Source organism: Hyphomonas sp. UBA4494, from assembly GCF_002388935.1.
GTDB lineage: Bacteria > Pseudomonadota > Alphaproteobacteria > Caulobacterales > Hyphomonadaceae > Hyphomonas.
Genome location: NZ_DGNK01000012.1, coordinates 1 through 57,671, shown reverse-complemented (window position 1 = coordinate 57,671; position 57,671 = coordinate 1). Strand labels below are relative to the sequence as shown.

Genomic DNA, 57,671 nt, shown 5'->3' with positions numbered 1-57,671 from the left:
GTCGATATTGTCCTGAACCCATTCGAGCGCGGCAATCTGGTCCATCAGGCCATAATTACCCGACAGTCCCCCCGGGCTCTCCTCAATTAGCTCGGGATGTGCGAGCCAGCCGAGCACGCCGAGACGGTAGTTGATTGAAACGAAGACCACATTCCGCTCGGCATAAGCCGTGCCATCATAGACAGGCTGCGCGGCACCGCCGATACGAAGCGATCCGCCGTGGATCCAGACGATGACCGGCGCATCTTCTGCGTGTTCAGGTGCCCAGACATTGAGGGAAAGGCAGTCTTCCGACGCGCTTTCTGGCGGATCATAATAGACGCTGACAGGCGGCACCGGTGGCTGGATACAGCTCGGCCCGAAGTCGCTGGCGTCGCGAACCCACTCCCACGCAGCAGGCGCAATCGGCGGCGCCCAGCGCAATTCACCAACCGGGGGGGCGGCATACTGAATTCCGCGGAAAACATTGATGCCGTCCTGGTTCACACCTTCGATCTTGCCCTGCGCGACGCTGACAACAGGGCCCGGCAGGACGATTTTCTCTGCGAGTGCCGTCTGGGAGGACTTAGCCTCTTTGGCCGAGCATCCGGAGAGCGTGAGCGCGGCGAGGCCAACGGCGATGAGGGTCGGTTTCAAGCGTGTCAATTGTAAGCTCCTCCCGTGTCAGGCTGATCCATAAAGGCTGCGAAGGCGAATCTTGTCGATCTTTCCAGTGCCAGCGAGTGGCATGATTGGCACACGGATCACCTCATCAGGCAGCCACCAGGAGGGCACACGATCCCTTAGCGCCTCCAGCAAGTTGTTATCTTCAAGGCTCTCGCCATCGCGGAACTGGACAAGCAGTACAGGGCGCTCGCCCCATTTTTCATGCTCGCGCCCGACGACAGCGGCGAAGGCGACTTCCGGCAGGCCGGAGACGAGCGCTTCGATCTCGGTGGGATTGATCCATTCTCCGCCGGACTTGATCAGATCCTTGGCCCGGCCCGTAATGAAAAGCTGGCCGTCTTCACTGATTTCAGCAAGGTCGCCTGTCAGGAACCAGCCATCGCGCGTCGCGGCTTCAGCTTGGCCGAAATAGCGCTCGACTACGGAAGGGCCGCGCACCCAGAGATGGCCTTCGTGCCCGCGCTGCTCATCGAGGGGCGTGCCTTCATGATCGGTGAGCATCAGATCGACGCCAAGCGCCGGACGGCCTGCCGTGTCTGATGAGCGGACATCTCCGGGCGGAGCGGCCGTACCAAGTGGAGAGAGTTCGGTCATGCCCCATGTTGTCTGGACGGCGATGCCCCGTGCCTCAATCCGGCGCATCAGAGCACTACTCATCGGAGCGCCACCGACCATGATCCGCCTGAGACTCGGCACATCCAACCCGTTTGCATCGAGATGATCGAAGACGTCCAGCCAGAGCGTCGGCACCCCGACAGCAATGGTGACCCCTTCTCGGACGATCAGATCGGCGAGGGTCGCGCCATCTGCCTGGCGGCCGCAGAAGACCAGCCGCGCGCCTGTCGCTGGTGCTGAATATGGCAGGCCCCAGGCGTTGGCATGAAACATCGGTACGACGGGCATGATGACATCATGCGAGTTGAGCCCGCTGACATCGGCCTGAAGCTGGCGGAGCGTGTGCAGATAGCTGCCGCGATGGGTGTAGGTGACGCCTTTCGGGCGTCCCGTGGTGCCCGAGGTGAAGCAGAGACCACACGGTGTGGTCTCTGGAAAGTCGCCCCAGATGATACCTTCAGAACTGGCCTTGGATAGCATCGCCTCGAGGTCACGGGCCCCCGGCAGCCCCACATTCGCGCTGCAGTCAGGCCCGACAGGATCGATGATGAGTACATGATCCAGCGTTCCGGCTTCTGCTGCGATCTCGGCGGCGAGCGGCAGCAGATCCCCACTAACGATCAGAATGCGCGCGCCGGACTGCTGAAGCATCCAGGCGATCTGCTCTGCGGTGAGACGCGGATTGAGCGTATGGCACACTGCGCCCATCCCCATGATGCCGTACCAGCACTCCATGTGGGCCTGGCTGTTCCAAGCGAGCGTCGCCACGCGATGCCCGCGCTGCATGCCGAGTCCTTTCAGCACCCCAGACACCGTACGGGCACGCTCGCGCAGGGCGGCATAGCCGATGCGGGTGAAGCTGCCGTCAAAACGGCGCGTGACCACATCCTTGGTGGGGTGCCACTTCGCTGCATGGTCGATCATTCGATCAAGTGTCAGCGAGAAGTCTTGCATGGCGCCGTCTGTCAATTGCACGCGGGTACCTCCGGCGGCAGCGGCGGGGAAATGATGCCGACATTCCAGTTCCATTGAAGGCTGCCATCGGCGCGTCTGCGGCAGACAATCGCTTCGTGAAGTTCGAAGCGGGCGCGGGCAAGGCCCGGCCAGGCTTTCGGCGCCTCGGAGATCACCATGCCGGTCGCGTCCTTGCCATAAGCCGGCCAGTCCGGCGCGCCTTCAGCGGACGGGGCTCCTTCTCGGGCAAAGCTCGCCCAATAGTGCATCATAGCATTCATTAGTTCGCGTTCGGACTGCTTGCGCGGGGCCTGTGGCCACGGCTCGGGAATGTCGAAAAGCGTGCCGAAGACATAAGGAATTTCCATCGCATGAAAGGCGCGAAGGCCAAGCTTGTCGGCGACCGGATACGTATGATCGAAAAAGTAGAAATAGGAGGGCTGGCTAGCCGCCGTCTGCGAGGCAACAAGCCGCTCCGCAGTCCAGCCATACATGGCGTCACGCGTGGTCGCGAGCATGCTGGCTTCGGGATTGTCGGCCGGATAGGTCTCAAGGAAACGGTCTGCCAACTCGCCATGAGTGGACCGGATCGCCGTCTCATAGGCGTCGCTTCCTGGCACCGACGGCAAAAGGAAACGAAGCGAGCGTATCTCGCCCTCATTGAAGCCGGCGAGCACGGGGACCTGTGCCTGCTCGCCCTTGTCGAACGTCGCAGGCATCTGATCTTTCAGCCAGACATCGTCGATAACGCCGAACGGGACGAAGGCGTTGCGGCCTGCAATCGAGACCAACTCGTCGGCGTCCATCTCACGCAGCTCAGCCAAGGAGGCAGCTTTCGTCTTTTCCTGAAGGGCAACGCCTGCTTCTTCAGCCGACGGATGGCCGCTCACCGTACCTCTCAGAGGAGCCATGGAAACCATATAGGCACTCTCGGCGATTGCCTTGTCGAACAGACCGCGCGCTTCTGGCGAGACCATGAGCAGGACGACACTGAGAGCGCCAGCGGATTCACCTGCAATTGTGACATTGTCCGAGTTCCCGCCAAAGGCAGCGATATTGCGCTTGATCCATTTCAGGGCTGCAGCCTGATCTTTCAGGCCATAATTGCCCGAGATATTCTGCGGCGACTCGGCGCTGAGTTCCGGATGGGCAAGATAGCCGAGCACGCCGAGCCGGTAATTGATTGTGACGACGACGAGCCCCGTTTCACGGGCAAGGTTTGCGCCGTCGTACATTGCCTGACTGCTGGTGCCGGTAACCAGCGAGCCGCCATGGATCCAGACGAAGACAGGAGCATCATCCGCGCCGTCCGGCACCCAGACATTGAGGCTAAGGCAATCCTCGCTCACCTCACCTAGCTTCTCATAGTAGATGCTTCCCGGGCGCGCGCCAGGCTGTGGACAGGCCGGACCGAACTCGATTGCCTGGCGGACGCCTTCCCAGTCCGGGAAGGCCTCCGGCAAGGCCCAGCGCCGCTCGCCGACGGGCGCAAGCGCGAACGGAATACCCCGATAGACAGTCACCCCATCCCCTGCTTCACCCTGCAGCGAACCGACGGGCGCTTCTGTGACGGCGTTGGGTTTCGGGTCGGCGGCGCTCGCCTGCAATCCATCACTCGCTGCACAGCCAGCCTGCCAGAGCAGGGTCCACGCAAGGATAGACGAGGCGAGTACCCTGCCGAACACGGGGGGCGTTCTGCCGCCCTCCAGCATTCTACCAATATTCAGCACAGCCCTGCCCCCAATCAGTATTCAACGCTGACGCGGACACCCACCGTCTGTGGGCGCTGGCGCGCATAGCGAGCGTCGACAAAGGATTCCGGGTGCACGTAGGTGATCGAGTTGTCGTCGAAGAGATTCTCGACATAGCCAGTCAGCTGCCAATTATCCTTCGAAAGACCCGCCTGAAGATTCACGACGGTGTAGGCGTCGGTATAATCGAAGGTCGGGGCCGGCACATTTGGTTGGCCCGGCACATTTGGCAGCAAGGCCGGGAAATCACCGACATATGCGGCTGTACCCGAGAAGAAAGCGTCCATCTCTCCGACATTGTAGTCATAGCGTGCTGTGGCGGCACCCTGGAAGTTCGGCATGGCGAGTTGAAGGCCAAGCTCGGCGCCGGAAATCGCGGCTTCCTCAGGCGTCAGCTCAGTGATTTCGGTGTCGTTTAGAGATCCGTTCACGAACAGGCTGAATCCGTTGCCCGGATAATAGCCGGCTTCGAATTCTAGCCCCTGGCTGACGGCTTCACCAATATTGGTGGCAAACTGCACCTGATCTGAAAGCCGATTGGCCTGTACCTGGATGTCTGACCAGATGATGTAATAGGCCGCGAGATTTGAGGTCAGCTTCCCATTCAGGAAAGTACCCTTCATGCCGACTTCATAGTTGATCAGTTCGTCGGAATTCGCGCCGTCCGGGATGACAAGGTCGTTAGGGTTCACAACACTGACGGCGCCAGCGCGCGCATTTGCAACCGGCGAACGGAAGCCTGTAGCGACCGATGCGTAAGTCGTAAGATTCTCCATCGGCTTCCAGGATGCGCTGGCCTTGTAGGAAACGTTGTCAGCTTTGACCTTGAGGCCTTCAGCAGCTACGACCGGGAAGACGGTCAGCTCGAGATCCGTAAATCCGCCCAAAGCGACGCCCAGATAGTTTGAATTGTATCCCCCCGGCAGGGTGAAGGACTGTACGGAAGTTTCGGTGTAGCGAAGCCCCCCCGTCATCCAGAATTGGTCAGAGAACCGGTATGTCAGCTCACCGAAAGCAGCCGATTCGATCGCATCGAAATAGCCTGCGAAGCTCTGATAATACTCGTTCGGAAGCCCGGTGAGATTACGTGCTTGAAGGAACTCTGTCGAGGAGCGGTAGTCGTAGTCGATATCGCGCCGCTTGTTGAAGTGGAAGCCACCGATGATCCAGTCCCAGTCGCCGCCATCAGCTGAGGCGAGGCGGGCTTCCTGGACGAAATTCTCATCATAGCCGACGGCGTCGAGCGCAAAGGGGATAGCCTGGTTGAACGTACCGGCCAGGTCGACGATGAATTTGCCGTCAATCTTGGAATAGGTCGACGAACTGGTCAGGGTTGCCCAGTCCATCTCGTAATTGCCGGTCAAATTGTAGCTGGTGAAGTTAGACTGAAAGAGGTCAGGCCGCTCGGTGAAGCGGATATAGTCGCCCCGGTCGGGATTGGTGAGGCCGGAATCAGCAGGCTTGTTGTCCTCGTGTATGACGAGCAAGCCGATATCGAAATTATTCGTCGGCTCCCAAAGCAGATGGGCACGACCGCCAATCGATTCGAGCGAATTTGCGCCTTCAATGCCTGTGCCGGTATTGTCCACCCAGCCATCTTCATCGCGGTAGAAACCAACAAGACGCAACGCCAGCTCGTCATCGACCAGCGGCAGATTGACCATGCCATTATAACGTTGGCGAAGCGCATCGCCATCGACGAGGCCGAAATCGACAAGGGCCGACGCTTCAAACTCGTTCGGATTCGGGGCTTTTGTAAGAATCCGGACGGCACCGGACAGAGAGTTCGCGCCAAATAGTGTACCCTGCGGCCCGCGCAACACTTCAACGCGCTCAACGTCATACAGAGTTGGATCAAGGATCGTGGAGTTGCCATTGCTGGAAATCGGCAACTCATTGATGTAAATGGCGGTCGCGGCCTGAAGATTGGCGCCGTAGCCATTGGTTGCGATGCCACGCGTGGTAATGGTGTTGAAGTTGGCCGTTGGCTGATTGAGCACGATGCCTGGCGTTTCGCGGGCGAGCCCGTCATAGCTGACAATGCCCTTTTCGCTGAGTGCTTCTTGCTGCCAGGCGGTCACGGCGAGCGGCACATCCTGCAGACTCTGCTCGCGGCGAGTCGCCGTAACGATCACGCGGTCCTGGCGTGCTTCGCTTTCTGTCGTTGTGTTGCCGGCATCAAGTGCCGGAGCGTCCTGAGCAAAGGCCGGCGCGCTCAGTACAAGAAGCGAAATTGCCGATACGGATGCCATGAAGCGATTAGTCATATTGTCCTCCCGAGGTTCCGCGGGTTTTCCCGCTGTTGGCAGGATAGGAGACCAGAAGAAATCTAAAGTCAACAATATTCACTCTCGAGATAATGAATGTTGAAAGATCCATGTTTTTCGGTGATGACTTGGTGAGGAGCTTTGACTGTTCCGGACAAATGGCTGTACCAAGCACAGCTGCATACAAGGCGGGCACGGCCCCTGAAACGCCTCCAGGCAAGCACCTGAGGCGATGCAAACCGTTGACACCGTGCCCAATTGGCCATTGACCAAAGAGAACCGAAACAGATGGCTCACTAACCGAATGACAAAGACAGCACCGAACCGCCGCCGAATGACGAAGGCTGAGCAGCGCGCCGAGACCATGGAGCAGATTTTGGACGAGGCGGAATACCTTTTCGCCCAGTCGGGCTTTAATGGCGTCACTCTGAAGGACATTGCCAAACGTGTGGGGGTGCACCACACGTTGCTGAACTACTATTTTGACGACAAGAAGAGCGTCTTTGATGCAGTGATCGCGCGCCGGGCGAGTGTGACAAGTTCGCTACGCATGAAAGCGCTTGATGAGTATGACAAGGCAAGCGGTGGAAAACCAACTGTCGAGGGGGCCCTGCGCGCCTTTCTCGACACGGACCTCGACCTTTACAGTCAGGGCGGCGAAGGCTGGAAAAATTACGGTGTCCTCGGTGCGCAGTCTTCAAACACGACCTATGGCGCAGAGCTCTTCGATTTCCACTTTGATCAGGTTGTCCTGCGCCTGATTGGCCTGCTGGAAAAGGCCCTGCCCGACTGTTCGCGCGAAGACCTGTTTTGGGGCTATCACTTCGTCACCGGCGCCTTGATGCTTACGCTCGGCCGCACGGGTCGGATCGATCGTTTGTCTGACGGGCTCTGCAAATCTGACGACTTCGAAGCAGCCAAGGAACGCATGGCTTCCTTCATGGCCGGCGGCTTCCACGAGCTTTGCGGAAAACGGAAGAACGGCAGCGACGCTGCAAGCTAGCGGTACAATCAGGGGTATCTCTTTAGAGCGCTTTGGCCGCGCCCCTCTACGGCGCCCTGCACAACTTCCGGAAGTATCTGGTTATCCAAGGTGAGATCCGAGGTTGCCCAGCGGTGCCACGCATTCTCCTTCTCGACCTCCTTGATCCGATTGGCCTTGGTCAACCTGCAGCTCGCCATACTCATTGAGCCACCGACTGCTAGTCTGCTCCGTTACGCTGATCGAAGACGCCAATGGTGAATGCTAGTCGGAGCATTGCAAAGGCATGGAGGACCTCGTCGCAGAAGCCCGAAACCACATTGTCGAGGCGGAGAATGATGGCGCGGTACAGGATGCTCTGGCAATCGAGACAGGCCTTGCATACTGGTCATGACGCTCCTTGAATTGTCCCCCAATGGGGGTGTAGGTTCAAACTTGATGAACATGATAGTCTCCATCCTTGTCGCCGTCTTTTTCGGCCTGTCGCAAAGTCTCTGCCTCAGTCCTGTTACCGCGTCCGGAACTGCCGGGTCCGGGCAAAACACGACTGCGCAGATGGCGGACGGTCATGGCAAGCATGCAACGCCGCCCTGCGAACAGGAGAGCGACCATTGCGACATGCAATCAGTCGCAGCAGCAAAAGGCGAGAGGATGGGTACGCTGGCCGGTCTCGTCGGAAGCGGGGTCAAGGCGCCAGTCATGCTTGCCAACCCGGCCTGGTCCGCGATTCCTCTTCGCGCACCGCTTCGCAGGATCGTACCGGATCGGCGAAGTTGGCCGCAATCCCCCTCCCCCCTGCATTTGAAAGTCCGTTTCCTGAATTGAGACCGCACCCGCCGGGCACACAGTCCGTCTGGTTCAATTTCAATTCAATGGAGATATCTGTGATCAATAGAAGACATTTGCTGCACTCTGCGCTGGGCGCGGGAGCAGTCCTGGGCTCGGCAAAGCTCCTTCCCGCCTGGGCAAGATCCGCAAGCGCCGGAAATCTCGGCATAGCCTCGCTCTCTGGCACGCGGTTTGACCTCGACATCGACCGGTTTCCGGTGCGCATCAATGGTCGAGACGGAATGGCAACAGGAATCAACGGGACCCTGCCAGGTCCACTCCTGCGCTTTCGGGAAGGCGATGATGTCACGCTCAACGTGACGAACCGCCTCCAGGAGGATACGTCGGTCCACTGGCATGGGCTGCTTGTGCCATTCCACATGGACGGCGTGCCCGGACTCAGCTTTCCGGGCATAAGACCGGGCGAAACCTTCAAGTATCAATTCAAGGTGCCGCAGAACGGGACCTATTGGTACCACTCCCATTCGGGTCTTCAGGAACAGCTCGGCCATTACGGCCCGATCATAATTGATCCTGCCGATCCGGATCCGGTTCTCTATGACCGGGAATATGTCCTTGTGCTCAGCGACTGGAGCTTCACCCATCCGCACCGGATCTTCGCCCAGTTGAAGAAGAATCCGGAAAGCCTGAACTATAACCGGCCGACCCTCTCCAATCCGGTCGGTCTTGGCGGCATGTGGGGCCAGATGAGGATGAGCCCGAGGGATATCGCCGATGTGTCAGGGGAAACATATACCTATCTCATCAATGGACATGCGACGGTCGACAATTTCAACATGGCCTTCCAGCCGGGCGAACGGGTTCGCCTGCGCATCATCAACGCCTCCGCCATGACCCTCTTCAATGTCCGCCTCCCGGGCTTGCCAATGACAGTGGTCCAGGCCGACGGCCTGAATATCCAGCCGGTCGAGACCGATGAATTTCAGATGGGAGTTGCGGAAACCTATGACGTGATCGTCGCGCCAACCGAGGCCCGGGCCTATGCATTCGTTGCCGAATCGATTGACCGGACGGGCCAGGCCGTTGCCACACTCGGCCCGCGTGCCGGGATGAAAGCCACGGCCCCCGCCCTCCGGCCCGTGCCAATACTGACCATGCGGGACATGGGCATGGCCCATGGCGACATGCCAGGCATGAGCCATGATGCCGGATCTGAATCCGGCACGGCGCAGCCCGGTCATGACATGAGCGGGCACGACATGGGCGCCATGCCCATGAAACCCGATCCCGACGGTCCCGCCATCCAGCCCGTCAGGATCGAAGCAGATATCAAACGCGGTCCAGGCGTGGTGAACATCGCCGCGATGGCGATGAGCCGGCTCGAGGAGCCGGGTATCGGCCTCGAGGACGTGCCGCACCGAACACTGACCTATAGCCAGCTGCGGGCCCTCGACATGAACGAGGATCACCGCCCCCCCGGTCGCGAGATCGTCATCCATCTGACCTCGAACATGGAACGCTATATGTGGTCGTTCGACGGGGTGAAGTTCTCGGAAGTTACGCAATCCATCAAGTTCTATGAGGGCGAAAGGTTACGGCTCACCCTGATCAATGACACGATGATGCCGCATCCCATTCATTTGCACGGAATGTTCTTCGATCTCGTCAATGGCGGCGGCCATCACAAGCCGCGCAAGCACACCGTAACAGTCAAACCCGCAGACAAGGTCAGTGTAGATATTACCGCCGAACATGTCGGGGACTGGGCATTTCACTGCCACCTGCTCTATCATATGCATGCTGGTATGATGCAGGTCGTGAGCGTGCTTCCCGCCGCGCATCCCGAACACCCCGGAGTGCCTGAGCCAGAGCCGGGCGCAGATATGCATATGGACCATCAGGCCATGAATCACGGGGGGCACGCACAATGAGCCTCGTGAAACGAATACTGCGTGCCCTCATTTTCTCGAGTGCCGGGATAGGCGCTCCCCTGAATGCAATTACCCAGGAAGCCCATCAAAGCCCCCCGTGGAATCAGGCCGACGCGCTTCATGGCGCGGACGTCATGGCCGAAGCCCGCCAACGGGTTCTCGTAGAGGGAGGAGATCAGAAGCATTTCTACGTCATGTTCAACCAGCTTGAGGCACAATTTGCCGAAGCGGAAGACCGCTTCGCCTGGAATGGCCAGGCCTGGTATGGCGGCGATCTCAACAAGCTCTGGGTCAAGAGCGAGGGACATGCCTCGCTCACGGACGGTGGCGTTGAGGAAGCCGAAATCCAGGCACTCTACTCCCGGGCCGTGGCGCCCTTTTGGGATATTCAGGCCGGCCTGCGATACGATATCGAGCCGGACGGCCTCGCCCATGGTGTGGTCGCCCTGAACGGGCTCGCGCCTTACTGGTTCGAAGTCGAGACTGCCGCCTTTCTAAGTGAGCAAGGTGATCTCACCGCCCGAATAGAGGCGGAATATGAGTTGTTGTTGACCCAGAGGCTGATCCTTCAGCCAAGCATCGAGGCGGAGCTTTCCGCGCAGCCTGTACCGGATCGTGAGACAGGATCTGGTTTAACCTCGATCAGTGCGGGACTGCGCCTTCGATATGAGGTCAGGCGGGAATTTGCGCCCTATCTCGGACTCGAATGGCACCGCGCCTTGGGGGACACCCGCGACATGATCGAAGCGACGGGTGAAGATGGAGAGGAAATCGTTTTTCTCGTCGGACTCAGGGCCTGGTATTAGGCGACGGAGATGGACCGGATCACCGGTCCGCCTCTTCCGCACACCATGAGACGTGATTGGCCTGTCTCCGACGTGTCAGCCCCACGCGCCTGACACGTCGGAGGGTGCCGGGCTTTCGCAATTTGCAGGATGTGCCAGCCGGATCAGGCATATTGCTGGTCACCCGCAGGGACACCGGCCTTCCTGAGCGCAGGGGGCAGGCACAGAAAATGGATGCGCATGGCCATCCCAGGAGGGCCATGCGCGTTCGCGATAGATGGGTGGGCCAGCGTGGAGGCCGACGCCTCATGGTTCTAGTCGAACTGGACCGCATAATCTCCGTAGATGGGATCATAATAGACGCCGCCTGCCTGGAAATCGGCATTCCAGACCCGTTCGCCTGCCGCATCGGCCCGATAGATATAGGGCGAAAGAAGCAGACGTTCCTGATGCCAGCGTCCCTCCTGCCCGGAGGGAATCTGCGTGCCGGACCCATAAAGCATCAATCCATCATCGGACCGTATTTCGTGCTGCGGGCTTACGTCCCGATACTCGTGACTGACATTCATCAGCTTGTGACCCAGCTCATGGGCGATTGTCAGCTTGTTGGTTGCGTCATGCTTTGTCAGTGTGATCACGCCGCGTATCCGGTCAGGAATCGTGTCCGCATACGTGTAGGATGGAAAGGACAGACCGGACGTGTTCACCACTTTCGGAGCCCAGTTCCGTCCCCCGTCGAGATCCTCATAATACGGCATGTAGACATTCTGCATCGCGACCAGATAGACGGTCCGGCTGTTTTCCGGCGCCGGCTCGATGATGGTCTCGAACGCCGCCACCGCTCCATCCGACATTTCTGTCGGATGGATGGCGCTCTGGACATACATGTTGCCATAGCCCCCGGACGGCAGATCGGTCTCCCAATTGGATGCCGTGATCGCCAGGTGCTGAGGGTCGACCTGCCCCGTCTTGATCCAGAGAAGCTTGAACTGGACCCCGGTGGGCTCAAAGACCTTTTTCGCATTGAGGAATTCTTTCACCAATCCGCTGAGTGGCAGTTTCTCGACCGCATCCGGGTGAAGGTTCGAAGGATAATACAGACCGATATCAACGGTCGGTTTCCCGATTTCGAGATCGGAATTGATCGCCTCGAGATCCACGGAGTCGACAAGGCTCCACTGTACATCGCTTTGTTCCACCGGCTCCGAGGTAAGGAGTGCGGTGGAAGAGGTCCCAGCGCATCCGCCCAAGCTCAGAGCCAGAAATGATACGGCAAGAAAGGTCTTTTTCATGGACAGTCTCCTTCTTGATGACAGGGATTACTTGGTTGGCCCGGAGGTTTCGAGCACGGCATTGAAGTCCGGATTCTTCGACCGGGCGAACTGGATGGCCGGATGGTCGGCAGGCAGCTGGCTATAGTAGAAGGGTTCGCCATCCTTGAGCTGTACGTCCAGGCCGGTCGCCATATCCTTGATCCCCGCGACAAACGAATCATAGTCATCGCCTTCACGCTTCTTCTTGAAGATCAGGATCTCGGCCCCTTCTGCAAAGGGCGCTTCCCAGCCGGTGGGCATGTTCGAGCCGAAATGGAAGATCGACCCGGCTTCCATCACCTTCCGCTTGCCTTCGCTGCACAAAACATAGCGGCCGCTCAGCGTATAGACGATGCTCTCGGTCGGGTGCGGGTGCTCAGACAGGAACATGCCCGGCTCCAGGCGGAGCGTATAGGCACGCAGCTCTTCGCCGAACAGGAGCGGACCGAAATAGCCCTCATGCGTAAACGTGGCGCTGCCACTGTTCATGGCCTCCTGGACACTCTCGATGATCTCCACATTGTTCGCCAGCTGAATGTATTCAGGCGAAGTCGGTGTCGCCCCAACCGTCATGGCTGGCTTCACCTCTCCGGGCATGAAATGCGACCCGTCAGCCGCATGTGAATGACCATGCGCCTCGTCACTCGTCTGCTCGGACGCCGCAGGTTTTGCGAAATCTGTGCTGGGCGAAGGGGACGCTGCCGGAGCTGTGGTCTGTCCCATCGATCCCATTTCGAGATGGGCATGGATGTGATCGTCCCGGCTTATCGGATAGTCTTCCTGCATGGTCGTATGGAACAAGCCGTGGGTCTGCATCAGGAACAGGGCAAAGCCAGCAAATATGAGGCCTGCATTGATGAAAACACTCGCAGATCCGAAATGCCTTGTGCGCCGCAACAGGTTCAGAGCGATCCACATCACGATAAGCGCAGCGATCTGACCGAATTCCACGCCCACATTGAATGACAGAATGTGCATCAGCAGGCCGGAATCTTCCCGGATGGGCAGCTGCTGTAGCCGCGTCGACAGGCCAAACCCGTGAATCAGGCCGAACAGCACAACCATGAACAAGAGATTGGGTGACTTTGTCCCGAAGACTTTCGGGAAACCATCAAGGTTTTCAAACCCCTTGTAGATAACTGTCAGAGCAATGATTGCATCGATCAAGAAGTAATTGGCCGTAATGCCCAGATATGTGGCGGAAATCAGTGTGATTGTATGGCCGATCGTGAAGGCTGTCACGAAGCGGAGTATTGAGGAAAAACTTGTCAGGAAGAACATGACCCCAAACAGGAAGAGCAGATGATCATACCCGGTGATCATGTGTTCGGCGCCCAGGATGAGATATTGCAGATCTCCCCCTTCAAGCATTCTGCGACGTGCTTCCTCCGAAATACCATGTGCATGGGCGACGGGCGAAAGCAGGACCAATGATGCGATGAGCGCGGTAACTGCCTTCATTCGCGTGAGCAACATCTCAAACTCCAATATGATATATGTGACTGGGGAGGGTGGCGAGTTGCCGGCTCGAGGGAGGGGGCGCCCCTCAAACCGGCAACTGCCTGAGCACTTAGTCCAGGACCCAGGTTGCACGCGCGTAGAAATATCGCCCGAGCAAGGAATAGGTCATGGTATCGGTATTTCCGTCCGACCAAGATCTGACGTAGGGGGCCTTCTTGTCGAACAGATTGTCAACACCAGCGCTCAATTTCAGGTTTTCTGTAAGCTGGTATCCACCTTGGACATTGTGGTAGAGAACAGCATCAATATCAGTACCGATGGCTCCGGGCGCACCATAATAGTCCGTTGCTGAACCAATCAGCTGCGCATTATAGGTTCCATGCCATGGGCCGGAACTGGCCGACCAGGACCCGGTCGCACGCCAGGATGGATAGCCACCATCACAACAGCCTACACCGCCATCATAAACAAAGGGCGTGTCCCCATCAAATGCGGTAACTTCGTACTTCATCAGATGTGTGGCTTGAACTTCCACGGAGTGCTTGATGTTGCCAGTCGCGAAATCATAGCTGGCGCTGATATCGATGCCCTGCATGACTTCGTCACCGGTATTGGCGCTCTGCGCAGACAGGAAGTCGATGTCTCCGGTCAGGGCATTACGCGTATGGTGCGTGGGTCCGCAGAACGGATGGGACAGGCCGACTGATGTGTAGCAGGAGGCGAGTTTCGTGGATCCGGAAGTCTGCCGAATGGCATCCTGAATGTCGATGTCGAAATAATCGAGCGTGATGGACAGTCCAGGGACGAAACTTGGCTGGTATACAGCACCAACCGTGAATGTGGCAGCGTCCTCCGGTTCAAGGTTCGGGTTGCCCCCCTGATCGGTCAGAATGGCTGACCCGAGCTGGGTGTAGCCTACCGGCACGCCGGCAGCTTGACAGTTCTGATAAACCGCACTGGACGGATCCATTGTCGCCCAGTTGGAACAGGGGTCGGCTGTCGGGATCTGACCTTCGCTCACGCCGGAAAACAGTTCCGTGACGCTTGGAACCCGAAAGGCAGTTGAATAGGTGCCGCGGAGTTTGAAGTCCTGCACCAATTGCCAGTTTATTCCGACCTTGTAGTTTTCATCCGAACCGAACAGATCGTAATCGGAATATCGCACAGCCAGATCAAGATCTACCGCTTGGGCGAGTGGAAGGTCGCGCACCAGCGGCACATTGACCTCTGCATAGAGCTCCTGGGCTTCGATCGAGCCGCTGACCGGATCCTGCGCATTGCCGAGCGCATCCCCCGCGACCAGCAGGGAATCTGGCTCAAGCCAGCCCTTGTCTTCACGATACTCGAACCCCGCAGCGAAACCCACAGGTCCGGCAGGCAGGTCAAACAGCGCGCCCGAGATATTGCCGGTGAAGCTGATCTGCTCATTCCCGCCAGTGTCGCGCTGATTGATCAGGATATAATCTCCCACTTCTGAAGTCAGGTCGCCCTCACCCAGAATATCCGCACAAGGAATTCCATTCATTCCACACAGCGTGGGATCCAGCGTCTCGGCCAGGCGGCGCGTATTTATATTGTTCTTCAACGCATCAACAGCAGTGTTTCGGCCCCAGTTGAGAGACAGATCGTAATTCCAGCCATCCCATAAATCGCCTTCGACACCGGCGACGAGTCTCCAGGTCGAAACATCCTGCTCGAACTGTCTGGAACCGAATTCGGCGGTCCGGCGCCGCAGGAGAATGATGTCTTCACCGGTCGGATTTGTCGGATGCGATGCATCAAACGAAATATTGCTCAAGGTTGCAGGAGATCCTGGCTGGTTCGACGTTCGCCAGTTGAACAAGGCTTCACTGAAGAAGCGCGTCGAATCATTGAGGTCATACTTTCCGATGGCCGCAAAGCTGACGCGTTCGACAGGATTCGACGCATTGAAGAAGGGATTGGAATTAAACCCATGCGCGGCAAGGCTGAAAGGCTCATAGGCGTCGCCACCAATGAAATTGATCTGATCGCCATTCGGCAATACGGCGCGGCCACCCGCCGTGCTCGAACTTCCTGAGGTGCATTCGAGATCACCGTCCCCATCCAGGTCGGCCAACGCACAGGGCGCTCGCACATCCAAGGGCGCGGCAAGATTGTTCTGATAACTCGCATTGAACATCAGGCTGCCGCGATCATTGGTGACGCCCCAGGTCATGTCGACCAGATATTCTTCAGCGTCCCCCTCATCCGAAATGCCGAACTTGGTATCGAGTCTGAACCCGTCAAATTCATCTTTCGTGATCAGGTTGACAACGCCGGACACAGCATCCGCGCCATAGACTGCCGATGCGCCGTCCTTGAGGACTTCCACCCGTTCGAGGAGCGACACGGGGATCATGTTCAGGTCTACAGAGCTGTTTGCCCCTGAACCACCTGCAACAACCCGTCGGCCATTCAGCAGTACGAGCGTCCGGTTCGGACCTAGACCGCGCAGATTGACCTGCGCCGTTCCCCAGCCTCCCGACACCCAGTACGCAGCATTGGCATTGCCGGCAAAACCCGCCGAAAACGACTGAGTCTGCAGAAGCTCTTCCACATTTGTGATACCAGTTGCGTATATTTCCTGCTCATCAAGAACAGCCAGCGGCCCCACACTCGTCAGATCACTGCGTTGAATACGGCTTCCCGTTACCACAACTTTTTCCTGGGTCGCGACCTCCTCCTGGCTGGCAGGGACCGTATCGGCCTCCTGCCCGGACGCGGCCGCCGCAACGATGAACGAGACGCCCAAAGTCATTGCTGTTGTCACCATGAGTTTATTTGCAAACCCCCTGGCACTCCCCGAACCATTCACTTTCATTTCACCACTCCTATGGTTGCATACATTGCTACCCGAGCAGTCTCGGGACCAATGACAGTTAGACTAAATCCGAGGCATGCCATTGATCTTCGGCGCCACCGCCAAGGATTTGATCAACCTCGAACAAAAAACCGACGAATGATCGGTTTTTTGCGTAAATTGCAGGCGCAAATAAACCTCGACACCCGAACGCATCTGGACTGACTCTACAGTCCCCTGATGAATTTAATCGACTCAACTGGCACTCCCCCTCGGATAGCGTGCAGAAATCCGCTGTATTCAGTCTGTAAGCCATCAACAAGCTTGATGGATGGCCTCACTCCCGCACCAACACCACTTCCAAAACTTCACAAGAAGCCTTTCGAAGAACTGTATTGTTATTGTCAAAAATAGCAGCGTCAACATTTTTTTGACCGAGCAATTACCATTATGCGTGCACATAACAAATTTTGGGCGCTGTCTGCCAACTTATGAAGACTTACGCTGAAAGCATGCGGCCGGGCCTTGCCGCCTTATTTCAAGAGGTCGATAATGGAATCCTGAAATTCTGCCTCAAAAACTCGGCTGCGCCTTGAATTTATCAGTTAAACGCGAGCATCAAGACCTGTTCGAGACCATGATGAACCGGTTCTGCAACAATGAAGGACACGATGACAGCATAGCAAACAAGCCGCTCAACAAGCACAGCCCCACTATCACGCATCGGTAAAGGGGACTGAACCAACCAACTGATCCGACGCTCCAGGGATTGCCCAAGCACGGAAAAAACACTCAAGGATGCCGTTTCTGGCTCGCATGAGCGCTTTTGCTGCCGCAACCGGCCCAGCGTTATGAGGGCCTCTGCCACCGCCAATCGATCACCGCATTGGCTGGCGGCATATCGATCACATTCATATTCAACCGCAATCAGAAATTCGTCGGCCAGACCGCGCCTTGCACTGGGAAAGAATGGTAAGGTCAGGACCTGAAGCGCAAACAGCGATAGGGCATCCGCGCGCCGCGCATGAGCGCGTTCATGATCAAGGACAATCCGGGCCTGCTCGGGAACAATGCTTGCGAGCAAGCCTTCGCTTACGAAAATCCGCCGCCGTACTATGCCAACGCAAAATGCGGAAATGGTCCGGGATTTGGCAACCCAGGCTCCCAGTTCCGGATCATACCGGCTCCAGGTTTCCAGATCTCGAATGACTCGGCCATGCAGGCGCATGCGGTGCACAAAAATAAGGACAATGGGCATCGTAAGAAGCGCCAGCACGGCCAGAAAACCGAGAACAGCGAGCCGCGTCAGCAACATAGGTTCATGTGGGCGGCAAGAGGTCACCATCATTTCGAAATGACAATGCGTGGGCATACTGTTGAACCCGGCAGATGTCGGCACTGCCGCGCAAGAGACAAACAAGGCCAGGCTGACCACGAAGGGAACCGACGCATAGCCGAAGATCGCGCGCCCATATTGTCGGGGACTGAGCTGGGAAAGATGCCGGTGAAACCGGGGCCATACGGCGCTTTGGACGGCACCGATGATGAGCGCGGCAAGCAAGGCCGCAAAAAACGCGATTCCGAGATTGGTCAGGAAGGCGGCATTACCCATCATCTTCTCCTCGCCTTGCGTCGTTCTGCTCCTGTCGTTTCTCCTTGATCAGACGTTCGAGCGTATCAAGCGCAGCACTGTCGGACTCTGCCGCATGGTCGAGAAATGCCAGCAGATAGTCATCGCGGGAATTCTCGGACAACGTCTTCAGAACATCATCCATCACACGGGTGACGACTTGAGACTGGCTTACGGACGCCTCGTAGAGGAAAGCATGGCTGACCTTGTGACGCGACAGCAATCCCTTTTTGAAGAGACGGTCCATCGCCGACTGGAATGTGTTGCAGGACTGCCCGCCCTTGCGCCCCAGATCATGGTGAACCGTCTTGACCTCGGCCGGTCCGCGCTTCCAGAGATATTGCAGAATGGAGATCTCAAGAGGGCCTAGGGCAATTTTGCGGGTACGCACCGACATTGAGGGGTCCTTCTGGCCTGGAATGTTCATTCGATTTGGCGTCAGCCTAGAGAGGTCTCGACAAACCCGCAATGGTCACATGCCGACTCGCCGCCCTCGCTATGCCCAGGCAGGATCGTCGCGCGTGCAGATGCCGGGATTCTGATCATTTCCTGCAACAAAACCGGTCAGAGCATGCCCCGTTCCCCGATGCCGGGCCTACCAGCGTTAAAGACGCGAATACAATTGATACCCTTCGCGATAGAAAAGCTTCATCGTCGTGACAAATTCCCCCGCGAGCGACGTGGTACGGTCGATGACAAACAGCGCATCCCCCTCCTTGCACTCCAGCGCGCTTGCGACATCCTTGCCAGCCGCGACAGCACTGAACGACACATCGCCACTGGAAAACGGAACGGTCTGAACCAGCCACTCATTTGCGCTGACATCGTCGAAAGGCGCGCTCCTCATCTGGGGCACAACTTTCAGATTGACCCAGCGCGCTTCATACGCAAACGGTCGGCCATCGGCCAGATGCACCGTGTCCAGCTGTAACGCCTTGGTTCCCTTTTCCAAGCCAAGCCGCGTACGAACTGACAAGGGCGGCACTTTTTCGACCTTGCGCAGGACCTGATGGCGATAATGCCCTCCAAATGCTTCCACCTGCTCACGCACGATTGGAATGTCGAACCTAGCTTGTCGGACAGGCATGTTGCAGACCCGCGTTCCTCCTTTCCGCTTGCGAACGACAAGACCTTCATCTGCGAGCCCCTGCAGCGCGCGATTGATCGTTGTGCGGGCACACCCGTATTCTTCGGCGAGGGACGCCTCGCCCGGGATCAGATCCCCAAGCCCCCACTCCCCCTTCTGAATCCGCTCGAGAATGGATTGGCGAATGATTTGGTGCGTCATCTTGGTCATAGTCTCCCCCTCAATCGGACATTCAGCTCGGAATATGCCGCCTGTATCTCGTGGCGGTTCACATGAGCCCCGTCCCTGACCATATGCCGCCCCGCCGACCAGACATGAGTAACAATGTCATCCGTGCCCGCAAAAATCCATGCGTCAAGGATTGCGTCCTCCCGCAAGGCACCCAGGACAGGTGAATTGAGGTCGAGCGCGATAAAATCTGCCAGGGCGCCGACTTCAATCCGCCCCGCATTCCGCCCGAGGGCGCGCGCCGATCCTCGCGCGGCGCGTTCGTACAGATACCGTCCATTCGACAATGTCTGGTCATCTGTGAGAACCGATCGCTTACCATCCCGAAGCCTCTGCGAGACCTCGAGCATCCGAAGCTCCTCGGTGAGACCAATCCTGACATTCGAATCCGAACCAATCCCAATCATTCCACCCGCGCCCAGAAAGCGATGCCCATCAAAGATTCCGTCCCCGAGATTGGCCTCGGTAATCGGGCAAATCCCAGCCACCGCCCCGGACCTGGCCAGAGCCAGCGTCTCCTCCGGCTCCATCTGTGTGGCATGGATCAGGCACCAGCGCGCATCGACGGGCATATGATCGAGAAGCCAGCGCACGGGTCGGGAGCCCAGAATTTCGACCACTTCCCTCACCTCGCCGATCTGTTCTGCGGCATGTATATGGATTGGCCCGATCGGGCAGAGGCTGAGCGCCAACTCCATGCCTTCTGATGACACGGCGCGTAGCGAATGCGGCGCCACACCGAGTTTGAAGTCGTCCGGCATGCCCCCGAGCCGCGCCGCGAGAGATTCATAAAGGTCCGAAAATTGCTGGAGATCGCAGCCAAACCGTGTTTGCCCCCCCTCCAGCGGGCGCCCATCAAGCCCGCCCTGCATATAAAGAACCGGAAGATGAGTATAGCCGATGCCGGTGAACTCGGCGGCCTTGAAATGCCTCAGGGACGTCTCGTCGAGTTGGTCGTAAATCTTGCCGCCGGGCGCATGATGAAGATAATGGAATTCTGCCTGCGCCGCATAACCCGCCTCCATCATTTCCATCTGGACTTGAGCCGCGATGACTTCGATGTCATCAGGAGAAAGAAGCTCCAGAAACCGGTACATGACCTGACGCCAGGTCCAGAAATCATCGATTGCTGTCGGTCCGCGACGCTCAGCCAGCCCGGCCATGGCCCTCTGGAAACTGTGACTGTGAACGTTGCCCATGGCTGGCAAAAGAACGCCCACGGAATGGTCGCACTGACCATCATTTGGCGCAATGTCGACCACATATCCTTCGGCGTCGATACTGATCTTGGCATCATGCAGCCACCCTCTGGCGGACAGCATCTGACTGGCAGAAATTTCGATGGTCATCTTGTCTTGCACGCCCTTTTATTATGTGTGTACATATAAATATGTTGCTGCCATAAGACAAGAGCGATGACACGACCCACCCTGTTCACCGATTGCACTGTTGCCACTATGGAATCCGGTCGGCCGAGTTACGGACTGATCGAGGATGCCGCGATTCTCCAACGCGACGGCCTGATCGAATGGGTCGGCCGCTCTGGCGCGGTCCCAGGCAAACGAAGCGAAATGGCAGAGCAATCCTTGCAGGGCCGACTCGTGACGCCAGCGCTTATTGATTGTCACACGCATCTGGTCTTCGGCGGCAATCGCGCGAAGGAATTCCAACAGCGTCTTCAGGGGGTGAGCTATGAAGAGATTGCCAGAAGCGGCGGCGGCATAAACTCCACGGTCGAATCGACCCGCACTGCCAGCTTTGAGGCACTGGTGTCCGCATCCCTGCGACGCCTTGATGACCTGATAAGCGACGGGGTTGCCGTCGTGGAAGTGAAGTCGGGATACGGGCTCACCATAGAAGACGAGATTCGCATGCTCCGGGTGGCCAGAAAGCTCGAAGCGTTGCGGCCCGTGAAAATCGTCACGACCTGGCTGGCCGCGCATGCCCTCCCTCCAGCTTTCAAGGACCGGCCTGATAATTATATCGACGAGGTTGCCATTCCGGGACTGGTCCGCGCCGCAGAGGAAGGCCTGGTCGATGCGGTAGACGGATTTTGTGAAGCAATCGGCTTTTCCCCGGCTCAGATCGAGCGCGTCTTTCAGGCTGCAGCTTCACTCGGACTGCCTGTGAAGCTGCATGCCGAACAGATTTCAGATCTGAAAGGCGCCTTGCTGGCGGCGCGGTATTCGGCCCTTTCGGCGGATCATCTCGAATTCCTGTCAGAGACGGATGTTCCGGAATTTGCCCGCGCCGGAACCGTGGCTGTCCTCCTGCCCGGCGCCTTCTATACGCTCCGGGAAACGAAGCTGCCGCCCATCGCCGCCCTTCGCAAGCATGGGGTCGACATAGCCATCGCGACCGACTGCAATCCAGGCAGCTCTCCCCTGTCCTCGCTTCTTGCTGCGATGAACATGGCCTGCATCCAATTCTCCCTGACTCCTGAAGAGGCACTGGCCGGCACGACCCGGAACGCCGCAAAGGCGCTCGGACTGGCAGGGATGTATGGTGAAATCACGCAAGGGGCCAAGACCGAACTGGCCGTCTGGGACGTCGCGCACCCCGCCGACCTTTCCTACTGGATCGGTCGCAGCCCGCTCCATATGCGTCTCTCGAACAGGAATTATATGTGATGGTTCAATTTGAGCCCGGCAAGGTGTCACTCGATGATCTGGAGTCCCTCTACAGGCACTCCACCCATTTCCAGATTCATCCCGGCGCCTATCCCCGGATTGCCGACTCTGTGGGGACGCTCTCCCGGCGGATTGGGGAGGGCGAGACAATTTACGGCGTGAATACAGGCTTTGGCAAGCTGGCTTCCGTCAGGATCAATGGGGACAGCCTGGCCCTGTTGCAGAAGAATCTCGTCCGCTCGCACGCAGCCGGCATTGGCGAGCCGTTGCCGGCGAATATCGTCCGTCTGATGATGGCGCTGAAATGTATTTCGCTTGCCCGAGGCGCCTCCGGCGTTCGCGTCGAACTGGTCGACCGGATCCAGCAAGTCTACAGCGCGGACATCATACCGGTTATTCCCGCACAAGGGTCTGTCGGGGCATCGGGTGATCTGGCGCCGCTAGCCCATATGGCCGCTGCCCTGATCGGGGAAGGCGACGTCTTTTATCAGGGTGAAAGGATACCAGCCGGTCGGGCATTGCAAATGGCCGGCATCGCGTCCTTCGAGCTTCAGGCCAAGGAAGGTCTTGCGCTTCTCAACGGCACCCAGGCGTCTACCGCGCTCGCGCTCGCTGGCCTGTTCGGCGCCTGGCGACTGGCCCTCTGTTCTCTGACAACTGCCGCGCTTTCAATTGATGCCGCCATGGGTTCAAGCGCCCCCTTCCATGATGAGATCCATCAATTGCGCGGCCATCGCGGCCAGATCGACAGTGCGCGGCGGCTGCGCGAACTTCTTGCCGGTTCAGAAATTCGCGAAAGTCATCTGACCGGCGATGAGCGCGTTCAGGATCCTTATTGCCTGAGATGTGCCCCCCAAGTCATCGGCGCCTGCCTGGACCAGCTCCGCCAGGTCGCGACTACCCTGAAAATCGAGGCGAATGCCGCGACGGACAATCCGCTCGTCCTGTCTGATGGCGACATCGTTTCCGGCGGCAATTTCCACGCAGAGCCCGTGGCACTTGCTGCAGACCAAACGGCCATCGCCATAGCGGAAATCGGCAGCATCGCCCAGCGCCGAATTGCCATGCTGGTGGATCCCAGCCTCAGCTTTGGGCTTCCTGCATTTCTTGCGCTCGATCCCGGCCTCAAATCGGGCTTGATGATCGCGGAGGTTACATCGGCCGCCCTGATGAGCGAAAACAAGGCGCTGTCGAATCCTCGCTCCGTCGACTCCACGCCGACCTCCGCCAATCAGGAAGACCATGTGTCCATGGCCTGCCATGCGGCGCGCCGACTGCTTGAAATGAACGAAAATCTGGCGGGGATACTCGGCATCGAAGCGCTATGCGGCGCACAAGGCGTTGAGTTTCGCACGCCGCTTGCGACAAGCCCCAGCCTCCAGCATGCGATCCGAACAATCCGCAATCACGCAGCGCCGTTCGATGATGAGCGGATGATCAGCCCCGATATCGAGGCGATGAAGACGCTTGTCCTGTCTGGCGATGCGCTCTGCGACGTCCAGCAAGGCGTTACAGCGATAGAGATGACGCCATGATTCCGGTAACAATTGTTCAGGGTCAGGGGCCCGTCATTCTGGGCCAGCCGCATTCAGGGACCTATGTTCCCGAACCAATTTTCCAGGCCCTGAATGACACAGGTCGTCGGCTGCTCGACACCGACTGGCACATTCCGCGATTGTATGACGGCCTTCTGGCCGACGCCACAATCGTGCGTGCGAATTTCAGTCGCTATGTGATAGACGCCAATCGTCCGCCTGACGGTGCCTCTCTGTATCCCGGTCAGAACAGCACAGGTCTTGTGCCGACTTTCACGTTCGACGGCCAATCTATCTGGCAGACTGCGCCCACGGATGACGAGGTCGCAGACCGGATCAATGACTACCACCGTCCATACCACACTGCGCTCAGTGTGCAGATCGAAAGGATCAAGGCACTACATGGCTTCGCTGTATTGTATGACTGCCATTCAATTCGGTCGAAAATCCCGTTCCTGTTCGACGATCGCCTTCCGGATCTGAATGTCGGTGACAATAATGGCACCACTTGCGCGCCCGTCCTGACCCGGGCTGTCGCGGACATTTGCGCCAGCACGTCTCACTACACGCATGTTGTCAATGGCCGCTTCAAAGGGGGCTGGACCACGCGCCAGTATGGCAAGCCGGCAGAGGGGGTGCACGCCATTCAGATGGAGCTCGCGCAGCGCTGCTACCTCACCTCCGAAACACCTCCTTTCGACTATTCCACCCCCCGGGCCGACAAGTTTCGGTCCCTGCTTCAGTCAATCCTGATCACCGTCTCCACCACGGCTCAGGCATCGCTTTAATGGAGAATACCTTGGACATGACGCTGAAAAACCGACGCGATATTGCCAGCCCGACCGGGTCGGACCTGACTTGCCGGTCCTGGACCACTGAAGCGCCCTTCCGGATGCTACAGAACAATCTCGATCGTAACGTCGCAGAAAACCCGGACGAGCTTGTTGTATACGGAGGCATTGGCCGCGCAGCACGGACTTGGAAGGACTTCGATCAGATTCTGGAAACGCTCAAGACGCTACTGGAGGATGAGACCCTGCTCGTCCAGTCCGGAAAGCCGGTTGGAGTCTTCCGCACACATGGCGACGCGCCCAGGATTCTCATCGCCAACTCGAATCTCGTTCCAAAGTGGGCAAACTGGGAACACTTCAATGAGCTCGATAAGAAAGGGCTCATGATGTACGGTCAGATGACAGCGGGGTCATGGATATATATTGGCACGCAGGGCATCGTTCAGGGCACCTACGAGACATTCGTGGAAGCTGGCCGGCAACATTATGATGGGAACCTCAAAGGCCGCTGGATCCTGACGGGCGGCCTCGGCGGCATGGGCGGTGCCCAGCCACTAGCGGCCGTCATGGCGGGGGCTTGCTGTCTCGCAGTTGAATGTGATCCCGAGCACATAGATTTCCGGTTGCGCACCAAGTATCTTGACGAAAAGACGGATAGTCTGGATGAGGCCCTCGCGCTGATCGAAACATGGACCAAATCTGGTGAGGCCAAGTCCGTGGGCTTGTGCGGCAATGCAGCTGATATCTTTCCTGAACTCGTAAAGCGGGGCATCCGCCCGGACCTTGTCACAGACCAGACGTCCGCCCATGATCCGGTCAATGGCTACCTGCCTTCCGGATGGTCGCTGTCCGAGTGGAAACAAAAGCAGGTCACCGATCCAGAGGCAGTGAAGCAGGCTGCATGCATATCGATGAAGGTACAGGTTCAGGCGATGCTGGACTTCTGGCATCAGGGCGTGCCCACACTCGACTATGGCAACAACATCCGTCAGGTCGCCTTCGATGAAGGCCTCGAGAACGCGTTCGATTTTCCCGGATTTGTCCCGGCTTATATCCGACCGCTCTTTTGCAGGGGGGTCGGTCCGTTCCGCTGGGTTGCCCTGTCAGGCGACCCGGAGGACATCTACAAGACAGACCAGAAGGTCAAGGAACTGCTCCCTGACGACCACAACCTGCATCGATGGTTGGATATGGCTCGCGAACGCATCGCGTTTCAGGGTCTGCCTGCCCGCATCTGCTGGGTCGGCCTCGGCGACCGTGACCGCCTTGGTCTGGCCTTCAATGAAATGGTCGCCAATGGCGAACTGAAGGCCCCGGTGGTCATCGGCCGCGATCATCTCGACAGCGGGTCAGTGGCCAGCCCCAATCGCGAGACCGAGGCGATGCGCGACGGCTCAAGCGCCGTCTCTGACTGGCCGCTGCTCAATGCCCTTCTCAATACGGCATCCGGTGCGACCTGGGTCAGCCTGCATCATGGCGGCGGCGTCGGCATGGGCTATTCTCAACATGCTGGCATGGTCATCGTCGCGGACGGAACCGAAGATGCGGCCCGCCGGATTGGGCGAGTACTCTGGAACGACCCGGCAACCGGGGTTATGCGCCATGCAGATGCAGGGTATGACGACGCGATTGATTGCGCCCGTGAGAAACAGCTCAACCTGCCCGGCATTCTTGCGCGTTGATCGAAGCGAAGCACGCCTTCTCCCTCTACTACACCTAGCTCAGGACGGTCATTCGTGGGTAAAAATATCGCATTCAGAGTGCGCCAGTGGCACAAATGGCTGTCGCTCATCATCGGCGCGCAAGTCATGCTTTGGCTCGCGACAGGCGTTTACATGGTGGTGATAAATCTTGATTTCATTCATGGTGACCACCTCGTTCAGAACATGGCTGCGACGCTTGGCGCAGATTATGAGCCAAGCGTCACATTCCAAGACGTGGTCGATGACTATCCGGACGCCAGCGAAATTGTCCTCGCGAGCTGGATTGGGCAACCCGTTTTCCGGGTGAGATCTCCGGCCGGATCACATCTTGTGGATGCGGAAACCGGTCGCCAAATTTCTCCGCTCACGCAAGACGATGCAATCGCTGTCGCGCGATACCACTATACCCGGACGGCCGACATAGCCTCGGCCAGGCTATTGGTGGATGCGGAAGAGGCGCCGACAGAAATCCAGTCCCGGCCACTTCCTTTATGGCGCGTGGATTTCGAAGATGCCGGATCAACCGCCTTCTATGTCTCACCGGATGACGGGTCGCTGATTACCAGACGCCACACATACTGGCGTATCTTCGATTTCGCCTGGATGCTGCACATCATGGACTATGAAGAACGCGCAGACGTGAACAATACCCTTCTACGGATTTCGGCTGGCCTTGGCCTTGTGCTCTCGGTCCTTGGAATGTGGTTGCTCTTTTTCAGCTTCAGGCGCCGCCGGGGGTCCCTGTCATGATGGCGATCATTCGACAGGGCCATAAATGGATCGCATTGATCCTGGGCATTCAGCTTGCTCTCTGGATGCTGAGCGGCCTCGGCATGGCCATTCTTCCTCACAGCAAGGTTGTTGGCCACCATCACAAGGCCGCACCCGCAGCCCCCACCCCGCTCAGCGAGCTTGCCGGTGCCGAGATCGGCCAGCCTGATGCCTTGGGCCGCGGCGATATCCGCGAGATCCGTCTCAAAAACCTCAATGGGCGCGCGGTCTTCGAAACGGTCACGCCGGACGGTTCAACACTTGGCGAAGCGGTGACCGGTAACACAATCATTGTGAGCGAAGCGCTCGCTGGCGACATCGCTCTCAAGGATTATTCCGGCCCGGGCGAGATCAGTCGGACCCGTCTTCTCACCGAGTCCACGCTGGAAATTCGCGACCACGCCCCACCCGCCTGGCGGATCGACTTCTCCGACCCCGAGCAGACGAGCCTTTATGTTTCGGCTTCGAATGGCGAGATTCTCGAGAGGCGGAACAATTATTGGAGAACGTTCGACGTCTTCTGGATGGTCCACATCATGGACTATGTCAGCCGATCCAGCTTCAATCACCCGCTCATCATCCTGACCGCGCTCGTTGTGCTTTGGCTCGGCTTCAGCGGGATTGCTCTCTGGTGGGACAGTTTCAGACGGAATGACTTCAATGTCATCGGCAGATGGCGCTTACGGAAGCACACCTTCGCCCTGGCCCTCTCTGACAGTGAAGGCGGCACGATCCGGACCGTCGACGCCCGACCCATGCAGTCACTCTTCACAGCGATGGGCACTGAAGGTTACCCGCTTCCTTCCACTTGCGGCGGCGGTGGCACATGCGGCCTCTGCCGGGTAAGGATTGGCCCGGCTCTCCCGATCTTCCCGGCTGACCGCCGGCAAATACCGGACGCCGAGCTGGAGGAAGGATACCGGCTGGCATGCCAGCACCAGATCACCTCCCCTCTTTCGGTGACGCTACCGCATGGCCTGCTGGACGCAACTGACATCAAAGCAGTCGTCGTCTCTTCCACCTTCATCACGCCGGACATGTACGAGTTGTGCCTGTCGCTTCCCACGCCGCTCGACTTCCGGGCCGGTAGCTACGTTCAAGTCGAAATTCCGCCCTTTACATCCTGTCTCGATGAGCTGGACCTGCCTGATCAGGTGAAGGCGCAGTGGGAAAGGTCGGGCGCCGCAAAGACGTTCGGCACCAATGTCCCGGTCTTCCGGACTTATTCCCTCGCAAACGCCCCGGGCGAGTTTGGGAACAAGGTCATGTTGAGCATTCGCCTCGCGCTCCCCAAAATCGGTATGATGGACGTCCCGGTGGGAGTCGGATCTGCATTCCTGCTGACGCGGAAGAGCGGTGATACGTTGCATCTGCGTGGGCCGTTTGGGGATTTTCATATCAATGAGGATGCCGATGAAATCATCTTCATTGGAGGCGGCGCGGGGATCGCGCCGATCCGATCCATGATCCTCGATCAGCTCAAGGTAAAACGCACATCTTCGCGGATATCGTTCTGGTATGGGGCCAGAACACAGGAACACATAGCCTATCAGGAAGATTTGGAAGAGCTTGTGGCAGCATATCCAAATTTCTCCTGGCATGTGGCCCTGTCAGACGCACCGGAAACGGATACCTGGTCTGGTCCGCGCGGCTTGATCCATGAATTGGTTCGCGATCAGTGTATCACCTCACATCCCGATCTCGACGCGTGTAGTTTTTATATATGCGGTCCTCCACCCATGCTGGCGGCGGTTCTATCTTTGTTAAAATCTCTGAACGTGCCGGACAGCCGCATTGCGTTCGATGATTTCGGAAATTGACCCGGTGCAGACGATCTGGAGATGGGCGAAGCACAACCTATTCCGTGAACTGATCCCTGTAAAAAGCTGTCTACTTAAGGCTATACTTTCCTTTCAGGTCGGCTTTGGCCACTGAGTATGGATATCGTCGATCACGAAAGTATGGACGGGTTCGCCGGGCTGATGACCGTCGCGTATGTGCGGATGGTCGGCAGGAAGGTCTGGATGCGCGTGAACGATTTGCGTAACATCGCGCCTTGGCCAGACGCGCGCCGCAATTACCAGGCCCGCGAGGGAAAGGGCGCAGAGACCGGCGAAGGCTGCTGACTGGCCAAGCGACGCACCTAGCCAGCCTGCCAGGGGATAGGCAATTAGCCAGCACGCATGGCTGAGCGCGAATTGCGCCGCGAAAATTGTGGTGCGGTTGTCGGCATGAGATGAGCGCCTGAGCAGTCGACCGGCAGGAGTCACACACAAGGAATAGGCCGCCCCCAGACAGAACCAGCCGCCAAGAATGATCGGCCATTGAATTCCCATCAAGAGGGTCAGCGCGGCAAGTGCGGCCAGAAGGCCTGTCAGAAAGGCCGAGGCGGCCAGCAACGCCGTCCGGTCGCTTAGCTTTCTAAGAATACTGGAGACTGACAGCGCAATGAGCATCGAGCCCAGGCCATACGCGCCCAGCGTAATCGCATAGGCGGCCTGGGAAAGCGCCAGTTCCTCGCGAATGATGACGACGGTGTTGACGGTGACCATAGATCCAGCCGCCGCGGCCGAGAGGGTGACCGCCAGCAATCCGACAAGGCGAGGCGTCTTCAGATACATGACCATGCCTTGACTGGTGCGAGCCCAGACCCCGCCGCTATGGAATTTTGCAGCGCGGCTGATGGCCAGTCCCGACCTTAGTACAAGGATCGCCGAGCCGACGAAACCAATTGCTGTTCCTGCAAACAGACCGTTGAACGAGATCACCGTGAGGAGCGCGGCGGCGATCAGGGGACTGGTGAGGCTCTCCATGTCGTACGCAAGACGGGAGAGCGAGAGCGCTTTCGTATAATCTTCCTCATCAGGCAGGATATCGGGGATCGAGGCCTGGAAAGTCGGCGTGAAGGCCGCTGAGGCCGATTGCAGGACGAAGATTAATCCATAAATCTGCCAGACCTCCGTGACGAATGGGAGGAACAGCGCAACGCCAGCCCGTACGATATCCAGTGCCACGAGAAACGTCTTGCGGGGGAGCCGGGACGAGAAGGCCCCCACGACTGGAGCGATCGCGATATAGGCCACCATCTTGATCGCAAGCGCGATGCCGAGCACCTGCCCGGCCTCGTTTCCTGCAAGCTCGAAAGCGAGCAAGCCGAGCGCGACCGTGAGTAGCCCGGTGCCAATCAGGGCAACCAGCTGCGCAAGGAAAAGATGCCGATAGGTACGATCAGTGAGAATACCCAGCATGAAAGTGTGCCTGAAGGGCCCTTCCTATTCCGCTGGCACCGGCTCGTCCGCCAGCAACGGTTCACGTCGTGAGCTTTTCTCTCCCCCATGAACAATTCGGTAGAGCGCTGGCAGAACGAGCAAGGTGAGAAGCGTCGAGGAGAAAATTCCGCCGATCACCACTGTCGCAAGAGGTCGTTGAACCTCGCTGCCGAGCCCGACATTGAACGCCATCGGAATAAAGCCCAGACTGGCAACGAGCGCGGTCATGAGCACCGGCCTCAACCGTTGCAAAGCCCCTTCATAGATCGCCTCGCCCAAGGCCTCTCCCCGTTCGCGGCGCTGGCGAATGAAACTGAGCATTACCACACCATTGAGCACGGCGACGCCGGAGAGGGCGATAAATCCAACGCCCGCGGATATCGAGAATGGCATGTCGCGCAAGGCGAGCGCTGCCACGCCTCCCGTCAGTGCGAGAGGGACTCCCGAGAAGACGATCGCGGCATCCCGCAGGGTGCCGAACAGCATCAGCAACAGACCGAAAATCATCAGCAGCGCGATGGGCACCACAACCGACAGGCGCTGACTGGCAGAGACAAGCTGTTCATACGTTCCGCCATATTCGATCCAGTAGCCGGCTGGGAGGTCAGCGCCGTCCGATACGCGATCCTGCAGTTCGGTGATAAATGAGCCAAGATCCCGACCTCTCACATTTGAGGTGACAACAAGCTTGCGCTTGCCGTTCTCGCGACTGACCTGATTGGGGCCCGGGGCGATGTCGACGCTCGCTACTTCAGACAGAGGCACGAACATAACGCCATCGCCGGACCGTCTGCCTTCCGGCAGAGGGACAGGCAGACGCTGGATCGCCACAACATCCGTACGCAAATATTCCGGGAATCTGACAACGATATCGAAGCGGCGGTCGCCTTCGAAAAAACGTCCGGCGACTTGCCCCCCCAGCGCCGTTGCCGCAACCGCCTGGATGTCACCGACATTCAACCCGTATCTTGCAAGCGCATCCCTGTCAGGGCGAATTGACAAGATAGGCAGGCCCGTAACCTGTTCGCGCTGCACATCGGCAGAGCCAGCCGTGCCGGTTACGATCTCCTGAATCCGATCGGCTGTCGCTTCCAGTGTTTCCAGATCATCGCCATAGATTTTCACGGCGACATCTGCGCGGACCCCTGAAATCAGCTCATTGAACCGCATTTCAATCGGCTGGGTCAGCTCATACTTGCTGCCAGGTATCTGTTCGACCACTGCCTGTAGCTCGGAGACAAGTTGCGATTTTGGCTTTCTGGGGTCCGGCCATTCCTTACGTGGTTTCATGATCACGAATGTGTCTGCCACACTCGGAGGCACCGGATCGGTCGCAATTTCAGGCGTGCCGATCTTGGCAAAAACGCGTTCGACCTCCGGGACCTGCACGATCCTCGCTTCGAGCATTTCCTGCATTTCAATCGCCTGAGTCAGGCTTGTGCCTGGAATGCGCAAAGCGTGGAGGGCAATATCGCCTTCATCAAGGTTTGGAATAAACTCCGAACCTAGCTTGGTTGCCCCCCAGCCACCGATGCCGACGAGCGCAACGGCTCCGATCACAATAGCGTATCGAACACGTAGCGCGAAGCTAAGAGCCGGCCGGTAAAGCCACTTTGCCCCCCTCATCAGGCGGCTTTCCTTCTCCGTGACTTTGCCGCGGACAATAAGTGCGACGGCAGCTGGCACGAAAGTCAGCGAGAGGATCAGGGCCGAGGTGAGCGCCAGAACCACAGTGAAGGCCATCGGGTGGAACATCTTCCCTTCGATCCCCGTCAGGGCAAAGATTGGAAAATACACCACCGTGATGATGATCACGCCGAATATCGATGGTTTGATCACTTCACTGGACGCTTCGGCTGCCAGGGAAAATCGCTCTTCGCGGGTCAGCAAGCGACCGAGGCTCCCCTGCTTCTCCGCAAATCGCCGGAGGCAATTTTCGACAATGATAACAGCGCCATCAACGATCAGGCCGAAATCGAGCGCGCCGAGGCTCATCAGATTGCCCGACACATTGTTCTCGACCATCCCCGTGATAGTCATCAGCATCGCCACGGGAATGACCGCCGCCGTTATGAGTGCTGCCCGTATATTTCCGAGCAGGAGAAACAGGACGAGAATAACCAGTAACGCACCCTCAGCCAGATTCTTCTCGACGGTTGCGATCGTCGCATCGACCAGGGTCGTGCGATTATAGACCGGCGTGATCTGGACGCCATCAGGCAGACCAGGCCGGATTTCGTCCACCCGCTCGTCAACTGCGACTGATACTGTGCGGCTGTTTTCGCCGACCAGCATGAAGGCGGTACCAAGAATAACTTCCTCACCGTTCTGGGTTGCAGCGCCAGTCCGGAGTTCTTCACCGATGGTTATTTCTGCGACATCTGACAACCGGATCCCGAAGGCGCCGGTGTCTTTCACGGTGATGTTGCGAAGATCGTCAAGCGAATTCGCCTGACCGGGAACCCGGATCAGGTTCTGCTCACCATGACGTTCAATATAGCCTGCGCCGGTATTCGCATTATTCGCTTCCAAAGCGCCGATGATATCGTCTAGCGTCAGATCGAATCCGGCGAGGGCTGCCGGATCTGGCAGGATATGGATTTCCTTCTTGAACCCGCCGATCGTGTTGACTTCCGTCACGCCTTCGACCGTGCGCAGCTGAGGCAAGACCACCCAGTCATTGAGAGTGCGCAAATCCATCGCCGTGTACCGTGCGCCATCTTCAGTGATTGCGCCCGGCTCAGCCGAAAGGATGTACATGTAAATTTCGCCCAGCCCCGTTGCGATAGGACCGAGTTCAGGCGACACGCCTTCCGGAAGTGTGGCTCGAACCGACTGGATTCTTTCTGAAACCAGTTGTCTGGCGCGGTAGATGTCGGTGCCATCATCGAAGATCACCGTCACTTGACTCAATCCGTAGCGGGAAACCGACCGTGTATAGTCAAGATCAGGAAGACCCGAAATGGCGGTCTCTACCGGGAACGTGATGCGTTGCTCGGTTTCCAGAGGCGAATAGCCGGGGGCTTCCGTGTTGATCTGCACCTGGACATTTGTGATGTCAGGAACGGCATCGATCGGAAGCCGGTTGAAATTGTAGATACCGAGTGCGGCAAGTCCGAATACAACAGCAAGGACCAACCAGCGCTGGCTGATCGAGAATCGAATGATGCTCTCAAGCATGGCTGTCTCCTAATGGTCGTGGCTGGCGCCGGACTTTTCAATGTCGGCTTTGATGAGGAAGGAATTGGCGCTGACATATTCAGTGCCGGGATCTAACCCGCCAAGGACTTCGACAAATTCACCATCGCTCTCTCCCAGGTCGAGCATCCGGACCTCGTAGGTCTCGCCCACTTTTGCGTAGACCACGGTGAAGTCACGAAAGCTCTGCAGCCCGGATTCTCTCACGGCGAGCGGCACCTCAGACTCTCCGGTCACAACGCTCGCCATGACCCGCATGCCAGGGGTCATTGCCGCTTCGATCGGCACGGGGGCTACGGCGATACGAGTCTGCGTATTTTCGCCCGATATCGGCAGAAAGCGGGTGATCTCTGACGCAAACTCGAGGTCAGACCCAGCAACACCCATGCGGACGCTCTGACCTGTTTTCACCTTCCCTGCATCCTTAGGGAAGACGTGCAGACGCGCCTCCAACTGATTGAGGTCAGCGATCGTGAAGAGAGATTGATCGCCCGCGACATCGCCCGCGTTGGTGTTGCGTTCAAGGATTGTCCCCGATACCGGCGCGGTGACCGAATAACTCTGAAGACTGGAGGAGCTTTCGACGCGCGCCAGCGTCTGTCCCTTGCGAACCATATCATTCACGCCGACGCTGACCGACTGGACTGGACCGGGGTAGCGGGCCCGAACCTCCGCGGTCGCAGATGGCGAGAGGGCCGTCACGCCCGAGAGAGGAATTATGTCCCTGATCACCGCAGCACCGGCAATTTCAGTCTCGACACCCATGGACACAGCTGTGTCGTCGGCAATCGTGGTGCGGCCCTCGAAGGATTCATAACTCCAAGAGTAAGACGTGCCCTGATGTTGGGCGTCGACGAAGACCTCGAATGAATGCGGTTCGGAAACGACACTGTCGCCTTTCAGATAATCCTGAACCGGAGAGAATTCGAAAATATCCTCCTCGTCTCCAAGTCGGTCGAGGCGAACTGTCAGCGAGACACGGGACGGATCAACAGGTTCACCTGCAAGGAAAGGATAAATTCGATACTCAGGCGGGACACCTGACTCAAAAATCGTCATTTCCAGCGCAAAATCCCCCTCTTCCAACAGACGTCCTCCATGAGGCCCTTCCGCAGTTTCAGATTCTCCGGCCCCAGTATGAATATTGTCGCCATCGCCTGGCGCTGAATTCTGGCTGCCGCAGCCGGTGAGGGTCATCAGCGCTGCAATTACTGCAGCGGCAACAGGATAAAGAATGCGAGGATTCATTGTGCGGTCTCCACGATGGACTGCCAGTCTTCCCGGCCCGTGACGCGGGAAAGAGCAGCTTCGTTCAGGATGAAGGTCTCGATATGGCCGAGACGCTGTTCACGCAGTTCAGCAAGTGTTCGCTGCGCATCGATGAATTCAAGGTACGAAAATGCGCCGCGGTCATACCCCTCTTGGGCCAGATCAAGCGCGCGGATCGCTTCAGGAAGTAAAACGTCGTCTATATCTCGTATGCTGGCCTGCGCATTTTGCGCCGCGCGCTGATAGTTAACTGCCTGACGCAGCAATTGCTGGCGCAGCACACGTTCGCGGACAGCGACGAGTTCTTGTTGAACCCGGTGTTTGGCAGCTTTGGCAGCTGACTGACTCTGCGCACCCAGAGGGATGGTGACACCGGCGATGACGCCAATGTCTTCTCGATATCCAAATTTCCGAACACCTGCACTCCAAGTCACATCTGGCACTGCTTCCGCCCTTCGAAGTTCTGTCTCAGCCGCAAGGCGGCGATCTTCCGCCTGCAGTTTTTCGAATTCAGGCGAGTACACACGTGGAATATCCAGCTGACCTGATTTCAAGCGGCGCTCAATGAATCCAGGCTCGATCGCAAAATCCTCCGCCCTGCCCCACATACTGGCAATGGTCATACGCCGCTGGGCGGCGAGGCGGTGGTATTGAAGCGCTTCTGCCTCAGCCCTAGCGAGGTCCGTCACTGCCCGCGCCTGCGCAAGAAGTGGGTCTCGGGCAGCTTCCACGCGGCGATCAACAATTTCCTTCAAAGACCGTGAAATCGCGACCCGCTTGCAGGCGAGATCGGCTCGGCGCTCCAGGAGGACAGCTTCAACATACAGCGTCTCAATCGCGTGAGCGATATCGTGCTCGATGATTTCCCGCTCAGTTTCTGCAACGGCTATCCCTGCGCGCGCCACCGCTTCGCGCGCCTCTCTTTTGCCACCGCGCTCCCACGTCCTTGAGAATCGCCCTGTCACTTCCAGATTGTCGATCTCGCCCGCCAGACCGATGCCTGGAAAATTTTCAGTTTCGAGACTGATCGTATCCATTGGGCGAAGTGCAGCAATCGTCCGTTCCGTGCGGGCCAGGGCCACACCCTTGTCCGCCAGGATGGGTCGCAGGTCGGCGTCAAGTGCAGCCCGCATGGCTTGAGAGGACGTCACAATTTCGAGATCTTCGCCTGCTTCACAAACGGATGTCTGCGCGCTGACCGGCAGAACTGGCAACGCCATGATCAAGGCGCAGCCTATAATTTTTAGTGCCATGAAACTTACTCCAGGCTGAACAAGCAAACATTGGACGCCCGCATGGCGTAACAATGTACGATATTATGTTCAGGCTGAAATTCGTTCGGGATCCGGATCTTTCAGACGGATGGGTCCGCGATAGGATGGCGGACCGGATACAAGCCTTACAAAAGGCACAACTGACTTGACGAGACCAGTCGGTGAAGAAATGCCAAGCGCAACAAAATGAAGTTCCGCAGGGTGATCCTCATGATCAAGCTCGTGCGAGTGCTCATCGTCCAGATCGGACAGAGTGTCATAACCGAGGCCCTGCTCATCAAGATGATGATCGATTGGCATCACATGATGCAGCTCTTCAGCATGCGCACGCGTATGCGCCGCCCCTGACAGGAATGGTGATATGGCGAAAATCGCACAGAGAAGAGCTACCAGACGGTGCATGGTCACGATCCAAAGCTCAATTTAGTCTATATGTAAAGACAGCAATTTCCCTCAGGCTTGGACATAATGAAGCGGTAATCTATTGAATGGCTGAGACTCTTGAAGGTTATTTGCTCGACGAGGCCTTCAACGGACCGCGCGGTTAAGATGATACACTGACTGCGCATCAGCCCCTTTCGAATGCCCGGCCATTCTACTCTAGATGATTGCTAGCAGGCTCAAGATGGTCACTCGTACCGCTCAAAGGTCGAGGCAGCCCTAACTGCGCTGACGAGACCCCTTCCTACAAAATAGTGACTGGCCCGGCTCGTCTCATATTCGGCCGTCGCAGCAGGATCCGCAGACAGCGCATTGCAAAGACCAGCAATCCGGCTTGCGAGCGGGAGTTGTTCAACAGCGGACCTGTGGCCGACCTGTCTGCGGTCTCGGACAAATGTATCAGACATTTGCTGTATACGGATGTTTCCTGGGGTTCATAGCCGAGGACCTCGCAGAATTTCGCGGCGGGGCCATTGCCGTCCCGGACCATGATGATCAATGTGAAGGCCCAGATGGTGCCGGTGATCGACAAGGCAGCGGCCGGTCCGGACTACCGCATCTTCGCAGGCGATGCAGAACTCGGCGCGGCCTGGCGCGAGGAAAGCAAGGATGGCGAGACGCGTGATCCAGCCGGATCGTGTCGGAGGTCAAAGCTGCGCCTTCCGAGGGCCTGTATCCGGTATTGATCACGCCGAGCAGCAAGGCTCTGGCTTCCTCATTCAGGCCGTCCAGCGCATGCTGGGCCAGCAATTTCTCACGAATCCATTTTGTACTGAATGGTGGACGAGTCCGCTTCTCACCTTCCCGGAAGGACAATTCCCCGAGCGGCAACGTAATCCCGAGCCGCTTCATCCTGTTCACCGTTTTCAGGATATCACCGAGATGGATCAAATCCTTGTTTGCGGTAATGGGCGTAACCTCGCCTGCCTCGATCCGTTCGAGCCAGTGCTGCCTGAAATCCAGCATGTCATCGCGTGTGATGGCTGCAATCGGCTTGTTGCCGATCACGGACACGAAATTGCGCACTGCCTTGATACGGGGATTTCGCCAGCGCCTGATCTGGTCCTCACTCTTACCGATTACCTTTTCCCGGGCCAGGGACCAGTAAAGGTCGAGCACTGCTTCAAGCCTCGGCTCCGGCTTCTCGACACCTCCCAGCAAAGAGGCAGCCTCGACCGCATCCGGCACGTCGCCCCCACCTTGTATGGCTTCGATACGCTCAACCAGTTCTTTTAGCGGCAATTGCGAAACCCTGTCCGCCTGCAGATAGCGATATCCCCGCAGGCTGGCGAGTTCCAGAACAGCGGCATAGCGTTCGTCAGCATCGCTGGACCTGCCTGCCAGACGCGCCTCCCACGCCTCGATAAGCTGTTCCCAGGCATGGATTGCCTTGCTCTGCGCAAGGCTTTCGGAATCTGTATGCAGGCTGATCCAGACGGTGCGTCTTGTCTCAACGCCATGATACCGGCGGGGAACACGCCGACGCAGCTGGTAGGTCTTCCCACGCTTGAAAATGGGCATGTTCGAATCCCTTTTGTGCAGCAAAATGTGCAGCAAATCAAGATTCCAGGAGCGCGGATATTCCGAAATACCGAATAGTTTCAGTATATTCAGGGATGTATCAGGATGTTGAGGGAGGCGGGGTGGCGGAGAGGAAGGGATTCGAACCCTCGATACGCGTTAACGTATACGCCCTTAGCAGGGGCGCGCCTTCAGCCACTCGGCCACCTCTCCAGCGCGGAATATGGGGTCTAGAGAAACCCCATCCTGATCGCAAGCCCCTGAATTCGGTGGAGCCGTCAAAATCTCCACGAAAGCACGGCCAAACTCAATTGCACGCACAACTGCTACATATGTGGCGTTACGTATGGTCGGCCCATCCCTCTGTGCTAATCTCCCCTCTAATTCTTGCCAGAGACCCCGATAATGATGACCGACTATTTCAAACCCGTCCCGTTCGACCTGTTCAAATCCGATAAAAAAGCGTTCGGAGATGCGCTCTGCCGCTCCTTTCGAGAGACAGGGTTCGCAGTGGTGTCCGGCCATACAGTCGATCAGGGCGTGATTGACCGCAATCTGGATGCGACCAAGGCTTTCTTTGCTCTGCCGGACGCGGAAAAGCTGAAATATGACGGACGCCAAGGGGGTGGCCAGCGCGGCTATACGGCCTTTGGGACGGAAAACGCCAAGGGCAACGCTCATGCCGATCTCAAGGAATTTTGGCATACCGGCCGCGCCCTGCCGGAGGACAGCCCCTATCGCGCGACGATGGCCGACACACCCAGCGTTCCGGAAGTACCCGCCTTTGACGAAGCCACAACCGCACTTTTTGATGCACTGGATGAAATGGGCCGGGAAATTCTGGAAGGTGTCGCCTTGCATCTTGGGCTCGCCGAGGATTGGTTCGACGACAAGGTCAATTTCGGCAACTCGATCCTGCGTCTGCTCCACTACCCCCCGCAGCAAACTCCTCCACCCGCAGACACGGTCCGCGCCGGCGCGCATGAGGATATTAATGTCATCACGCTGTTGCTGGGTGCTGAGGAGGCCGGCCTCCAGGTCTTGCACAGTTCAGGCGAATGGCTGGACGTTAATCCGCCCGCTGGCGCGCTGGTCATCAATTGCGGAGACATGCTACAGCGCCTGACGGGCGGTGTACTGCCGTCCACAACGCACCGCGTGCTTAACCCATCTGCCGAGCGCGCAAAATTCCCGCGTTACTCGACGCCCTTCTTTCTGCATTTCAATCAGGATTACCTGATCGAAGCGCTACCTGGCTGTGTCGCTGAAGGCGGCAAAGCCGAAGCCCCGATCACGGCTCAGGAGTATCTCATGGAACGGCTCCGCGAGATCGGCCTCGTAAAGGCCTGACGTAGACCTAATGCCCCGCTGCACTAAACGGTCACAGACATCGAACACTTTTCTGGACGGGAAAATGTTAACGTTGACATAAATAGCCACTCCCCCAATGATTGCGCTAACGAAACGCGATCGACGCGACACTTATGGGGAGGGAAATATGACCGATGCTTACACGGGGATGAAGCGCCGTCTTGCGATTGGCGCCGTGGCGACCACCTTGTTGGCGACCGCTTGCGCCACGCCTGTGCAAGCGCCTACCGCACCCGCTGACACCGTCGTTTCTGACATTTCCGAGGCCAGAGCCTGCACGCCGAATGTGAGTCTGACGGGTGCATCACAGCGCGTGCGTTCGTTGGTGGCTCAGATGACCATTGATGAAAAACTCGGTCAATTAAACCAGGCCGCAGGTGGCCGCAGCAAGTCGCTGAATTCAAAGCTCACCCCTGAAGAACTCGGCAAAGTCCGAAATGGCGAGATCGGTTCCTATCTTCATGTTGCGGGCGCTGAGCCGCTGGGTGAACTCCAAAAGGTCGCCATTGAAGAAAGCCGTCTGGGCATCCCGCTCCTCTTTGCGATGGACGTAGTACACGGCTACCGCACGATTTTTCCGGTACCACTGGCCATGGCGGCATCATGGGATCCAGACGTCTGGCGGGAAGCCACCGCCGTCTCTGCTGACGAGGCATCGTCGGCAGGCCTTCACTGGACGTTCGCCCCGATGGTCGACATTGCGCGTGACCCGCGCTGGGGCAGAATTGTCGAGAGTGCTGGTGCAGACCCATATCTGGGGTCTCGTATGGCAGTCGCGCAGGTCGAGGGCTATCAGGGCGAAAGCCTGGCAACCCCAAACACCATTCTCGCTGCGACGAAACACTTCGGCGCATATGGTGCCCCAACTGGCGGCCGCGACTATGGGTCTGCTGACATCAGCGATCAAAGCCTGTTCGAAACCTATCTGCCTCCCTTCTACGCCGCCACGAAGGCTGGCACCGGCTCCATGATGACGGCGTTCAATGATGTCGCCGGGGTTCCGTCCACAGCCAATGAATATCTCATCGATGATGTATTGCGGGGCGAGTGGGGCTTTGACGGCATGATCGTGTCCGACTGGAATGCAGTCGCTGAATTGATGAATCACGGCGTGGCCGAATCTGAAGAACAGGCGGGAGTGCTTGCCCTGCGCGCGGGCGTCGACATGGACATGACCAGCATGGTCCTGCCAACCAGGATCAAGACCGCTGTGCAGTCAAATGAATGCCTGACACATGATCTCGACGCGGCAGTTGCCCGTATACTGACGACAAAAGAGCGATTGGGCCTGTTTGACGAACCGTTGGCCTATCACGATGCAGAACGGGAAAAGACAACTCTGCTGAGCCATGAATTCCGACGCACAGCACGCGAAGCCGCGGTGAAATCAACGGTGCTCTTGAAGAATGAAAACCAGGTTCTGCCACTCTCCAAATCCCCTAAGAAAATCGCCGTTATCGGTGCCTTGGCGGAAGACAAGCTGACTCAGCTCGGCTCTTGGCGTGCACAAGGCAAGGTCGAGGATGTCGTCTCATTGCTTGAGGGCCTGCAGCAAAACGCTCCTGACGGCACCACCATTACATATGCAGCCGGCGCGCATCCTTCAAATGACGCGGATTCTTCTATTGAGGCTGCTGTGGAGATTGCGTCGGCCGCCGATCATATTCTCTTGGTGATCGGGGAGGATTTCGACCTGTCCGGGGAAGCGCGCAGCCGCTCAGATATTGCCCTTCCCCAGAACCAGTCCGCCCTCGCCGCGGCGATGTTTGAGATCGGCAAACCCGTTACGATCATATTGGTGACGGGACGGCCGCTCGCAATGGAACAGGAAGTTGGAGCCGCTGATGCCGTGCTCAACACATGGATGCTGGGCATTGAAGCCGGAAACGCGCTGTCTGACGTGATATGGGGTGATGTCTCCCCTGCGGGTCGCCTACCTATCGAATTTCCGCGACGCACCGGTGCGGTGCCGCACACCTATTCCGAATATCCCGGTGGGCGCCCCGCTGACCCGGACCTGTCGAAAGACACGAACCGGTTCATCGATATTCCGATCACGCCGCTTTTCCCCTTCGGTCATGGACTGACCTATTCCAGCTTCGAATATGGTGACCTGATCGCAACAACCGATGCAGATGAATTCACCTTGAGCATCAAGGTCACAAATTCCGGAGACGTCGATTCTGATGAGGTGATTCAGCTGTATATGCGTGATCCGCTCGCCACGATTGCCCGACCGAAACGAGAACTGCGCGGATTCAAACGAGTCCATATCCCTACTGGTGAATCCCGCACAGTGAGCTTCACCCTGACCCCCGACCAGATGGCGTACTACACGGCACGGGACGGGTGGATCGTAGAACCCGGTAAGATCGAATTCATGGTGGGTGCATCCGCTGACGACATTCGGGCGCGCGCGGAGGTCATCATTGATCAGGCTTACCACACGAACGTTCCAGCCAGCGCAATTGCCACAAGGACACATGTAGAATGAAACAAACGCGACGTGGCTTCATGGGGTCTGCCGCCGCAGCCACCCTGATTTCGGCTTGCGCCACCACTCCGATCGGAAAGGCGTCCAATCCCGATCTCGAGATCTTCGATGCGGAAGCCCATTCTCTGTTGGATATTTCCGCAAGACTGGAGGTTTTGGCCTCCGGTTACACATGGAGTGAAGGGCCGGTCTGGGATCGCGCACGCAACAGCCTGTATTTTACCGATGTACCGGAGAACATTGCCTGGAAATGGTCAGAAGCCAGCGGCGCGACGGAATTCCTGGCCCCTTCGGGCGTTGCAAGTGAGCAGGCGACGGGTTTCCGCGAACCGGGCGCCAACGGATTGGCTATCTCTCACGATGGCTCACTTCTCATCTGCAACCATGGTCGTCGCGCGGTCGAAAGAATGGACTTCGAAACCGGGCATCGTGAGATCATCGCCGCCACGTTCAATGGCAAGAAGTTCAACAGCCCAAACGATGTTGTCGAAGCGCCTGACGGAAGCCTGTTCTTCACCGATCCGCCCTATGGGCTGGAGGGCATGAACGACTCTCCCCTGAAGGAGCAAGATGCCAACGGCGTGTACCGTCTGTCACAAGATGGAAAAATCACCCGGCTTATCGATACAATGACTTTCCCGAATGGTATCGTACTGTCACCAGACAGCCAGACGCTTTATGTCAGTCAATCGGATCCCGACCAGCCCGTCATCCTGCGCATGGCACCTGATGGCTCTTCCAGTTCGGTGCTTTTTGACGCGAAACCGTTCATGTCCGACACGACTCCGGGCCTGCCGGACGGGATGGCTGTGACGCGTTCGGGTCACATCTTTGCAACGGGCCCGGGCGGCGTGTTCCTTCTGGCCTCGGACGGCAAACCCCTTGCCCGGATCAACACCGGCAAGGCAACTGCCAATTGCTGCTTCGGCGACGCAGACGGCCGCACACTTTACATGACCGCACATGACACACTCATGCGCATCAGAACGACATCAATTGGCCTCGCATGGAGCTGACCGAAGCGCTCCTCGTCTACCGCCCCCTGCTGGCAACAGGGTTTGGCATTGCGGCGCTGCTTGCGCTGATATTGCGCGCACGGATGAATGCCTTCGCGGCCCTGCTACTGGTCAGCATATTCAGTGCCCTGGCCGCGGGCATGGCCCCAGAACAAGCCTTCGACACATTGGCAAAAGGCCTGGGCGGCACGCTGGGGTTCATTGCCACAGTCATCGGGCTTGGCGCGTTGTTCGGCGCGATCCTGCAGGCCTCTGGGGCGCTCGATGCCCTAGCTTCAAAACTCTCTACCTCATCCAGCTTCAAAACGAACCAATGGAAGATCGCCGGCGTTGGCTTGTTGGCGTCCACACCTGTCTTTTTCGATGTTGCCCTCATCATACTCGCACCCCTGATCCTCACCATGGCTCATGAGCGCCTGAAACCCGCCATGTCTCTAGGACTTCCGCTCATGGCAGGACTAGCGGTCGGCCACGCTTTCCTGCCGCCCACGCCGGGACCGATCGCCATCGCGGAGCTGATAGGCGCGGACCTCGGCTGGGTTATCCTCTTCGGCGCAATAACAGGCTGCGTCGCGCTGGCCGCATCCGGTCCGCTCTTCGCGGCGTTTTTGGAGCAGCGCAACCGCATGCCAATTGGCAATCCGGCCTTCGAACTGGACGAAACCAGCAATCATACAACCCGACCCATCCCACAGCCCGAACGGGCCATATTTCTGATTACGCTGCCACTCGTCCTGATTCTGTTGGGCACGCTTGCGGCAATCTTGCCGGACGGACCCATCAAATATGTGCTTGAAATCATCGGGCATCCATTTAGCGCGCTCCTGATTGCATGCGGCGCATCCTGGCTGCTGCTTTATCCAAAGACCGTCCAGAGCCGGAAATTGATGTCGGACGCGATGGCCCGCGCATTCGAGCCCACAGGCGCAGTCATCCTCGTCACTGGCGCGGGCGGCGCGTTCAAGCAGGTTCTTGTGGACACAGGCGCTGGCGAGCAGATCGCAAATGCCGCACTTGGTCTGGGGTTTGGTCCGCTTCTGGCGGGCTATGTACTCGCCGTCATCCTGAGGCTCGCCCAAGGCAGCTCCACGGTTGCCATGATAACGTCAGCCGGCCTGACCGCGCCCATTGTGGCGATGGCCGATCTCTCCGCCCCGCAGCTAGGTATTGTGGCCATCGCGATCGCCGCGGGCGCAACAACCGGCAGCCATGTGAATGATAGTGGCTTTTGGCTCGTTGGACGGATCTTCGGCATCACGCCAGGTGAGACACTGCGTACATGGACCGTCTCTACCACGCTGATCAGCGTGGTAGGATTTTTGATGTGCCTGATCCTGTACGCAGCACTCGCGTTGTTCTGATCAGATCAGGCCCGCAAGCGGCGAACTTGGATCCGCATACATCTTTTTTGGCATCCGCCCGGCCAGATAGGACTCTCGACCGGCGATCACCGCATGTTTCATGGCATTGGCCATCCGGATCGGATCCTTCGCGGCGGCAATGGCCGTATTCATCAGCACGCCATCACAGCCCAGTTCCATGGCAATCGCGGCGTCCGAGGCCGTTCCGACACCCGCATCGACAATCACCGGCACTCGTGTCTGTTCGACGATAAGCCGGATATTGACCGGATTCATGATTCCGAGGCCTGACCCAATCAAGCTGCCGAGCGGCATGATCGCGCAGCAACCTGCGTCTTCCAGCATCTTCGCGTAGACCGGATCATCGGAACAATAAACCATGACCTCAAACCCATCGGCGATCAGGGCTTTGGCTGCCTCAAGCGTCTCCGGCATGTTCGGATAGAGCGTCTTCTGGTCAGCCAGCACTTCCAGCTTCACCAAATTCCAGCCACCGGCCTCGCGCGCCAGGCGCAGCGTGCGAACGGCTTCATCCGCCGTGTAACATCCGGCTGTATTTGGCAGATAAGTAAATTCGTCCGGCTTCACAAAGTCTGTCAGTCGCTCTTCGTTCGGATTCGACAAGTTCACGCGCCGCAAAGCCACGGTGACGATCTCCGCGCCAGCAGCCCGCGCTGCATCCGCGTTCTGTTGATAAGTCTGATACTTGCCCGTGCCCACGATCAGGCGGGAATTATAGGATTTGCCGGCGATGATAAGGGGATCTGTCAAAATTCTAACCTGTCTGGTCTGCAAGAGCTGGATGGCGCAAATAGCTGAGATCGCAAGCGATCAGCCACCACCCACGAACTGAACCACTTCTATCTTGTCGCCGTCCTCAATCACAGTGCTGGCATGCTCTGACTTCGGCACGATTTCGAGATTTCGCTCAATCGCAATGCCGCGCTGATCCCTGCCGGACTCGCCTGCCAGTTGAAGCACAAACATGGCAAGCGTCAGGCCAGGTTCGACTTCGCGAGATACGCCATTGACTGTAATCAACATTCGGGTTTTCTCCGTTCACCAGCCCCCTTGCCTTGCCCGGCGTTACAGCGCAAGACGGAACACTATGACCAAGCCCGTATATGTCCTTGGAGGCCCAAACCTCAACCTTCTCGGCTCACGCGAGCCCGAGATTTACGGGCACGAGACCCTCGCTGACATCCATTCACGTCTCGAAGCGCTGGCAGATGGAACACCGCTGGAGCTTCGCCAGACGAATCATGAAGGCGAATTGGTGAGCTGGCTTCAGGAGGCATCTGAAAAGGGCGCCGCCATCATTCTGAATGCCGCAGCCTACACGCATACATCCATCGCTCTTCACGACGCGCTGAAAGCGTGCAAAATCCCTGTAATTGAAGTTCATTTGTCGAATCCTGCGGCGCGCGAAGCGTTCCGCCAGGTGAATTACGTATCCCCCGCTGTGAAGGCCACGATTGCAGGCCTTGGCGCCTATGGTTATGAGCTGGCGCTAATGGCGGCAAAGACCCTCACGGGCAAATAAGAGACCTGACATCCCATGAGCACAACGAAGAACAAGCTGGATACCGGACTTGTCCGGGAACTCGCAGCCATTCTGCGGGAAGCAGACCTTGGCGAAGTTGAAGTTGAACATGAAGGCCTACGCATCCGCGTCAGCAAACCTGCTGCGCCGGTTGTGCAGGCCGCTATGGCCGCGCCGGTCGCTGCACCGGCTGCCGCTGCTCCGTCAGCAGCTGCCCCTGTCGCCACCACAGACACTCCACCTCAGACATCTGACAACGCCATCAAGTCTCCGATGGTCGGCACGGTATACCTGTCGCCTGAACCCGGTGCGAAGCAATTCGTCGGCGTTGGCGACAAAGTGAAGAAGGGCGACACGATCTTGCTCGTTGAAGCCATGAAGACTTTCAATCCAGTCGAAGCCGACAAGGCCGGTACCGTCAAAGAAATCTACGTCACTGATGCCCAGCCAGTTGAATATGGCGAAGCTCTCATTCTGATCGAGTAATATGGCTGACCAACCCGTTATCAAGAAGGTTCTCATCGCAAACCGCGGCGAGATCGCGCTGAGGATTCACCGCGCCTGCAAGGAAATGGGACTGTCCACCGTGGTCGTCCATTCCGAAGCAGACAGCGACGCCATGGCTGTGCGCCTCGCGGACGAGAGTGTCTGCATCGGGCCTGCGCCATCGTCCGAAAGCTATCTGAAGAAGTCGCAGATCCTTGCCGCTGCCGAGATCACCGGCGCGGACGCGATCCATCCGGGATACGGCTTTCTGTCGGAGAACGCCCAATTCGCCGAAATGGTCGAAGCACATGGGCTAGCCTTCATTGGTCCTACGGCCGAGCATATCCGCATCATGGGCGACAAGATCGCTGCCAAGGCCGCAATGATAGAAGCGGGCGTGCCGTGCGTACCCGGTTCAGAAGGCGCTTTGTCGTCTATTGCCGAAGCCAAGAAGGCCGCCAAGAAAATCGGCTTTCCGGTCCTCGTAAAAGCATCTGCTGGCGGCGGCGGCCGAGGCATGAAGCTCGCCAAGACTGAAGCAGACCTCGAAAATGCCGTTCGCACTGCCAAGACCGAAGCCAAGGCCGCATTCGGTGATGATGCCGTATATCTTGAGAAATATCTTCAGGGTCCGCGTCACATCGAAGTCCAGATCATCGCTGACACGCATGGCAATGTAGCCCATCTCTGGGAGCGCGATTGTTCGCTGCAGCGACGTAACCAGAAAGTCTTCGAGGAAGCGCCCTCGCCTGCTCTGAATCAGGCCCAGCGTGAAGAGATCGGCGGCATCTGCGCCCGTGCGATGGAAAAACTTGGTTATCGCGGCGCCGGTACGGTCGAGTTCCTCTATGAAGACGGAAAATTCTACTTCATCGAAATGAACACGCGGCTCCAGGTCGAGCACCCTGTCACCGAAATGATCACGGGCATTGACCTGGTGCGCGAACAAATCCGCATCGCCGAAGGGAAGGAACTCTCATTTCGGCAGGAAGATGTCATGCTGGTCGGTCACGCCATCGAGTGCCGGATCAATGCCGAGCACCCAAAGACGTTCGTGCCTTCCCCGGGCCTGATCACAGACTTCCACGCACCCGGCGGACCTGATGTCAGACTCGATAGTGCGGCCTATTCGGGCTACCGCATTCCTCCTCACTACGACTCGCTGATCGGCAAATTGATCGTGCACGGGCGAACCCGCCGTGAGTGTATCATGCGCCTTCGCCGGGCCTTGCAGGAAATGGTCATCGGCGGGGTCTTCACGACGCTGGATCTGCACCGCGAACTCGTCGAGAATGAGGATGTACTCGAAGGTGAATACAATATTCACTGGCTCGAAAAGTTTCTTGAAAATCAAACTGATACAAAAAAGTGAGCATTTTTCACCTTTCGCGTTCCACAAGGATCGACAAAGGGTAGACATCACATAAGCCGCTGGTTCATATAATTCCATGTCACAGCGGTTTAGTTCATCCGATCTGCTTGCTTGCTATCGTCGTGGGATTTTCCCCATGGGCGATGCCCGAAATGACCCGAACTTGTTTCTGGTCGACCCTGATATGCGAGGGATCATTCCGCTTGGTGATTTCCACGTGCCCAAGCGCCTGCTCCGAAAGGTCAAGCAGGATCCGTTTCGCGTGACCATTGATCAGGCCTTTACGCGTGTCATGGAATTGTGCGCTGAGAGTGCAAAGGGGCGCGAAAGCACCTGGATCAACTCGCCCATTCTGAATCTGTACAGCTCGCTCCACCGCGAGGGCCACGCCCATTCCATCGAATGCTGGGACGGCGACAATTTGGTCGGCGGCCTTTATGGGGTGGCACTTGGCGGCGCCTTCTTTGGAGAAAGCATGTTCTCACGCGCGACGGACGCGTCAAAGATTGCGCTGGTCCATCTGGTGGCGCATCTTCTCGAAGACGGTTTCGTCTTGCTCGACGCGCAGTTCCATAATCCCCACTTGGAGCAATTCGGGCTTATCGAAATACCCCGTCAGGATTTCAAGAAACTCTTGAAAGACGCCCTCACTGTAGAGGCCAAATTCTATTCGAATTCCGCATCCTCTTCGGACGGACGTGGTGCGAGCTTCACAGGCTCCGGCGCAGCGCAGCGTATTACCCAGATATCATAGACAGGATGTTCAAGCGCGCTGAGTCCTGGCGATGAAGCATACATCCAGCCCGAAAAGAGTTCTGGATTATCTTCGCTGACGGTTTCGACATCCTCCGCATCGACAGCAGCTTCCATCGTCTCAACAGCCACAGGCTGGGTCGAGGCGATCTTGAGAAATGCTGCGCTTTCCGGCGCTTCCTCCGGCGGGGTCTGGTAACAGACCTGCAGTTCGACCTTCAGAGATCCGAAGACAACCGGCTCACCGACTTTCACGTCAATATCCGTGGAGCGGCCGGTAATCTTGTCGAGCGCGCGCAACGTGGCCGTATCCTTCTGGACGAAGGTGGCCGCGTGTCCGGCGCCCCCAACGAGGGCGGCCAATGCAAGTGCAGAGACCATCATACGCATTATTGGTAATCCTCATCCGGATATGCATCGTCTGCTGTGGCATCTGGGCGGGCCGCCGGGTCGGACGCACCATCACCACCGCTGCCTGAAGCAAAGGACGCAAACAGGGTCAGCAGGTCTACGCTGCCACGCGTATACTTGATCTCACCAGACCCATCCTGGGGGATATTGTCGAAGCTGCCGCCTGGTTCCAGAGCCACATAAGCTCCGCCGAGAAGACCGTCAGTCGACACCCGGGCATCCGTATCGTCCGGCAGGGCCCATTTTTCGTCCAGGCTGAGCGTTACAACCGCCTCAAACCGCTCCGGATCACCCACGATGCTTTTGACGATGCCAGCCTTCACACCGGCGATACGCACATCGGAACCGCGCGAAATGCCCGATACATTGTTGAAACGCGCCTCAAGCTCGTACTGATCGCCTTGCGACTGGGTTTCTCCACCGCGGTCGATCGCGAACCAGAGGAAGATACCAGCCACCGCGACCACGGCGGCGCCAATCAGGGTTTCGAAGAGTGATTCACGCATCGGGGTTCCATGCCTCATAGTCGCCTGATGCCTTCTGGCGTGCCATGTCAGTCGACAGGCTGCCCTTCGGCTTGGTGGCGTAAGGAGTGCCCGTCATATTGGGCTTGTGGTCCGTTTCCCATTCACGGCGCGTAAGCGGCGACTTGGTGGGCGGATCTTCGACAGTATGATGCAGCCAGCCATGCCAGTCCGCAGGCACCTTGGATGGCTCGGCCAGGCCCTTGTACATCACATAACGACGCTTGCGCCCTTCGAGAGACGGCTTGCGCTCCTCGAAATAGCGGTTGCCGTATTCGTCGGTCCCGACATAGCCAGAGCGCCGCTTGATATCAAAAGCCGCTCCGATCGTATTGCCGCTCCACCAGGTAAAAATCTGTTTCAGCATCGTGAGGATGTCCTGACCTGTCTTGTTGGCCGTAATATGGCGTTATCCGGGCAGTTAATCCATACGGCAGCCGCAGGCAATGCGACGCACGTTTTTATGATCTGACCGCTAATTTTGCTGCCGGAATGGTTGATACCCCTGAGCGGAACCGTCACGCTCGAATATGTGATTCGCTGGTGATTCGCGGGAGGGTTTAATGAAAACTGCAGAGATTGCGTCCATTGTGGAGGCCGCCGAGACCGACGGCCTGCTTTCTCCGGAGATGGAGTTCGGAACCGCCTTCCGCGCCGCGGGAAAACGGCGGCGGCCGATTACTGAAGAATCTCTGAGAAATGTTGCGTCCGCCTATGCGTCTGCTGGTTTGCTCGGCGCGTCCCAGATTGCCACCGCCGAAATGCTGGAACGTTTGGGCAATGCACCACGCAATGCAGAATTGGCGGAGGCCGTGGCATCAGGCCTACCGCAAGACATACTTGAAGAAGCGCTGCGTCAGCCAGACGGTTTTGCACGCACGGCGGAGGCCTTGAGAATCGCCGCTGCCAATAACCAGCCTCCCCCCGCAGCAGTCTTCAGCGCAGAATCGACCGATCCGGAATTCGACACTCTGCTATTAAGTGCCCTCAAAGAAGGCGCTGAAATCCTTCTTGCTCAGGATGACCTCGCTCCGGCACGTACCGCTTGTCGGTTGCTGGATGTCTCGCTGGCAGTCAGCCCCGATGGACTCGAAACAGATTTGTTGAGCTCTGTGGCGGAAGCAGCTGGCAAAAGCGTCGGAGACGGCCTGCTCCTGATACAGGGTCTCGGCGCAGCCGTGCTTTCGCTTGGCCTCTCCTATGATAGCGACGACGGACGTTCGGTAGCGGCTGCGATATGTGCCCTTGTAAAGGCCCATGCAGCCGGCTCATCGCTAGCGGCAGGCCATGCCAGCGTACTCGGTCTCGAGGCACGCAGAGCAACGTCCCGGAAATCCTGTACGGTTGCCATTCTGCCCATCACAGACCTCGCCGATTTGATGCCTGAATGCGAAAGCGAGGGCGCTGGGCCTGTGCGCACCGTACTGGCCTATTCCGATGACGGCCCGACCCTGGCGCGATGCGCTCGGCTGGCGATATCACGTACCGCGCCAGAATCTCTCCCAACAATATTGGACCGGGTGGCCAATTGTGGAGGTGAAGACCTGGAAGCCGCCCTTGGGGCAGACCGTTTGCGAGACCGCGGCTTCTCCGAAGCTGCCCTCGACCGGGTTACACGCGCGCTCAGCGACGGACTACCCCTGAACGCCGCCTTCTCCCGATGGGTATTGGGTGACGAGATCATCAGCGAAGATCTGAAACTGGCCCCAGAGAATTTCGATTCGGATGGTCTCGCACTTCTCTCCGCGATGGGGTTCTCCAGAAAAGATATTTCAAATGCTGAAGCTGCCGTTGACGGTACGGTCGAAGATGTTGCCACCCAGGCCTTTCGCCAATGCGGGCTGGACCTTTCTGTTGGTGCAGAAGCTGAACTGGCTTTCGCGATGGCGTGTTCCGAAGCGCTTGGCGGGCAGACGACTGTCCGGGTGAATGGGCGAGACGGTCTGGATTTGGCCGACAAGGCTATCGAGGCAGGCCTGTCCGCCCTGTTGATCGGCATACGGGCATCGGCAAACGAAGAAGTGGCCGAGCGCATGGACCATATTCTCAGCCTCGCCGACGAGCTGGCGGCAGAGGCCGAGATTCCACACGAATCCCCTCAAAGTTCGGCTCTCACGGGTCACGGTCCAAATGCCCGTACCCGACTCCCTGATCGCCGAAAAGGCTATATCCAGAAGGCATCAGTCGGCGGTCACAAGGTCTACCTCCATACGGGCGAGTTTGATGATGGCGCGCTCGGGGAGATCTTCCTTGATATGCATAAAGAAGGCGCCGCTTTCCGGAGCCTGATGAACAATTTTGCGATCGCCACCTCTATCGGTCTGCAATACGGTGTGCCGCTGGAGGAATTCGTCGACGCCTTCGTGTTTACCCGGTTCGAGCCGGCTGGTGCCGTCACCGGCAATGATCGCATCACCAAAGCGACCTCCATTCTAGACTACATCTTCCGCGAACTCGCCGTGTCCTATCTCGGCCGGGACGACCTCGCCGAAGCCGATGTCACCCATGACGGCCTCGGTCGGGGCGCTGGGGACGGAACCCGCGAAACTGCAGAGTTTACGGAAGAAGCCGCCCAGTTGATCTCACGTGGTTTCTCACGCGGGCAATTGCCGGACAATATCGTCATCCTGGACAAGAAACGCGAAGAAAAGCTTTCCGGTGAGGAGGGCGACGATGAGACGTTGAACGCGCCAGCCTACCTCACCGACGCTTGCCCGAATTGTGGCAGCTTCACACTGTTCCAGATCAGCGAGGACGGGGATGCCGAGTGCGATACGTGTGGGCAGGAATTACAGGATACGAGCGAAGTTCCATCCTGATTACTTCAAGATGATCAATAGAAACCGGCGGTTCTTTCTCCGAATTTCGGTTAATCGCTGTTTTCCAAGGCATGGCGGAATTGCAACACTTCCCGTGTTTTAGGCAGTCCTTACTGTTTGTTCAGTTTGGGGTAACAAAATCAGGCGTTATCCATGTTCCATGATCCGCTTGGTACATGCACTTCTTACCGCATCCGCCATGTCCTTTGTCGCCTTGTCGGCACAGGCACAGAGCCAACCCGTGGCCTGGTCCCCTGGTTATGCAGGCGCCTGCGGGGAGTGTGACCTATCCGGCAAGAATTTGACTGGCTGGTCCCTCGCTGGCGGAAACTATTCCAGCGCGAACATGGAATACGCTTTCATGCGTGGTGTTCAGGCTGGCAATGCCAATTTTGAGAACGCTAATGCGACCAGCGCAGACATGCGGGGCGCCATTCTTACCTCTGCTCAATTCGCTGGAGCCATTCTGTCTGATGCACGTCTTCAGGGTATTCAAGCATCTGGAGCTGATTTTCGGAGCGCAAATGTTCGCGGCGCGAATCTTCAAACCGCCTTGCTTGTTGGAGCCAATTTTGCTTCGGCAGACCTGTCAGGCGCCAATCTCACCGGGTCCTGGCTAAACGAAACGATTCTGTCTGGCGCCGTCTTCAACGGCTCAAACATGACCGGTTCCCAACTGCGGAACGCGGCTGTGCATGGCGCCTCATTCAAGGACGTCCGCTTCATTGACGCCGACCTGTCCGGCCTGAAAGGCGCTGAAACCGCAGACTTCGAGGGCGCGTGCGTCTCGCTCAGTTCCACCCTTCCAGCGACCCTTACCCTGCCGCTCTGCGGCACAGCAGTCGCGCCTGCGGCCTTTGCCAGCAAATAGACTTGCAAACGCAAGTCAATGAAAAGGGCGGAGCGCTTGGCCCTCCGCCCTTTGTAATTTGGGATGCGGCGTAATGCTTACGACTTCATCTGCGGCGCAAGGCGAATGTGAAGCTCTTTGAGCTGCTTTTCGTCCACAGGGCTCGGGGCCTGCATCATCAGGTCACGCGCCTGCTGGTTCATCGGGAACAGCGTAACGTCGCGGATATTCTCGGCATCAGCGAGCAGCATGACGATCCGGTCTACGCCCGGCGCAATGCCACCATGTGGTGGCGCGCCGTAGCGGAATGCGTTCAGCATGCCGCCAAACTCCGCTTCCACAACGTCAGGGCCATAACCTGCCAGCTCGAACGCTTTCAGCATCAGTTCCGGGCTGTGGTTCCGGATCGCACCAGAGGACAGTTCCACACCGTTACAGACGATGTCGTACTGATAAGCCTTCAGGTCCAGTTGCTTCTCTTCAGTATCAGCAGCCAACAACGCATCCATTCCGCCTTGAGGCATGGAGAACGGGTTGTGGCTGAAATCGACCTTCTTGTTGTCTTCGTCATATTCGTACATCGGGAAGTCGACGATCCAGCAGAGGCGGAACACGCCATCCTCGATCAGGCCCAGCTCTTCGCCAACCTTTGTCCGCGCGGCGCCCGCGAGCTTGTAGGCGTCGCTTTTCTTGCCGGCCGAGAAGAAGATGCCGTCGCCAGCCCCCAGACCGAGCTTCTCAAGAAGCGCCGCGAGATGGGCAGGTTCGAAATTCTTCAGCACAGGATCCTGGCTGTCGACACCGCCGCCATCGGCCTCTTTGAGACGCGCATAGCCAAGTCCTGGTGCCTGCATTTCCTTCTTCGCCCACTTGTCGAGTTCGTCGAAGAATTTGCGGGACTTCTCTGCAGCGGCCTTCGGCGCCGGAATCGCGATCACACGTCCGCCGCCGCCAATGATCTTGGCGAAGATACCGAAGCCCGTCTTGCTGTCGTCCTCGAAGAATTCGGATACATCCGCCAGTTCGATCGGGTTGCGCAGGTCTGGCTTGTCGGAACCGTACTTCGCCATCGATTCAGCATAAGGAATGCGCGGGAACGCGCCGTCCGGCACTTTGCGGCCCTTGCCTTCCCAGTCAGCAAACTCGCTGAACACGCCCGCCATGACCGGCTCGATCGTACTGAACACGTCTTCCTGGGTGACGAAGCTCATCTCGATATCAAGTTGATAGAACTCGCCCGGTGAGCGGTCTGCGCGCGCGTCTTCATCGCGGAAACAAGGCGCAATCTGGAAGTAGCGGTCGAACCCCGACACCATCAGCAATTGTTTGAACTGCTGCGGCGCCTGCGGCAGCGCGTAGAACTCGCCCGGATGGATACGGCTCGGCACGAGGAAGTCGCGCGCGCCTTCAGGGCTCGACGCCGTCAGGATCGGCGTCTGGTATTCCGTGAAGCCCTGTTCGAGCATGCGGCGGCGCAGGCTGGCGATCACCTGACTGCGCAGGATCATGTTCTTGTGCAGCGTCTCGCGGCGCAGATCGAGATAGCGATGCGTCAGGCGGATCTCTTCCGGATAGTCCGGTTCACCAAACACAGGCAGCGGCAGCTCGGCGGCTTCCGACTGGACGGTAACTTCGCCCGCCACGACCTCGATCTCACCCGTGGCCAGATTCGGATTCACGAGGCTCTCATCGCGGGCCACGACCTTGCCTTCCAGCGTGATCACGCTCTCCGCACGCAGGCGCTCAACCGTGCCGAAACCAGGTGAGCCCGGATTGAACACGATCTGCGTCAGGCCGTAATGATCGCGCAGGTCGATGAACATCACCCCGCCATGATCGCGGCGACGGTGAAGCCAGCCAGACAGTTTTACGGTTTCACCGACATGGGACTTGCGAAGTTCCCCACAGGTGTGGGAGCGATAGGCGTGCATCGGAAACTTTCTCCGGAAATACGGTCCAACAGAAATAAAAGCGCGAAAGGCATTCAAGCTCTCGCAATTGTCAAGGCGATGCGATACGCAAGCGCGCGATGACTGACAACACCCTGACTCCCATTACTGAGCAGTCCGCACTGGAAGATCTGTGCGGAAAGCTCGCTGAATCCGACTTTATTTGCGTCGATACCGAGTTTCACCGGGAGACGACCTACTGGCCGGAACTCTGCCTCGTCCAAGCCTCCGCCCCCGGCGTAGAAGGCCTGATCGACCCATTGGCCGAGGATTTGGACATCGGTCCCTTCCTCGATCTGATCGCCGCAGACAACCGGGTAAAAGTGTTTCACGCCGCCCGTCAGGACCTCGAAATATTCAACCGTCTGATCGGCCACCCACCCGGCCCGATTTTCGATACCCAGGTCGCCGCGATGGCGCTCGGCCTTGGCGATTCGATTTCATACGACAATCTCGTTCAGCGCGTGCTGAAGCGCCAGATCGACAAATCGAGCCAGTTCACAGACTGGACCCGCCGTCCACTCAGCCAGAAACAACTGGTCTACGCCCTCGGCGACGTAACGCATTTGCGGGATGCCTATCTCAAGATGCGCGATGAGCTGGAACAGCTGGGCCGTCTGGGATGGGTGCGCGAGGAAATGGCAGATCTGGAAGATCCCGCCAAATACGATACCGATCCGGCCAAGGCATGGCAGCGACTCAAACTGCGAAAGCCAAAGAAAGACTACGCAGCCATTGTCGTGGCCGTTGCCGCCTGGCGCGAGACCATGGCGCAAGAACTGGACAAACCTCGCCGCCGGATCCTGAAGGACGACGCGATTCAGGAAATCGCCAGCCAGAAGCCGCGCTCCGAGGGCGATTTTGGCCAGCTCCGCGCGGTGCCAAATGGGTTCATTCGGTCGAAATTCGGCAATGGCCTGCTCGAGGCAGCAATCGATGCGATCGACAATCCGGACAAGTACGCGCCCGAGCTTGGCCCGCGGGTCCAGAACGCCCAGATCCCCGCTGGTGCGCCCGAACTGCTCAAAGTGCTCCTCAAGCATGTCAGCGAGGAGAATGACGTCGTGCCCCGCCTGATCGCAAATGCGGCCGATATCGACCGGATCGCTCGCGGTGAGACCGGTGACGAAATTGCCGCCATGTCAGGCTGGCGTTATGACATGTTCGGGAAACGCGCACAGGCCCTGCTGAACGGGAAACTGGCCGTATCTTTTGAGGGCGGTCAAGTCAGACTGTTCGACGTCTAGGCTGCTCAGCCTCAACTAATAATGACATCCGATTTCAAACGCAGCTGGCTCGCCGTTTGCGAAAGCCTGCGCTCGACCGTATCTGAAACCATCGCCTCATCGGCTTTCGACACTTTCAACTGAAGCGTATCATGCGTGCGAACCAGTCTGGCCCGCTGAAGGATTGGCCCTGACCGACCCGAGAACACAGCCCCCAGTCGCATCGCACTCCCGATCTGGCGGGCGCGCTCATCCTGCTCCGGCGTCGTGAGCGCGACATACTCATCCGGTCTCTTGAAGTCTTTCTGGTAGCGGCATCCAATGGCATAGGCGATCAGAGCGCGTTCGCCGTGCGAGACGCCGACATAAGGCGCCCTGAGCGCTTGATCATAGGCCATGATGGATCGGTGATCCGGATGGAACCGCCCGGCACTGTCAGCCATCATGCAGGCCGCCTTCTCGATTCTTATGTCCGCGGCAGGCGATCCGAACAAGTCCGGCTCGGGGGCCAGGGCCGGCGCGATGAAATCATGCAGCGCTTCGCCGAACAGGATCTGGTTCTTGTCCAGCCGCGCGAACGCGATCGCGCCATCCATCAGCGGATCGTGCAAAGGCGCGCCCAGCGCATCCCGCAGTACGCCTTCCCGCAGGCCCGCGGAGGAAATGGTCACACCCTCCAACCGACTGTTGCCAAGAATTTCCTGAAGCAGAATCGCCGCGACCGGCAAATGCTTGGCGCGGCGTTTGTCGACGTTTTCCAGCATCGCCCGCGCCGTCGAACTGGTCACGCTGTCGAAGCAGAGCTTTGCGACCTTGTCGACCTGGGATTTCGACATCTGATAGCCCTGCAGCACTTTGAGCGAATAGTCCTCAATCTGCATGTTCAGCTTCGCCACGGTCCGCCATGCGCCGCCGACCGCATAGAAGCGCCCTGTCGATTTTGCCAGCACGTCAGACGCCTTGAGTTCCGCCCGGATGGCGCGGCGCAGCGCCTTCAGATCAATATCCCCCTCGACCAGAGAAAGCGGGCCAAGCATCAGGCTCTCCCCGTCTGCGGCCTTGCCGCCGATTTGCTTGAACTCAAGGCTGGATCCGCCAAGATCGCCGATCATGCCCTCCGCGCCGGGAATGCCGCAGAGGACGCCCACGCCGGAAAGGCGCGCCTCTTCGGACCCCGCAAGCACTTCGACAGGCGCGCCCAACGCCGCCTCGGCGACGCGTACGAATTCCTCGCCGTCGAAGGCGTCCCGGACCGCCGCCGTCGCGACGGCGCGAATGCGGTCGACGCCCATGCTGGCGGCGACCATGCGGAACCGGGCGAGGATCGCCAGCGCCGACGCCCACCCGGCGGGGTCGAGCCGGGACGTCGCGAGCAGGTTCCGGCCGAGCCCGCTCATCGCCTTCTCGTTGAATACCGGAGCCAAAGATCGGTCATGCCGATCGAACGCGACCATGCGGACGGAGTTCGATCCGATATCGACGACGGCGGAACGCGCGACGCTGCTTGCAGCCATATTGCGGTCTCTAAGCTTCGGGGTGCACGAGATTCCGTGGCGCGGCGCCCTCTTCGTACATCGCGCTGCCGCGTCCCGAAAGACTTGGGTTGTTCATGAAATAGGTATGGGCGCTGAAAGCGTCCTTTCCCGGAGACAGACGCACGTAGCGGCCGTCCGGCTCCAGGCGCCAGCTTTGCGCGTCGTCATTCAGGTTCGCGATCATGATCTGATCGACGATCTGGCGGCGCACGGTCTCATTTTCAATCGGCACCAGGGTCTCTACCCGCCGGTAAAGGTTGCGCGGCATCCAGTCGGCGG

45 protein-coding genes, 1 tRNA gene and 2 pseudogenes (1 of these 48 running past the window's edge) are annotated in these 57,671 nt (G+C 58.1%); 22 read left to right on the top strand and 26 right to left on the bottom strand.

From position 1 onward, the window contains the following. The 4 genes in view from B2P82_RS04450 to B2P82_RS04435 are tightly spaced (at most 18 nt apart) and all read right to left on the bottom strand, a layout consistent with a single transcriptional unit that may run on beyond the window. Nucleotides 1-645: the beginning of a carboxylesterase/lipase family protein gene (locus B2P82_RS04450; protein WP_290495423.1), read on the bottom strand. Its footprint begins 1,023 nt before the window's first position; the window shows 645 of its 1,668 coding nt (coding positions 1-645); it begins with the start codon at nt 643-645; its stop codon lies off the left edge, out of view. A gap of 18 nt (nt 646-663) precedes the next feature. Continuing rightward, on the bottom strand, nt 664-2,250 hold the full coding sequence (locus tag B2P82_RS04445) for an AMP-binding protein (RefSeq protein ID WP_349679725.1): 1,587 nt from the start codon (nt 2,248-2,250) through the stop codon (nt 664-666). Continuing rightward, nucleotides 2,247-3,965 carry a carboxylesterase/lipase family protein gene (locus B2P82_RS04440; protein ID WP_290495419.1) on the bottom strand — a complete coding sequence of 573 codons (1,719 nt, stop codon included), beginning with the start codon at nt 3,963-3,965 and terminating at the stop codon, nt 2,247-2,249. Before B2P82_RS04440 ends, B2P82_RS04445 begins: the two co-directional genes overlap by 4 nt. Before the next feature lie 14 nt (nt 3,966-3,979). Continuing rightward, the gene (locus B2P82_RS04435) at nt 3,980-6,253 is read right to left on the bottom strand and encodes a TonB-dependent receptor (protein ID WP_290495417.1); all 2,274 of its coding nucleotides are present in this window, start codon (nt 6,251-6,253) and stop codon (nt 3,980-3,982) included. A 304-nt stretch (nt 6,254-6,557) separates the two neighbouring features. Here B2P82_RS04435 and B2P82_RS04430 point away from each other — a divergent pair, with 304 nt between their 5' ends. From B2P82_RS04430 to B2P82_RS04415, 4 genes are all read left to right on the top strand, one after another. Then, nucleotides 6,558-7,256, top strand: coding sequence for a TetR/AcrR family transcriptional regulator (locus tag B2P82_RS04430; protein ID WP_290484239.1), 699 nt, complete (start codon nt 6,558-6,560; stop codon nt 7,254-7,256). A 417-nt stretch (nt 7,257-7,673) separates the two neighbouring features. Then, complete coding sequence (locus B2P82_RS04425) at nt 7,674-8,060, top strand: hypothetical protein (protein ID WP_290495415.1); 387 nt, start codon at nt 7,674-7,676, stop codon at nt 8,058-8,060. A 59-nt stretch (nt 8,061-8,119) separates the two neighbouring features. Further along, complete coding sequence (locus B2P82_RS04420; protein ID WP_290495413.1) at nt 8,120-9,955, top strand: copper resistance system multicopper oxidase; 1,836 nt, start codon at nt 8,120-8,122, stop codon at nt 9,953-9,955. Further along, complete coding sequence (locus tag B2P82_RS04415) at nt 9,952-10,761, top strand: copper resistance protein B (protein WP_290495411.1); 810 nt, start codon at nt 9,952-9,954, stop codon at nt 10,759-10,761. Before B2P82_RS04420 ends, B2P82_RS04415 begins: the two co-directional genes overlap by 4 nt. Nucleotides 10,762-11,054: 293 nt before the next feature. Here B2P82_RS04415 and B2P82_RS04410 read toward each other — a convergent pair whose 3' ends face one another. The 7 genes from B2P82_RS04410 to B2P82_RS04380 form a co-directional block, all read right to left on the bottom strand. After that, entirely contained in the window at nt 11,055-12,032 is a 978-nt protein-coding gene (locus tag B2P82_RS04410; protein WP_290495409.1) for a hypothetical protein, read from the bottom strand. Nucleotides 12,033-12,059: 27 nt separating this feature from the next. Continuing rightward, nucleotides 12,060-13,529: a HupE/UreJ family protein gene (locus tag B2P82_RS04405; RefSeq protein ID WP_290495407.1), complete on the bottom strand. Its 1,470-nt coding sequence runs from the start codon at nt 13,527-13,529 to the stop codon at nt 12,060-12,062. A gap of 94 nt (nt 13,530-13,623) precedes the next feature. Beyond that, on the bottom strand, nt 13,624-16,293 hold the full coding sequence (locus B2P82_RS04400) for a TonB-dependent receptor (protein WP_290495405.1): 2,670 nt from the start codon (nt 16,291-16,293) through the stop codon (nt 13,624-13,626). Nucleotides 16,294-16,936: 643 nt separating this feature from the next. Further along, on the bottom strand, nt 16,937-17,950 hold the full coding sequence (locus B2P82_RS04395; protein ID WP_290495403.1) for a M56 family metallopeptidase: 1,014 nt from the start codon (nt 17,948-17,950) through the stop codon (nt 16,937-16,939). Further along, entirely contained in the window at nt 17,940-18,362 is a 423-nt protein-coding gene (locus B2P82_RS04390; RefSeq protein WP_206993087.1) for a BlaI/MecI/CopY family transcriptional regulator, read from the bottom strand. Before B2P82_RS04390 ends, B2P82_RS04395 begins: the two co-directional genes overlap by 11 nt. Before the next feature lie 207 nt (nt 18,363-18,569). Beyond that, nucleotides 18,570-19,262, bottom strand: coding sequence for a histidine utilization transcriptional repressor HutC (hutC, locus tag B2P82_RS04385; protein ID WP_290478583.1), 693 nt, complete (start codon nt 19,260-19,262; stop codon nt 18,570-18,572). Next, complete coding sequence (locus tag B2P82_RS04380) at nt 19,259-20,629, bottom strand: formimidoylglutamate deiminase (protein WP_290495401.1); 1,371 nt, start codon at nt 20,627-20,629, stop codon at nt 19,259-19,261. The genes hutC and B2P82_RS04380 overlap by 4 nt, the downstream gene beginning before the upstream one ends. 66 nt (nt 20,630-20,695) lie before the next feature. Here B2P82_RS04380 and hutI point away from each other — a divergent pair, with 66 nt between their 5' ends. From hutI to nqrF, 6 genes are read left to right on the top strand one after another with little or no spacing between them, the layout of a single operon-like run. Next, entirely contained in the window at nt 20,696-21,910 is a 1,215-nt protein-coding gene (hutI, locus tag B2P82_RS04375; RefSeq protein ID WP_290495399.1) for an imidazolonepropionase, read from the top strand. Beyond that, complete coding sequence (hutH, locus tag B2P82_RS04370; RefSeq protein WP_290495575.1) at nt 21,910-23,445, top strand: histidine ammonia-lyase; 1,536 nt, start codon at nt 21,910-21,912, stop codon at nt 23,443-23,445. Before hutI ends, hutH begins: the two co-directional genes overlap by 1 nt. Beyond that, nucleotides 23,442-24,233 (top strand): N-formylglutamate deformylase, encoded by a 792-nt coding sequence (gene hutG, locus B2P82_RS04365; RefSeq protein WP_290495397.1) that lies wholly within the window; start codon nt 23,442-23,444, stop codon nt 24,231-24,233. Before hutH ends, hutG begins: the two co-directional genes overlap by 4 nt. 17 nt (nt 24,234-24,250) lie before the next feature. Next, entirely contained in the window at nt 24,251-25,918 is a 1,668-nt protein-coding gene (hutU, locus tag B2P82_RS04360) for a urocanate hydratase (protein WP_290495395.1), read from the top strand. 54 nt (nt 25,919-25,972) lie between these two features. Beyond that, on the top strand, nt 25,973-26,689 hold the full coding sequence (locus tag B2P82_RS04355) for a PepSY domain-containing protein (protein WP_290478577.1): 717 nt from the start codon (nt 25,973-25,975) through the stop codon (nt 26,687-26,689). Continuing rightward, nucleotides 26,686-28,530, top strand: coding sequence for an NADH:ubiquinone reductase (Na(+)-transporting) subunit F (nqrF, locus tag B2P82_RS04350; RefSeq protein ID WP_290495393.1), 1,845 nt, complete (start codon nt 26,686-26,688; stop codon nt 28,528-28,530). The genes B2P82_RS04355 and nqrF overlap by 4 nt, the downstream gene beginning before the upstream one ends. Before the next feature lie 93 nt (nt 28,531-28,623). On the opposite strand, the gene B2P82_RS04345 is transcribed toward nqrF, so the two are convergent. The 5 genes from B2P82_RS04345 to B2P82_RS04325 form a co-directional block, all read right to left on the bottom strand. Beyond that, a complete protein-coding gene (locus B2P82_RS04345) occupies nt 28,624-29,958 on the bottom strand; it encodes an MFS transporter (RefSeq protein ID WP_290495391.1) in 1,335 nt (444 codons plus the stop codon). Nucleotides 29,959-29,982: 24 nt separating this feature from the next. Next, nucleotides 29,983-33,159 (bottom strand): efflux RND transporter permease subunit, encoded by a 3,177-nt coding sequence (locus B2P82_RS04340; protein ID WP_290495389.1) that lies wholly within the window; start codon nt 33,157-33,159, stop codon nt 29,983-29,985. A 9-nt stretch (nt 33,160-33,168) separates the two neighbouring features. Beyond that, nucleotides 33,169-34,425 carry an efflux RND transporter periplasmic adaptor subunit gene (locus tag B2P82_RS04335; RefSeq protein WP_290495387.1) on the bottom strand — a complete coding sequence of 419 codons (1,257 nt, stop codon included), beginning with the start codon at nt 34,423-34,425 and terminating at the stop codon, nt 33,169-33,171. After that, entirely contained in the window at nt 34,422-35,699 is a 1,278-nt protein-coding gene (locus B2P82_RS04330; RefSeq protein WP_290495385.1) for a TolC family protein, read from the bottom strand. The genes B2P82_RS04335 and B2P82_RS04330 overlap by 4 nt, the downstream gene beginning before the upstream one ends. A gap of 69 nt (nt 35,700-35,768) precedes the next feature. After that, nucleotides 35,769-36,122 carry a hypothetical protein gene (locus B2P82_RS04325; protein ID WP_290495383.1) on the bottom strand — a complete coding sequence of 118 codons (354 nt, stop codon included), beginning with the start codon at nt 36,120-36,122 and terminating at the stop codon, nt 35,769-35,771. Nucleotides 36,123-36,649: 527 nt separating this feature from the next. On the opposite strand from B2P82_RS04325, the gene B2P82_RS04320 reads away from it, so the two are divergent. Continuing rightward, entirely contained in the window at nt 36,650-36,847 is a 198-nt protein-coding gene (locus tag B2P82_RS04320; protein WP_206993075.1) for a DUF736 family protein, read from the top strand. Nucleotides 36,848-37,520: 673 nt separating this feature from the next. Here the strand turns inward: B2P82_RS04320 and B2P82_RS16945 are convergent. Next, nucleotides 37,521-37,682, bottom strand: a pseudogene (locus B2P82_RS16945) (DUF6538 domain-containing protein); the annotation flags it as partial. 123 nt (nt 37,683-37,805) lie between these two features. Then, nucleotides 37,806-37,895 (bottom strand) — tRNA-Ser (locus B2P82_RS04310). A 192-nt stretch (nt 37,896-38,087) separates the two neighbouring features. On the opposite strand from B2P82_RS04310, the gene B2P82_RS04305 reads away from it, so the two are divergent. The 4 genes from B2P82_RS04305 to B2P82_RS04290 all read left to right on the top strand — a co-directional run bounded on the left by B2P82_RS04305 (nt 38,088) and on the right by B2P82_RS04290 (nt 43,924). After that, a complete protein-coding gene (locus B2P82_RS04305) occupies nt 38,088-39,032 on the top strand; it encodes an isopenicillin N synthase family dioxygenase (RefSeq protein ID WP_290495380.1) in 945 nt (314 codons plus the stop codon). Nucleotides 39,033-39,180: 148 nt separating this feature from the next. Next, a complete protein-coding gene (locus tag B2P82_RS04300) occupies nt 39,181-41,547 on the top strand; it encodes a glycoside hydrolase family 3 N-terminal domain-containing protein (RefSeq protein WP_290495379.1) in 2,367 nt (788 codons plus the stop codon). Next, complete coding sequence (locus B2P82_RS04295; RefSeq protein ID WP_290495378.1) at nt 41,544-42,563, top strand: SMP-30/gluconolactonase/LRE family protein; 1,020 nt, start codon at nt 41,544-41,546, stop codon at nt 42,561-42,563. The genes B2P82_RS04300 and B2P82_RS04295 overlap by 4 nt, the downstream gene beginning before the upstream one ends. Continuing rightward, nucleotides 42,554-43,924, top strand: coding sequence for a GntP family permease (locus tag B2P82_RS04290; RefSeq protein ID WP_290495377.1), 1,371 nt, complete (start codon nt 42,554-42,556; stop codon nt 43,922-43,924). Before B2P82_RS04295 ends, B2P82_RS04290 begins: the two co-directional genes overlap by 10 nt. Here B2P82_RS04290 and B2P82_RS04285 read toward each other — a convergent pair whose 3' ends face one another. Together B2P82_RS04285 and thiS are read right to left on the bottom strand one after the other, a co-directional pair. Then, the gene (locus B2P82_RS04285) at nt 43,925-44,695 is read right to left on the bottom strand and encodes a thiazole synthase (RefSeq protein WP_290495376.1); all 771 of its coding nucleotides are present in this window, start codon (nt 44,693-44,695) and stop codon (nt 43,925-43,927) included. It lies immediately after the preceding gene. Between the two features lie 60 nt (nt 44,696-44,755). Continuing rightward, the gene (thiS, locus tag B2P82_RS04280; protein ID WP_290495375.1) at nt 44,756-44,968 is read right to left on the bottom strand and encodes a sulfur carrier protein ThiS; all 213 of its coding nucleotides are present in this window, start codon (nt 44,966-44,968) and stop codon (nt 44,756-44,758) included. 64 nt (nt 44,969-45,032) lie between these two features. Between thiS and B2P82_RS04275 the strand changes: the two genes are divergently transcribed. The 4 genes from B2P82_RS04275 (at nt 45,033) to aat (ending at nt 48,079) form a co-directional block, all read left to right on the top strand. Further along, the gene (locus B2P82_RS04275; RefSeq protein ID WP_290495373.1) at nt 45,033-45,467 is read left to right on the top strand and encodes a type II 3-dehydroquinate dehydratase; all 435 of its coding nucleotides are present in this window, start codon (nt 45,033-45,035) and stop codon (nt 45,465-45,467) included. A 15-nt stretch (nt 45,468-45,482) separates the two neighbouring features. Beyond that, nucleotides 45,483-45,953: an acetyl-CoA carboxylase biotin carboxyl carrier protein gene (gene accB, locus B2P82_RS04270; protein WP_290495371.1), complete on the top strand. Its 471-nt coding sequence runs from the start codon at nt 45,483-45,485 to the stop codon at nt 45,951-45,953. Nucleotide 45,954: 1 nt separating this feature from the next. Further along, nucleotides 45,955-47,325: an acetyl-CoA carboxylase biotin carboxylase subunit gene (accC, locus tag B2P82_RS04265; protein WP_034813286.1), complete on the top strand. Its 1,371-nt coding sequence runs from the start codon at nt 45,955-45,957 to the stop codon at nt 47,323-47,325. A 76-nt stretch (nt 47,326-47,401) separates the two neighbouring features. Continuing rightward, a complete protein-coding gene (gene aat / locus B2P82_RS04260; protein WP_206993067.1) occupies nt 47,402-48,079 on the top strand; it encodes a leucyl/phenylalanyl-tRNA--protein transferase in 678 nt (225 codons plus the stop codon). On the opposite strand, the gene B2P82_RS04255 is transcribed toward aat, so the two are convergent. The 3 genes from B2P82_RS04255 to B2P82_RS04245 are packed head-to-tail and all read right to left on the bottom strand — an operon-like array spanning nt 47,992 to nt 49,380. Beyond that, nucleotides 47,992-48,468 (bottom strand): DUF2155 domain-containing protein, encoded by a 477-nt coding sequence (locus B2P82_RS04255; protein ID WP_290479113.1) that lies wholly within the window; start codon nt 48,466-48,468, stop codon nt 47,992-47,994. The two genes, aat and B2P82_RS04255, sit on opposite strands and share 88 nt — an antisense overlap. Continuing rightward, nucleotides 48,468-48,995, bottom strand: a complete 528-nt coding sequence (mlaD, locus tag B2P82_RS04250; RefSeq protein WP_290479114.1) for an outer membrane lipid asymmetry maintenance protein MlaD — start codon at nt 48,993-48,995, stop codon at nt 48,468-48,470. Before mlaD ends, B2P82_RS04255 begins: the two co-directional genes overlap by 1 nt. Next, a complete protein-coding gene (locus B2P82_RS04245; protein WP_034813292.1) occupies nt 48,988-49,380 on the bottom strand; it encodes an NADH:ubiquinone oxidoreductase subunit NDUFA12 in 393 nt (130 codons plus the stop codon). Before B2P82_RS04245 ends, mlaD begins: the two co-directional genes overlap by 8 nt. 196 nt (nt 49,381-49,576) lie before the next feature. Between B2P82_RS04245 and B2P82_RS04240 the strand changes: the two genes are divergently transcribed. Next, nucleotides 49,577-51,832, top strand: a complete 2,256-nt coding sequence (locus B2P82_RS04240; protein ID WP_290495369.1) for a TSCPD domain-containing protein — start codon at nt 49,577-49,579, stop codon at nt 51,830-51,832. Between the two features lie 160 nt (nt 51,833-51,992). Then, the gene (locus B2P82_RS04235; protein WP_290495367.1) at nt 51,993-52,703 is read left to right on the top strand and encodes a pentapeptide repeat-containing protein; all 711 of its coding nucleotides are present in this window, start codon (nt 51,993-51,995) and stop codon (nt 52,701-52,703) included. Nucleotides 52,704-52,780: 77 nt separating this feature from the next. Here B2P82_RS04235 and aspS read toward each other — a convergent pair whose 3' ends face one another. Beyond that, on the bottom strand, nt 52,781-54,613 hold the full coding sequence (aspS, locus tag B2P82_RS04230) for an aspartate--tRNA ligase (RefSeq protein WP_290495365.1): 1,833 nt from the start codon (nt 54,611-54,613) through the stop codon (nt 52,781-52,783). A 98-nt stretch (nt 54,614-54,711) separates the two neighbouring features. On the opposite strand from aspS, the gene rnd reads away from it, so the two are divergent. Further along, entirely contained in the window at nt 54,712-55,878 is a 1,167-nt protein-coding gene (gene rnd / locus B2P82_RS04225; RefSeq protein WP_034813294.1) for a ribonuclease D, read from the top strand. Nucleotides 55,879-55,889: 11 nt separating this feature from the next. Here rnd and B2P82_RS04220 read toward each other — a convergent pair whose 3' ends face one another. After that, nucleotides 55,890-57,371 carry a Ppx/GppA family phosphatase gene (locus B2P82_RS04220; RefSeq protein ID WP_290495363.1) on the bottom strand — a complete coding sequence of 494 codons (1,482 nt, stop codon included), beginning with the start codon at nt 57,369-57,371 and terminating at the stop codon, nt 55,890-55,892. A gap of 10 nt (nt 57,372-57,381) precedes the next feature. Next, a pseudogene (locus B2P82_RS04215) lies at nt 57,382-57,671 on the bottom strand (RNA degradosome polyphosphate kinase); the annotation flags it as partial.

Coding starts and splice junctions, on each gene's coding strand:
- B2P82_RS04435 (WP_290495417.1), bottom strand. CDS start 6,253: ATGACTAATCGCTTCATGGCATCCGTATCGGCAATTTCGCTTCTTGTA.
- B2P82_RS04430 (WP_290484239.1), top strand. CDS start 6,558: ATGACAAAGACAGCACCGAACCGCCGCCGAATGACGAAGGCTGAGCAG.
- B2P82_RS04425 (WP_290495415.1), top strand. CDS start 7,674: ATGAACATGATAGTCTCCATCCTTGTCGCCGTCTTTTTCGGCCTGTCG.
- B2P82_RS04415 (WP_290495411.1), top strand. CDS start 9,952: ATGAGCCTCGTGAAACGAATACTGCGTGCCCTCATTTTCTCGAGTGCC.
- B2P82_RS04410 (WP_290495409.1), bottom strand. CDS start 12,032: ATGAAAAAGACCTTTCTTGCCGTATCATTTCTGGCTCTGAGCTTGGGC.
- B2P82_RS04405 (WP_290495407.1), bottom strand. CDS start 13,529: ATGTTGCTCACGCGAATGAAGGCAGTTACCGCGCTCATCGCATCATTG.
- B2P82_RS04400 (WP_290495405.1), bottom strand. CDS start 16,293: ATGACTTTGGGCGTCTCGTTCATCGTTGCGGCGGCCGCGTCCGGGCAG.
- B2P82_RS04395 (WP_290495403.1), bottom strand. CDS start 17,950: ATGATGGGTAATGCCGCCTTCCTGACCAATCTCGGAATCGCGTTTTTT.
- B2P82_RS04390 (WP_206993087.1), bottom strand. CDS start 18,362: ATGTCGGTGCGTACCCGCAAAATTGCCCTAGGCCCTCTTGAGATCTCC.
- hutC (WP_290478583.1), bottom strand. CDS start 19,262: ATGACCAAGATGACGCACCAAATCATTCGCCAATCCATTCTCGAGCGG.
- B2P82_RS04380 (WP_290495401.1), bottom strand. CDS start 20,629: ATGACCATCGAAATTTCTGCCAGTCAGATGCTGTCCGCCAGAGGGTGG.
- hutI (WP_290495399.1), top strand. CDS start 20,696: ATGACACGACCCACCCTGTTCACCGATTGCACTGTTGCCACTATGGAA.
- hutH (WP_290495575.1), top strand. CDS start 21,910: ATGGTTCAATTTGAGCCCGGCAAGGTGTCACTCGATGATCTGGAGTCC.
- hutG (WP_290495397.1), top strand. CDS start 23,442: ATGATTCCGGTAACAATTGTTCAGGGTCAGGGGCCCGTCATTCTGGGC.
- hutU (WP_290495395.1), top strand. CDS start 24,251: ATGACGCTGAAAAACCGACGCGATATTGCCAGCCCGACCGGGTCGGAC.
- nqrF (WP_290495393.1), top strand. CDS start 26,686: ATGATGGCGATCATTCGACAGGGCCATAAATGGATCGCATTGATCCTG.
- B2P82_RS04345 (WP_290495391.1), bottom strand. CDS start 29,958: ATGCTGGGTATTCTCACTGATCGTACCTATCGGCATCTTTTCCTTGCG.
- B2P82_RS04340 (WP_290495389.1), bottom strand. CDS start 33,159: ATGCTTGAGAGCATCATTCGATTCTCGATCAGCCAGCGCTGGTTGGTC.
- B2P82_RS04335 (WP_290495387.1), bottom strand. CDS start 34,425: ATGAATCCTCGCATTCTTTATCCTGTTGCCGCTGCAGTAATTGCAGCG.
- B2P82_RS04330 (WP_290495385.1), bottom strand. CDS start 35,699: ATGGCACTAAAAATTATAGGCTGCGCCTTGATCATGGCGTTGCCAGTT.
- B2P82_RS04325 (WP_290495383.1), bottom strand. CDS start 36,122: ATGCACCGTCTGGTAGCTCTTCTCTGTGCGATTTTCGCCATATCACCA.
- B2P82_RS04320 (WP_206993075.1), top strand. CDS start 36,650: ATGATGATCAATGTGAAGGCCCAGATGGTGCCGGTGATCGACAAGGCA.
- B2P82_RS04305 (WP_290495380.1), top strand. CDS start 38,088: ATGATGACCGACTATTTCAAACCCGTCCCGTTCGACCTGTTCAAATCC.
- B2P82_RS04300 (WP_290495379.1), top strand. CDS start 39,181: ATGACCGATGCTTACACGGGGATGAAGCGCCGTCTTGCGATTGGCGCC.
- B2P82_RS04295 (WP_290495378.1), top strand. CDS start 41,544: ATGAAACAAACGCGACGTGGCTTCATGGGGTCTGCCGCCGCAGCCACC.
- B2P82_RS04290 (WP_290495377.1), top strand. CDS start 42,554: ATGGAGCTGACCGAAGCGCTCCTCGTCTACCGCCCCCTGCTGGCAACA.
- thiS (WP_290495375.1), bottom strand. CDS start 44,968: ATGTTGATTACAGTCAATGGCGTATCTCGCGAAGTCGAACCTGGCCTG.
- B2P82_RS04275 (WP_290495373.1), top strand. CDS start 45,033: ATGACCAAGCCCGTATATGTCCTTGGAGGCCCAAACCTCAACCTTCTC.
- accB (WP_290495371.1), top strand. CDS start 45,483: ATGAGCACAACGAAGAACAAGCTGGATACCGGACTTGTCCGGGAACTC.
- accC (WP_034813286.1), top strand. CDS start 45,955: ATGGCTGACCAACCCGTTATCAAGAAGGTTCTCATCGCAAACCGCGGC.
- aat (WP_206993067.1), top strand. CDS start 47,402: ATGTCACAGCGGTTTAGTTCATCCGATCTGCTTGCTTGCTATCGTCGT.
- B2P82_RS04255 (WP_290479113.1), bottom strand. CDS start 48,468: ATGCGTATGATGGTCTCTGCACTTGCATTGGCCGCCCTCGTTGGGGGC.
- mlaD (WP_290479114.1), bottom strand. CDS start 48,995: ATGCGTGAATCACTCTTCGAAACCCTGATTGGCGCCGCCGTGGTCGCG.
- B2P82_RS04245 (WP_034813292.1), bottom strand. CDS start 49,380: ATGCTGAAACAGATTTTTACCTGGTGGAGCGGCAATACGATCGGAGCG.
- B2P82_RS04240 (WP_290495369.1), top strand. CDS start 49,577: ATGAAAACTGCAGAGATTGCGTCCATTGTGGAGGCCGCCGAGACCGAC.
- B2P82_RS04235 (WP_290495367.1), top strand. CDS start 51,993: ATGATCCGCTTGGTACATGCACTTCTTACCGCATCCGCCATGTCCTTT.
- aspS (WP_290495365.1), bottom strand. CDS start 54,613: ATGCACGCCTATCGCTCCCACACCTGTGGGGAACTTCGCAAGTCCCAT.
- rnd (WP_034813294.1), top strand. CDS start 54,712: ATGACTGACAACACCCTGACTCCCATTACTGAGCAGTCCGCACTGGAA.
- B2P82_RS04220 (WP_290495363.1), bottom strand. CDS start 57,371: ATGGCTGCAAGCAGCGTCGCGCGTTCCGCCGTCGTCGATATCGGATCG.